Source organism: Haloarcula hispanica ATCC 33960 (assembly GCF_000223905.1).
Classification (GTDB): Archaea; Halobacteriota; Halobacteria; order Halobacteriales; family Haloarculaceae; genus Haloarcula; species Haloarcula hispanica.
The window spans coordinates 284,106-341,776 of sequence record NC_015943.1 but is presented as its reverse complement, the minus strand read 5'-3'; the positions used below and the strand labels follow the sequence as shown (position 1 = coordinate 341,776).

Below are 57,671 nucleotides of genomic sequence, written 5' to 3'. Positions count from 1 at the left end.
CTGGTCCCCCTGGGCCACACGATGTTCTACGGCGTCGGTGCGTACACCGCCGCGCTCGTCATGTTGCACTATTCGCAGTCGGTTTTCGTCGTGTTGCTCGGGGCGATTCTCATCTGTGCTGTCCTAGCTTGGATCGTCGGCAGCCTCTCGATTCGGGTCTCCGGCGTGTACTTCGCCATGATCACGCTGGCGTTCGCGGAACTGCTCTACAGCGCTGTGTTCAAGTTCGACTTTACCGGCGGGAGCGACGGCCTGCTCGGCTTCGAAGCGTTCCTCGGATTCGGTACTGTCGGGGCGTCGCTCTCGAACATCGAGTTCGGGCTCCTCGGCTACGAACTCGGACAGCAGTTCGTGTTCTACTATCTCGCCTTGCTCATCGCCCTGCTGTCGTTCCTGTTCGCTCGGCGCATGATGAACGCGCCGTTTGGCAGTGTCCTGCAGTCGATTCGGGAAAGCGAGGAGCGAGCGGAGTTCATCGGCTATGACGTCAACAGATACAAGCGCCGGGCGTTTGTCATCAGCGGCGGAATGGCTGGACTGGCTGGCGGCCTCCTCGCAATCAGTCCGTCGACAGTCATCATTTCACCGGACCAGACCCTCAACTGGATCCACTCTGGTGAAGTCATCGTCATTGCGCTGTTTGGCGGAATGGGGACACTGTACGGTCCCATGATCGGCTCCGGTGTCTTCTTCGGTGCCGAGGAGTTCCTCTCGTCGTACACCGACCAGTGGCGGCTTATCATCGGGACGATGTTTATCCTGTTCGTGCTGTTCGTCCCACGCGGTATCGTATCGATTCCGTCTCTCGTCGCACAACGGCTGGAGACGGCCAACAACGCGGACGGTCCTGTCGACATGGATGAGCCGGAAGTGAGAAGCGATGACTGAGACTGTACTCGAAACGGACGGACTGACGAAGCGGTTCGGCAAGCTCACCGCCGTTGACGACGTGTCGCTGTCGGTTGCGGACGGTGAGTTCAGGAGCGTTATCGGGCCAAACGGGGCCGGGAAGACAACGACGTTTAATCTCATCACTGGCGCACTATCGCCGTCAGCGGGTGTCGTGCGGTTCAAAGGTGAGGACATCACTGACGTCGCGCCACACGAACGGGTTGGCCGCGGACTGGGCCGCTCGTTCCAGATTACGAACGTTTTCGGCGGTCTCACCGTTCGAGAAAACGTGCGGCTGGCAGCACAGTCCGTCCACAGTGACGAGATCAATCCCAGCGAAGCGCTGTTCCGTGACAAGAACGGCTTCGACGAGATCACGGAGCAAACCGGGACGGTGCTGGAACAGATCGGGCTCCAAGACAGGGCTGACGAGCACGCGGAGGCCCTGGCGTACGGCGATCAGCGACGACTCGAACTGGGGCTCGTGCTGGCGACAGACCCCGCCCTCGTCATGCTCGACGAACCGACCGCCGGAATGAGTAGCGAGGAAACACAGGCCACGATGGACCTCATCGATGAGGTCCTCTCGGATCGGTCGTTGATGCTCATCGAACACGATATCGACCTCGTGATGCGTGTCTCGGACCGGATTACTGTCCTTACTCGCGGCGAAGAACTCGCAAGCGGGACACCCGACGAGATCGCAAACAACGAAGACGTCCGCGATGCGTACCTCGGTGGTGTCCGAGAATGACTGACCCGCTCCTCTCTCTCGAAGATGTCCGGGCCGGGTACGGGATGACCGAGGTGCTACAGGGCGTCTCGATGGATGTCGAACGCGGAAGCGTTGTGTCGCTGGTCGGGCGCAACGGCGTCGGCAAGACGACGACGCTACGGTCGATTGTCGGTAACATCACCCCGACTGGTGGGTCAATAACGTTCAACGGCGAGGACATCACGACACGCAACTCCGAGGCGACGATCCGGAGCGGCATCGGGTTCGTTCCCGAAGAGCGACGGATCTTCCCCGAGTTGACCGTCCGAGAGAACATCAGAATGGGTGAAATCGGTGCCGAGTCGCCTGATGGGCCGTCAGTCGACGACGTACTGGATATGTTCGAGAACCTCGCGGAGCGAGAACACAAGGACGGGTCGGTCCTTTCCGGTGGCGAACAGCAGATGCTCGCGGTCGGCCGCGCCCTGACTGCCGACCCGGATCTGTTGTTGCTTGACGAACCGACGGAAGGGCTCGCACCCTATGTCGTCCGGCAGATAGAGGACCTGATCCTCGAACTGAACGAACAGGGTATCACGGTGCTGGTCGTCGAGCAGAACATCCCGGTCGCACTGGCGGTCTCGGAGTACACGTACATCCTCGAAAAGGGCGAGATCGTCCACGAGGGGACTGCGGCGGAGATCCAGAACAACGAGGACGTACTCGACAGACACCTCGGCGTCGGTGTCACTGACTGACTATGGCGACAATCGCCGGGCACGACCCGATCCCCGGTCACTAGCCGTATAGCGCAGGGCCCCGTTCGAGACGGGGCTTACCGACCATAGTTCGAGCCCCATGCACCGAGCGGTAACGACCACTAGAGTGCTAACACATCAAGAGTGTCAACATATAACACGGTCAGTTCTATTCTATTGAATCGGCTTCTATCGTGCTATAGCGTTGTTCCGAAGGGATTCGAACGGTCTCACAGGTGTCTTGCCCAGATCAGTGGTGTTCGAGTCAGTAGAACTACTGATACGAGAGATTCACCTGTAGCTCGCCGGAGATCCCACGGATAAGGTCGGTCAGTTCGTTTTCGATGCGTTCGGAGTCCAGCCGGTTCGCTGGTCCCGACACGCTGATGGCACCGTACGTGTTGCCGGCGTTGTCTACCAGCGGGGCACCGACGCCGGCTACGCCTTCGAGGAACTGGTCGATGCCGTAGGCGACGCCGCGGTCCTGAATCTCGTCGAGTTCTGCTTCGAGTTCCTGCCGCTCCCGACCGTCGGGGAGGGGGTAGTCGTAGCTTTCGAGGATTGTCTCCCGCCGGTGTTTCGGCAACACTGAGAGGATTGCCATGCCACCAGCGAGCCTGTACAGTTCGGTGTACTGGCCGATCTGTGAGTTTGTCTGAATCGCCCGACTGCCGAGCGCTTTGGCCAGGAAGACCGCCTTTCCGTTCTCTTCGACGATCCACCACGCTTTCTCGTCGGTTTCGTCGGCTATCTCGTTCAGTTTCGGGGCGACCTCCTGGTACATCTCCTGCCGCTCGCGGACTTTCATCCCGATATCCAGAAACCGCAAGCTCAGCCGATACGCCTTGTTCTGGTCCTGGACGACGTAGCCTCGGCTCTGGAGTGTCGAGAGATGAACGTGGACTGTGCTCTTGGGCATCTCCACCCGCTCTGCCAGCTCAGTGACGCCGAGTGCCTGTTCCGTTTTCAGTGCTTCAATAATGTCCAGCACCCTCCCGGCGGACTCTATCGGACCTTGTCCTGTCATACGCGTATATTCGGCTAACTGTTTATAAAATTATTCAACAAGATTGAACTCTGTGTCCGGGGACTGTGTTATCAGGTGTATTCCCAGTGGCATCGCGACGACTGCACCATGATATACTACCCAAAACTCGGCAATCCAGTGACTCTCCTAAATTCCGTCCGTCCGTTTACGTGCCTACTGATCACTGTATTGCCACTGAGAAACGGAGTAAGGCGGCGTCGTCCCGGTGCTCTAATGCCGGCCGATGCAGATGTCGGACGTGGCACTTGCTGTACACCAGGATGTTCAATCAGCTTGAACTCGGCCGCAGCATACGAAATACAAATGAGAATATAGCGAGGATAGCAGCGTTACCGGGACTAGTCCTGTCACGGTCCCCCAGTCCGTTTCGATTCGCCCTGTTCGTGCTCAGCACTCTCCTTGCACAACCGCAATCGCTTCTCGTATCGCCTCGATACTGGTCTGCACTCCAACGCCGACACTATCACCTACGGCCGGTAACTCTCAGGCTGATTCTGAATTAGATAATAGATGTACGCCTGTTATCCTATGGCTGTATCTCTGAGGTATGTGCGCTCCAGAGCGCAGTGCAACCATCCGGCCTACAGTGAGGGTTGTTCACAGGTGTTGAATCTCAGTCAGGGTTGCATCTGTCTCTCCCCTGCTCCCGACGCCTAGTGAGACGTGTAGAGCAGTCGACGACTTCGATAATATTTGTACGCCTGTTATCTGATGGCCATGCGGATGTCGTATTACGAAATACAGTGCCGTTGTGGTACTGACCCCTCACAACGACAACAGTTCATATCGCAAGTGACTGCGCCTCGCTGGTGACTGCGTGAATAAATTTCACATTACGAAACGAACTCCCACACCCGCTCGCAGAGCGGAAATATTGAATACTGAGCAAGCACGTCTCAGACCATCTCGTCAGCAAGCCCTGCTCACAGAGCCGTCAAAATGGGTCGGTTCCGCGCTGGTCCTCCCAGTGGCTCCTTTGGTATTCTTCCGGCCGTCACTACCACTGGTACCCTTCTCGGGTATTCTCAAGCCACGTTCTATCGGCCGTCGCGGAATGAGAAAAATCAGGCTGCAACCGGATTCTCTTCGTCGATTTCCGTTTCACTGTTCTTGATCGCAGTGCCGGAGTCCGCATCAAACAGATGGATGACCTCCTCTGGGAACCGCAATCCGACCGTGACGCCATTCCCGAGGTTTGCTCCATCCTCGACGGTGACCGTATACTGCTGCCCGTCGATAGTCACGTACACATGAAACAGGTCCCCAAGTGGCTCGACGACGTCGACGGTCGCGGTAACGGTCTGCTCCGGGCCAGTCGCGGTGTTGAGCTGAATATCTTCAGGCCGGACACCGAGGATGACTTCCTCGTACCCGTCGAGCTGGGCGGCGGTTTCAGCGGACAGCTCGTAGGTAAACTCCTGGTGCACTAGCGACCCGTCCTCGACAGCGGCAGGAATGAAGTTCATCGAGGGCGACCCGATGAACCCGGCGACAAACCGATTGGCTGGACGGTGATAACACTCCAGTGGCGTTCCAACCTGCTGTAACACGCCATCGTCCAGAATAGCGATACGGTCGCCCATCGTCATTGCCTCCGTCTGGTCGTGAGTAACGTAGATCGTTGTCACGTCGAGTTCGTTCTGGAGGCTCTTTAGCTCGGTCCGCATTTTCGTCCGGAGCTTGGCATCCAGATTGCTCAGTGGCTCGTCCATCAAGAACACCGCTGGGTCCCGAACGATTGCTCTCCCGAGCGCCACCCGCTGTTGCTGGCCCCCAGATAGCTCCTTTGGCGGATCATCAAGCAAGTCCTCGATGCCCATCATCTCGGCTGTCTCGGTTACACGCTGTTCAATCGTTTCTGTATCTAGGTCCGTCGTCATCTTCAACCCGAACGACATGTTCTCCTCTGCGGTCATATGTGGATAGAGCGCGTAGTTCTGAAAGACCATCGCGATATCGCGGTCACGGGGCTCGGTGCCGATGACAGACTCGTCTCCGATCAGAATATCACCCTCAGTCACCGTCTCAAGCCCGGCGACCATCCGCAAGGTTGTCGATTTTCCACAGCCGGATGGGCCGACCAGTACCAGAAACTCGCCGTCGTTTAGCGACATATTCACCGTATCGACAGCGACAACCTCGTCGCTCCCGTCGGAGAACGTCTTGACAAGGTTATCGAGCTCTAACTGTGCCATGCGATATCTGTTATTGTTCCACAGAGATATATAATAGTTTGTGTTTTTCGATTATAGATGGGAATCTTTCATATACCTGGAGCGGGTTTGAGTTCGTATACGGGACTAGCGGTAGTGAAAAGAGCACAACTATGGTTCCATTCACAACAGAGTCAGAGTCGGTGTATCGTCAGTTGGGTGTCACGCCGGTCGTCAATGCAGCGGGCACAAAAACGCGGATTGGCGGCAGCCTCATTCGAGAGGAAGCCGCGGACGCCATGCGCGCTGCTGCCGACGAATTCGTTCAGCTGAGTGATCTAGAGGCAAAGGCTTCCGAACAGATCGCTGAAATCGCCGGGTCGGAAGCCGGATACGTTTCGCCGGGTGCTGAGGCCGGCCTGTTGTTGGCCGCGGCTGCCGCAATCGCGGGGGACGACCCGGAGACCATGTCGGAGTTACCCCATCCGACAGACGCACCAAACGACATCGTGATGCCCCGGACTCACCGGACGGGGTACGACCACGCACTGCGAGCGGCTGGCGCAAACATTGTCGATGTCGGGACAAACGATTACCATCTCGGCACTGGCGCAACAAACGTGGAACCCTGGGAGATCGAAAGCGCCATCGACGAAAACACTGCCGGGGTCGCGTACGTCCAGAAAACATACACACAGCCGGACCTCTCGACTGTCTCGGAGATCGCACACCGACACGATGTTCCCGTGATTGTCGACGCTGCCGCCGAGGTGCCGCCCATTGAGAACCTCTCTCGTTTCGTCGAGCAGGGAGCGGACATGGTGGTGTTCAGCGGTGGCAAAGGAATCCGCGGCCCACAGACGACGGGTATCATCGCCGGCAAACGTCAGTATATCCGTTCAATCGCTGTGCAGCACCAGGATATGCACGTCGACCGCCGGGTTTGGAACCCACCCAGCTCGCTTATCGATACGGAACGGTTCGATGGGGTTCCCAGACAGGGAATCGGACGGTCGCTCAAGGTCGGCAAGGAGGAACTTGTCGGCCTCATTCGCGCGCTAGAACTATTCATCGAAGAGGATCAGGAAGCGCTTGTCGCCGAGTGGGAGAACCTCGCCGAAAACATGGCGAGCCAACTTGAGGCAGCGGGCGTAGAGACCACAGTTGTTGCTGGTGGTGAGCAGAGTGTTGCTCCACGGATCATTGTGGATATAACTCCCTCCCAATCGACTCTTTCGGCAGCCGCGTTGGTGTCAGAACTGCAGCGCGAGGACCCACGCGTGTATGTCGGCGAGGACCGCATCGACGAGGGCGAGATTGTTCTCAACCCGATGTGTCTCGACGAAGACGGTGCTGCGTACGTCGTCGACCGCCTGCTCACACATCTGTAACAGAGAAAAGATATAAATAATAACTTACAATACCATAGCATAGTATGGACGTCCTCGTAGTAGTTGCCCACCCAGACGACGCAGATGTCTTCTGTGGCGGTACGATAGCAAAGCACGCTGAACGCGGTGACGAGGTCAGTATCGTACACATGACTCGGGGAGAGTACGGCGGGCTGCGAACGGACTCACAGGAAGCCGTCGGGAGAGTCCGCGAACAGGAGGCCCGCGCCTCGGGGGCAGTGTTAGGCGCGTCGGAAGTCGCGTTCCTCGAGTTCAAAGACGGGCGGATCACTTACTCCCTGGAGAACCGTGTAGAGATGGTGGATGTAATCCGGGAGTACGACCCGGACATCATCCTCACGCACTACAAAGACGATCTGCATCCAGACCACCGAGCGACGTCACGGTTAGTGACGGACGCGTACTACATGGCTTCGCTCCCCCTCGTTGAGACGGATTTCGAACCCTGTGATCCGGACAACATCTACTACTTCGGCAAGCCGACATCGGAGTTTACCCCCTCCATGTTCATCGATATCGATGGGTACCTGGAACAGAAGGTCACAGCGATCAAGAAACACGAGTCTCAGGTAGAGTTCCTCGTCGAGCACGGCGGCATCGACGCCGAGTTCGACAACCTCATCGACGGACTTCGCGCCGAGAATCTCGTGTTCGGGAAACAGGCCGGGGCCCGCAGTGCGGAGGGGTTCGTCCCGCTGCACGAGTCCGCACAGGAGTTTCTCGGATAAGGTCGCTGGCGTTTCACGAGCACTGTCGTTGAAGCGACCTCAGTCGGGAATCGTGACCGGAAGCGTCCCCGTTGGGTCGACTGTCCCTGCCAGTGTTTTCGCCGCTGCCTGAATCGCACCTGGTGAGTAGCCGTAGGTCGTCAAAAACGTGGCCGCATCTGGACAGACAGAGAGGTCGTATGGGTTCCGTACGGCAAGGACTGCCAGCTGGTCGTGGTGCGCAATGAGCGTCCGGAGCGTCGCTGCCTGTGACTCGTTTGCCAGGGCATCGTAACTGACAGCGACAATCTGCTCGTTCTCTGCCGCTATCTCGACAGTCTCACCGGTCGCCACTGTATGGGTCGTGATTTCAAACCCGACCTCGCTGAGCGCAGCAGAGACCGCCTCTGGGTCGTAGCGCTCGTCCTCGGCGGGCGACCCCCGCGTTCCGGTAAAGCTGACCACATGCAGGTGACGCGACGTATCGAACGGCACTGTCTCGCTGTCGTCCCTGACGAGTGTTACCCCACAGTTTGCGATTTCAGTTGCAAGCTGTTTCGATTCGGGCGCACAGCGATTCCACTCCGGCTTTTCGGCAGTCTCAGATGCACCTATCCGTTGCTGTTTACAACGCCGGATGCGCTGCAGCGACCGGTCGATTCGCTCCTCGGTAAGCCGTCCCGTTCGGACGGCGGTAAGCACGGCCTCAATCGCTGCACGCTGTCGCTCGAGCGTATGTGAAACAGTGACGATATCACACCCGGCCTCGATTGCACGGACAGCCCCTTCGGCGGGACCGACGCCTTCGGCAATCGCGTCCATCTCGAGACAGTCCGTGACGAGTAACCCATCAAACCCCAATTGCTTTCGAAGCAGTGCTGTCTGGACTGCCGACGATATCGTCGCTGGCAGTTCCGCGTCGCCTGTTATCGCCGGAAAGGCAACGTGTGTGGTCATGATCGCGTCGATACCGCTCTGTATCGCCGCTTCGAACGGTGCGAACTCCACGCGTTCCAGTCGGGACCGCTCGTGGGCGACCACCGGCAGGTCGAGATGTGAATCGACTGCCGTGTCGCCATGACCGGGGAAATGCTTCCCACAGGCCGCGACAGCCACGGACTGGAGGCCCTGGGCCATGGCTGCGCCCAGCGCGGCCACGCGCTCGGGATTTTCACCGAAGGATCTGACACCGATTACGGGGTTGTCCGGGTTGTTGTTGACGTCGAGGACTGGCGCGAGGTTCAGATTGATCCCGAGGCTCCGTAGCTCCCGTCCGACGGTCGCACCTGCTTTCCGAGCCATCGCTTCGTCATCGCAGGCCCCAATGAGCATCTGACTCGGCAGTTGCGTGCCCCAGTTGAGGCGTGAGACGACGCCGCCCTCCTGGTCGGTGGCGACGAACAGTGGGAGGCCAGCGCCGACTGCTGTGGCTTCTGACTGCAACTCCGCCGAGAGGGCTGCCACCTGCGCCGGCGACGTAATATTTCGGGTGAAATAAATGATGTTGCCGAGGTTGTACTCACGAATCAGTTCCCGTATCCCAGCAGTCGGTTCGGTGCCATCAAAGCCAGCCATGAATAACTGGCCGACTTTCTGTGTTAATGGCATACTCGCCACCGTCTGAGTCTGCATATAACAACATCCGACGTGCTGGGGATATAAAACTACGTTTGGAATCGCGAACCGCCACAACACTGGAGCCGAAGATTACTGCTTGACACTCCCGGACGTCAGCCCGGAAACGATCTGCCGCTGGAACACGACGAAGATTGCGAGCAGTGGGACAGCGGCGAGCGTCGAGGCAGCCATCATCTGGCCCCACATCGTCTGATCCTGCTGCTGGAAGTTCTGAATCCCAATGGAGAACGGCGTGACGTTGTCGGTCGCCAGGACCGACGCGAAAAGCACCTCGTTGAACGCGAGCAGGAACACGAACATCCCAGTCGCAGCCAGGCCCGGTGCTGCAAGCGGCATGACGACGCGGAACAGGGCCTGTGTCCGCGTACAGCCGTCGATCCGCGCGGCTTCCTCCAGCGCGGTCGGTATCGTGTCGAAGTACCCACGAAGCATCCAGATGGTGAACGGGACGGTAAACGTCGTATAGAGGAATATCATTCCATGGTACGTGTCTTTCATCGGAACGTTCGCCGACTGGTCCATGACGATGAACAACAGAAACATCGGGATGAGGATGAGTACTCCGGGGATCATCTGCGTTGCGAGTGCCCCCATCTCGAATTTCTCCTTGCCAGGGAACTCATATCGCGACAACGAGTAGGCAGCCAGTCCACCGATGAGCAGCGAAAGAACTGTTGTCACGCTCGAAATGACCAGGCTGTTAACGTAGTAGTCGACGAGCGGGAACCGCTGGAACATCAGGAAGTAGTTCTGGACATAGGGGTCCGCCGGAATTATGTCAAGCCCGAGTTGCAGCACTTCATCGCGGGTTTTGAACGACGTCGTGAACATCATCCAGACGGGGAATATCGCGAATATGAGAACAAGGATGAGCACGGAGCGCCAGAGCAGTTGGTACACGAGCTCTTTACCATCGGCAGTCAGCCGCATTTCGTCGGGCACCATCGTACTTTCTGACCCGACAGCAGCCATGAGCGAACTGAGCATCTCAGATAGCCCCTCCGTCGTAGCTAGACGCCACAACGCGCTTGTAATAGACGTATGCGATGGTCATAGAGAACAGGAACAGCATCGCGCTGAGCGCGGACCCGATCCCGTATGCACTCTGTTTGAAGCCAAAGGAGTAGATGAGCAACATCAGGACGTTCCCCGATTCGCTCGGTGACCCTCCCAGCAAAATATACGGGACGGGGAAGTTGATGAAGGTCCAGAGGATCAACAGCAGCAGAATGACGGCAGAGACAGGCTTCAACTGTGGCAGCGTCACGTACCGCAGCTTCCCCCATCGGCCGGCCCCGTCTATCTCTGCAGCCTCGTACAATTGCTCCGGTACCGACTGCAGTCCGGCGTACAACATGATCGCCGCATACGGGAAGTTCCGCCAGACGTTCGCGATGATTATCGCGTACAGTGAGTTTGGACCCAGTAGCCAGAACAGGGACCCCTCGATGAGTCCGGCCTGCCGGAGTAACGCGTTGATGACTCCAGTATCGCTCCGGAACATCATCCGCCAGGTGAGAAGCGTGACGACAACCGGTGTCACGTACGGAATCAGAATCACGGTCCTCGCGACAAGCTTCCCCCGGAATTGCTTATCGAGGGTGAGTGCGGTGACGAGCCCGAGAACGTACGTCCCTACGACCGAGCCAACCGTGTACAGAATGGTGACTTTGAGCGAGTTCCAGAACTGTGCGCCATAGATCGTATCCTTCTGGAAGACCTTCGCGAAGTGGTCAAGCCCGACGAACGTCTCTGGGCGGAACCAGTCAGTGTATCTGAGCGACGGGAACTCGTAGAAGCTCATAACGAACCCGAGGATGACTGGAATCCCGTGGACGAGAAGCATCATTGCCAGAGCCGGGGCAATGAGCTTGAGTCCGAAGCGCTGGCTTGCAGGTAACGAGCTAACGTATGGGATATGAACCGCTGGGAGTCGACGTCTGACTCGCTGGTACGCGGACAGGAGCATACACAATCGATTATTATGCAATGTATTTAACCGTTCTGCACGACGCTAGAGTGACACGGTCCCGACACAAAGCTATAGTAGCCATTGAAAATCAATGCACACCTGATCGCACGACGGCAGTGCGATCAGTGTGGACATCGTTTCAATTGTTACTATAGTAGCTATTCGACCGGACAAGCACAGAACCACACTGAAACGCCTGTTTTCCGAGGTTATCCTTGAAGCGCGTTTTCTGCCTGCATCGCAGCCTGTTGGAGTGCCTTCTCGGTATCGCCTTCGGACCAGGAGTCCGTTGCTGCCTTCGTGAGTACCTTCGTGACAGCCCCCTTGATCGCTCCGGAGACATCACCCCAGCCCACGACTTGCGGCGCTGTCTTGGCGTTTGTGTTGTTCAGAACGTCTTCACTGAAGGACTGATACAGCTCACCCTGGAAGGCGTCTTGCTCGAAGCTACTCTTGATCGTCGGCAAGAAGCCAGAGCCCTTCGCGAGTTCTGCGTTGACCTCCGGCTGCATCAGATACTCGATGAACGTCGCGGCTTCGCTCTTCTTCTTCGTCCAGGGATGGATGCCCATGAGGTTCACTCCGAAGAAGGTCGACGACTCTCCCCGGGGACCGGCCGGCGGCTTGCCGACGCCGAGTTCGGCGTCGATATCGTTTGCTACTCTGAGCCCCTGCCACGTCGAGGCTATCCGTTTGCTGCTAAACGCGTTGTTCCGTGCAACGCCGTTCCACTCGACTGACGCCTGTGGGGACGCCTTGTGCGTCGTCGACAGGTCCTTGTAGAAATTCAGCGCCTCCACCGCCGCGTCACTGTCGAATGTCGGCTTGGACCCGTCGATCACGCTCCCGCCGTTTTGCCAGATGAGCATCATATAGTACTGGACGACTGCCCAGTTGTTCGCCCCCGGAATGCCGAACAGGTATCTCGTGTTGTAGCCTTCCTGTTCCCACTTTTCGGCCTGCGTGTTGTACTTCGACGCATCATTCGCGAGTTCGTCCCAGGTCGACGGAGGGCCATCGATACCGGCTTCCTCGAACAGCGATTTATAATAAATGTGTCCGCGGGGTCCCCAGAACCAGGGGAACCCAGCCCGGACGCCGTCGAATTTACCGATCTGAAGCGGTGACTCGTAGATATTGTCTGTCGGCATCGAGACGCCGGCTTCTTCGAGGTCCATCCAGCCGTCGGAATTGACCTGTTGTGGCATCCACGTCGATGCGATCTCTTCGACGTCCGGACCGGTCCGGGTGGAGATACTGTTGTTTTGCTTCTTCCGAGCGACGCCCCAGCCCATCGTCTCGAAATCCACGCTGATCCCGTGTTCTTTCTTCAGTATGGGATTGTGCTTCTCGTAGAACGTCTCAATGTGGTCATTGACGAAGTGACGGACTGTGAGGGTGGTTATATCATTCGATTGCTCCCCGGTGCTCGCGCCAGAGTCGCCGTCCCCGCCATCCCCGGAGGTACTCTCTGAACTTTCGTTGCCGCCACAGCCCGCGAGCAGCGTGACTGTTGCCGCTCCGGCGCTTTTGATGAAGCGACGTCGCTTGCCACTCCGCAAACTACTGTCTGACATATGCTATCACCAACGACCCATGTAGTATATATAATTAATTGTTTAGGATATTCTTCGTAACACTGTGTTCCTGTGGGCTATCACAAATACCTATCGTATGGTTTTATAATACACTGCCATCAATTGGTAATCTAAGTGATCGCAGAGAGGCTTCGGTCAGTCAGACAGTTGCTGGCTGACCGAAGCCTCTGCCGGCGTTGTCGCTGAAACAACTGACCACAGTGCCGTCCCATGAACATCAAAACATGACCACACACGCAGTCTACGACGAGATCCGTTCCGGTATCGACCGACTGAACGATTTCGAACTGAGCACGCACGACCTTTCCGAGCCACGCGAGCGTATTGCACACGCTGACCGAGTCCACTTCATCGGCTGTGGATCCTCGTACTGGACCGGCGTGATCGGTCAGTATGCGTCTTTCCAGAGCGGCATCGATGCAACGGCGCACGCCGCGTCAGAATATCTGTTCGCCGGTCCGCCGATTACTGAGGAAACGGTTGTCGTCGCCTACTCCCAGTCCGGCGAAACGTCTGAAACCGTTACAGCCGCTCGCCGAGCAAAAGAGGGAGGTGCATTCGTTATCGGTATTACAAACAGCGCCGATTCGACGCTGGGGTCTGTAGCGGACGAGATCCTCGTCACGCCGGCGGGGACCGAGAAAGCAGTCCTTGCTACCAAAACAGTCGATGCCGCGTTGATGCTGACGTTCTCGCTGCTCGAAAGCAAATACAGTGAGTACACACCGAGCGAACTGCAACGCACATGCCGGAACGTCATCGACCAGGACTTTCAGGCAGCCGTCGCTGTCCTCGCGGAGGCCAAGACACTCTACACTCTCGGACAGGGGATCGAATATGGGCTTGCAGGCGAGGCGGCGACGAAGTTCGGCGAGGGTGCACTGTTGCATACGACAGCACTCCCGACACCGGAAATCAGCCACGGTCCCATCGCAAACGCTGCCGGTGAGCCGGCACTCGTCATTGCGACCCGAGAATCGAAGTCATCGTTGACCAGCGAGGTCGTTTCAAAGCTACGCGACGCCGGAGTGATCACAATTGTCCTGCGGCGGCCGACGAACGACTACGGTGGAGACATCTCAATCAAACTCCCGTCCCGATCACCGGACCACCCGATAGTCCCGTTGAAGATCCTGCAATCGCTCACGTACAAGACGGCCGTCAAGAAGGGATACAATCCGGACGATCCACCGGAACTCTCGAAACATATCGAGTGGAGTGCGCTGGGATAGCTGGCTACACCAGCAACCCTAGCGAATGGCACGTATCGATCATCGATGAGAAGCAACGAATTGAAACGGCTAACTCACACTGGTCTCTTTTCCGCCCTCTGGAGTCCTGTCGATAGCTGACAGCGGTGACGACCGTCACGATACACAGCCGCACAACCGATATGTAAACCCAGTGGGAGCTGGATTATGCAGATTATATCATGAAGGTTAATCACACTCCGGATACGATGCGGCAGTATGCAAATCACCGGATACGAACTGTTCGAAATCCCTCCCCGCTGGGTCTTCCTGAAACTAGAAACCAACACCGGAGTTCTGGGGTGGGGTGAGCCCGTCATCGAGGGGAGAGCGAAAACAGTTCGAGCGGCGGTCGAGGAGATGCTGGACCAGTATCTCATCGGGAAGGACCCGTTTAGAATCGAGGATCACTGGCAAGCGCTGTACCGTGGCGGGTTCTATCGCGGCGGACCGATCCTGATGTCTGCCATCGCTGGTATCAATCAGGCGCTCTGGGATATCAAGGGGAAACACTTCGGTGCACCTGTGTACGAACTGTTGGGTGGGAAGAGCCGTGATAAGGTTAGAGTGTATAAGTGGATCGGCGGTGACCGGCCGGAGGATGTCGCTGCAGAAGCGACGCGGTTAGCCGAGGCCGGCTACACCGCACTCAAAATGGATGCGACGAATCAGACCCGGTTCATCGAAACGAAGGCGTCGCTCGACGAGATCACAGAACGGATTCAGCACGTTCGAACAGCGGTGGACGACCGAGTGGATCTCGGGATCGATTTCAGAGGCCGAGTATCAAAATCGATGGCCAAGACCCTCACCAACCGCCTCGAATCCGTCGAACCGATGTTCATCGAAGAGCCAGTGCTTCCCGAGAACATCGAACACCTTCCGAACATCGCGGCACAGACACGCGCACCAATCGCAGCAGGTGAGCGACTGTACTCGAGATGGGATTACAAAGACCTCCTCAAAACGGGGGCGATTGACGTGATTCAGCCCGATGTCTCTCACGCAGGCGGTATTTCAGAGATGGTCAAACTTGCTAACATGGCGGAGTCACACGACGTCGCCATTGCACCGAACTGCCCACTGGGTCCAATTGCGCTGGCTGCGTCGATCCAGGTGGATACGGTCGTTCCGAACCTGTTAGTCCAGGATCAGGGGTTCGACGTCCACTCTGAGACGACCAGTCCCGCACACGACCTGCTGAATTCGAACCCGTTTGCGTTCGACGACGGCTACCTGAAGACGCTGGACGGCCCGGGACTGGGTATCGACGTAGCGCTAGACGTTGTTCGGGAGAAAGCAGAGGCCGATCTCGACTGGCACAACCCGATATGGCGGCACGAGGACGGTAGCGTCGCCGACTGGTAACGATCGTTTCATAATAATAAAAACTTAAGCTATAGACGGGAGTAGTAATCTTATGCCCGATAAAACTGAGACAGCAACACTTTCGGCACCGATGAAGACGTTCGCCATCGTCGACGTGCTCAGAGACGCCGACGGGCCGCTTGGCGTCTCAGAGGTGGCCGAGCAACTCGGGTACACTCGGAGTACGACATACAAGCACCTGAATACGCTGTTGCAGTCAGGCTACGTTACAAAGAGTACAGGAAACTATCAGCTGACGTTACAGTTTGCCGATATCGGCGAACACGTTAAATCTCAGGCCCCCATCTACCACGACACGAAGCCCCAGATAGACCAGATATCAGCGACGACCGGCGAGTCTGCCGGACTGGTTATCAAGTGCGAAAAGCAAATTGCCGACGTCTATCACACCGCTGTTGACGACTCTCCGAGACACGTAAACTCCCCGTGTTTTCACTGCAGCGCTCCGGGAAAGGCAATCCTCGCGGCGACCGACCCAGAGGCGGTCGATGCTATTTTAGACCACACTGGTCTGCCTGCAATGACCGAGAACACGATTACGGATCGCCAGACGCTCACTGCCGAACTCGACAATATCCGGGACCGAGGTATCGCGTTCGAGCGTCGCGAGCAGTATCCAGACGTAAACTGCGTCGCGGTTCCGATTCAGGACCAGTCTACAACCGCAGCCGTGTACGTGGCAGGACACGCTGAACGGCTGAGCGGGAAGCGGTTACAGGAGGATGTCCCCGGGATGATTCTGAGCGCCGTCAGGCAACTCAATGCGGAGCAAATCTGAGTCATTCGTCAGCCATTCGTGTTCACGGCCATTATCAATATAGCCTGGAATCAGCAATGTTCAGTACAGCCGCAGCAACTCCAGTCCTAGCTGACCGACGGCAGTTTCAGCAATGCCATACATATCCCAACAGAAATTTTTATCCGAGATAGGGTATTTCTTTTAGCGAAACCATTTGAGAGCGAGTGGTGAGCGAAATAACAGCCGTACACATATTATTCTAATTCACTCACCTGAACCTGGCCCTCCTAAATATGCACATATCGTACTGTAGCGGTGCTGCATCGGTTCTTTCTCATCCACTTGCCGTTCACACCGCTGTCGTTCAGTATGCTTCCCGCATCCTCACAGCTTTTCGTAATACGAAATAATTTCGCCGAAGTCCCTCTGTCTATTGGTCGAAACATTCAACTGTTGATGGATGGTGCGTTTCACTCACGGGGATACCTACAACAATGGATGCAATCGCTGTCAAGCGGGGGAAGACTCGACCAGAACGCATCGACATCGAGCGCCCGGAACCGGACGAGGGAGAGGTGCTCGTGCGGACGCTCCGTGTTGGCATCGACGGAACGGACTTTGAGGTGCTATCGGGATCACATGGCGAGTTTCCCGAGGGCAGCGACTACCAGATACTGGGCCACGAGGCCGTCGGCGTCGTGGAGTCCTCGAACGGGACCGCGCTGAACGAGGGAGAGATTGTCGTCCCGACAGTCCGGCGGCCCGCAAACACGTCGAGTCGGTTCTTCGAGAACAACGAGCCCGATATGGCTCCACCAGGTGAGTATGTCGAACGGGGGATTGCGGGGGCGCACGGCTACATGGCCGAGTACTTCACCACACCCGCATCGTTTCTCGTCCCGATCCCGGAATCGCTGGCGGATGTCGGATTCCTGGTCGAACCGATCAGCAATGCCGAAAAGGCACTCGAGTTGGCACAGCGTTCCAGGTCGACCTTCGAGTGGCAGAATGCTTCCGGACTCGTCCTCGGAAACGGACCGCTAGGACTGCTCACATTGGCGATGCTTGCAGACCGGTGTGAGCGGACGTACTGTCTCGGCCGTCGTGAACGGCCGGACCCGACCATCGACATTATCGAGGAACTGGGGGCTACCTACGTTAATTCTCGACAGACGGCCGTCGACGAGATACCCGATGTCCACGAGCCGATGGATCTGGTGTTCGAGGCGACGGGGCACGCAAAACACGCGTTTTCGACGGTCGAGGCACTCGATGCGAACGGAGTCGGGGTCCTCCTTGGCATCCCTGAGGACTGGGAATTTACTGTCAACGGTGGAGCGCTTCACAGGCAGTTGGTCCTCCAGAACAAAGCGTTGCTCGGGAGCGTGAACTCTAACGTCCGGCATTACAAACGCGCTCGTAACACACTTGCAGAATACCCGGACTGGTTCCTTGCGTCTATCATGACGACCCAGTGCTCGGTGTCGGGGTTTGCAGACGCATTCGAGAAGTCGCCGGATACTATCAAATCGTACATCGAATTCAGCGCATAAGCCGCAGCATACCCTCGATATGTGTATATACACTCGAAAGAGTGGTATTTCTCCGCACTTCCACATGAATAATTGTCTTAATCATTCTTTTGACGAGAATTTTCGAAACCAGGCTCCTTTAGGGACATTTATGGCAAGGAATTATGATGTATGAGGATATTTTCGATGCATTTAGACGTAAATGCTGGTTGGAGGCGTAGAAATCCATTGAAAACTCAAAATGAAGGCCTCGTAGGGACTAGTTTCGCCGGTCGACGCTGTGGCAGAGCGCTATCGTTCGCGCCAGTGGCTACGTCTGGGAATACTCATCGACCCACTCCTGCAGCGTGATGCCCATCGTTGACTGGGTAATCGCGTTCGAGGACGCGGAGTTCGCACTCTTGACGAGTTCGGCTTCCAGTGTCCGCGTCGGGATCTCGCCGATAAAGTGCGGAATCGCTCGTTGGACCGCCAGCGGACAGCCGACCTCGTGTGCGAGTGCATAGCCTGACAGGGAGTGTGGGACCTCTTCGGTTGCGTATTTCGGGTCCGGGTCGAGTAGCTTCTCGTCCTCGACGAAGTCGACGTACTCGTAGCATTTTCCGACGTCGTGGAGTAGTGTGGCTGCCACGATGACGTCCATATCGGGGTCGGCACTGTGGAACTCCTGCTGTTCGATAGCGGATTCCCGTGCGATTCTGGTGACACCGCGGACGTGCCTGACGTTGGTTACTTCGTGGATGTTCCAGGCGTAGGGGATATCGGTAATGTCGCGCCAGCCACCTCGGTCGAGCGCGAGTGTCCACGCCTCGATGACGTTGCTGCGGAGGCTGTCCGACGAGATGTAGTCGAGTTCCGGGAACGCCTCCGTGACTTGCTCCTCGTAGTCGGGCATACTACCCCTCGTCCTGGACGAGCTGTTCCTGGCCGATAAACCGGGGCCGCTCGTCGATAGCCAAGAAGTTATCCACGTCCTCGCGTGCCGCTTTCGCTTTCCCTTTGTCGGGCGCGTAATCCCGCGACCCTTCGCTGCCGAGCGCGTCGTATAGCTTCTCGAGGTCGTCAAAGTAGAGTTCGGCGACGCCGTCGAACTCGGCGTTCTCGGGGTCAGTGGGGATGACCGTATTGTACTTGACGACGCCCTCGATTTCGCGGGCAATCGGTGTATGGTTGCTCTGCCAGTAGTCGACGAACTCATCGTGTGTCATGTCGTCCTGCCGGACGAGAAACGCCGAGTGCTTGTAGAGGCCGTCGGTGTCGCCGTCGACCTCGTCTTTCTGGACGATCTCTTCGCCGATAATACGCGGCCGCTCCTCGACAGCAAGGAAGTTGTTCACGTCCTCGCGGGCCTTCGCGGCGACCGCTTTCGTGGGGTCATAGTCACGGGAGCCGGGACTACCCAGCGCCTCGTGCAGGTCCGCAAGCGTCTCGAAGTACAGCTCCGCCAGTCCGTCGAATTCGGCGTGTGCTGGTTCTGTTGGAAGGACTTGCTGGTAGCGAACCACGCCCTCGATGTCCTTTGCAATCGGCGTGTGATTGGTCTGCCAGTAGTCGACGAACTCCTCGTGAGACATGCCGTCCTGTCTGACTAACAGGGCTACGTGCTTGTACATCATCAGCACATTTCTGACCTATGAATATAAAAGCTAACGCTGTCGTCTATCAGATTAGTTAGGTCAGTAAAGATTAATGTACGTGTGACGCCGAAGACTGAACCGATATGGAGTCAGTCAACCCAGCCACGGGTGAGCGGCTAGACGTGTATGACCCGGATGATGACGACACGGTCGAACGGAAACTGGACCGAGCCGCAGCGACGTTCGAGGAGTGGCGTGATGTTCCGTTGCGTGAGCGCGAGCAATTGCTCGTAAACGCTGGTGAGGTCCTCCGGGAGAACAAACAGCGGTACGCAGAGCTGATGACCCGGGAGATGGGCAAACCCATCACTCAGGCCGTCGCTGAAGTCGAAAAGTGTGCCTGGGCGTGTGACCACTACGCTGAATACGCGCACAAATATCTCTCCGATGAGCACCACCCCAGCCCGCCGGGGACAGAAGTAAAGACGGTCCACGACCCGCTCGGGCCGGTACTCGCGGTGATGCCCTGGAACTACCCGTTCTGGCAGGTCGTTCGCTTTGCCGCGCCCTATCTCACTGCCGGCAACGTCGGCCTCCTCAAACACGCCTCGAACGTTCCCGGGTGTGCGCTCGCGCTCGAAGAGGTGTTTACCGAAGCGGGCTATCCCGAAGGCGCATTCCAAACGCTGTTGGTCGGTTCCAGCGATGTCGACGGCGTTCTCGCAGACGAACGCGTTCGCGCGGCGACGCTTACCGGAAGTGGTCCCGCTGGGCGCGCCGTCGCCGAAACGGCCGGCAAACACCTGAAAAAGACTGTGCTGGAACTCGGTGGGTCTGACCCGTTTATGGTCCTCGACGACGCGGACCTCGACGCTGCCGTTGAGACTGGGGTACAAGCACGGACGCTCAACGGCGGACAATCGTGCATTGCCGCCAAGCGCTTCATCGTTCACACAGACGTCTACGAGGAGTACGTTGAGCGGCTCGTCGCTGCCTTCGAAAACCTCACTGTCGGCGACCCGATGGCCGACGAAACTGATGTCGGTCCACAGGCTGACCCTGACCTCATGGCCGAACTCCACGACCAGGTACAGACCAGCGTCGACGCCGGTGCAACGCTGTTGACTGGGGGCGAGCCGCTTGACCGGGCCGGTGCGTTCTACCCACCGACAGTACTGACTGACATTCCTTCAGGATGCCCCGCTGATACCGAGGAGACGTTCGGCCCAGTGGCGACCGTCTACGAGGTCGCCGATGTAGAGGAAGCAATCGCAGTCGCGAACGACACCCGTTTCGGGCTGGGTGCGAGCCTCTGGACTGCGGACCGGGAACGCGGCCAGCGGCTGGCACGAGAGGTCTCCGCGGGCTGTGTCTACATCAACGAGATGACCAAATCAGATCCGCGGGTCCCGTTCGGCGGCATCAAAGACGCCGGCTACGGCCGTGAACTCTCGGAGATGGGAATCAAAGAGTTCGTCAACAAAAAGACAGTCTGGGTCGAATAACCGTTCGCGTTTGGCACTGGGTGGTCTTCACATTGCTGACGCGCTCGGCTCTCGTCTGCCGGCAGCAACGATGGTAGTCAGCGATTCGCGTGACAGGACAAACCTTCTTGTTTCAAGGGGCGTTATGCAAGCGCATGGAGTTAGCAATACTGGGCGGTACTGGTGACATCGGTGAGGGGCTCGCAATGCGGTTTGCCTCGGACACGGACCACACGATTACGATCGGCTCGCGGGACGCTGCGAAAGCCACCGAGCGAGCGAGCACGTACGAAGAACGACTGTCCGAGCACGGCGTCGAGACTGGAATCAACGGGACAGACAACAGTAGCGCTGCGGCCGGTGCAGACGTGGTTATCCTGGCTATTCCGCCACACCACGTCGGCGATACGGTTGAAGCACTGACTGCGGATGACGTGCTCTCGGACCAACTGCTCATCAGCCCCGCTGTCGGGATGCAAGGCGACGGGGATGGACTCCACTACCGACCGCCGTCGACGGGGAGCGTTACCGAGTTTGTCGCGGAGCGAGCCCCTGAATCTGTTCCAGTGGCCGGCGCGTTCCACAACCTTGCAGCGGACCGGCTGGCAGATCTAGAGGCCACGCTCGATGTAGATACGCTGGTGGTCGCGGATGACCCGACGATCAGCGAGCGAGTCGTGGCGCTAACTGCTGACCTCGCAGGTGTCCGGCCTATCCCTGCTGGGCCGCTATCGAACGCTACGGAGGTCGAGAGTCTGACGCCACTGCTCATCAATATCGCTCGATACAACGAGGACATGCACGATGTCGGTGTGAGCTTTACGTAGACTCCGGCAGCGGTTCTGTCCTCCGCCGTGATTCAAGTAGTGTCGTCGTGCGGCTGATTGTGTGCTTGTATTGCCTGTGTCCGCAAACAGTCACAAACAGACAGGGAAGTATTTCACCGCGCGTTGTCGATTTCGTCGATCGCGTCGGGGTTCTCGATACTTGAGAGGTCCCCCAGTTCTGCGCCCTCGTAGACATTCTGAATGATTCGCCGTACAATTTTTCCCGACTGGGTCTCCGGAAATTCATCGACGAAGCGGACTTCACGCGGACGGAACGGCTTGCCAAGCGCTCTCCCGACTTGCGCGCGCAGCGCCTCGCGAAGGTCCGCTGACTCCTCGAACCCCTCGTTGAGGATGACATATGTGACAACTGCAGTCCCCTTCGTTTCGTCGTCCGCACCGATCGCAACAGCGGCGTTGACCGCATCGTGTTCGATGAGTGCGCTCTCGACCTCGGCCGGGCCGACCTTCCGGCCGGCGACGTTGAGCACGTCGTCCGACCGACCGTGTAAGAACCAGAAGCCGTCCTCGTCTTTCTGTGCCCAGTCGCCGTGGTCCCACATATCGCCGAACCGCGACCAGTACTCTTCGAGGTACCGCTCGTCACCGCTCCACAGCGACTTTGTCATCGACGGCGCTGACGACTGACAGACCAGATACCCCTTCTCGTTGGCTTCGGCAACGGATTCCCCTTGTGCATCGACGATGTCGATGTCCATGCCGAGCGCCGGACCACCAAGCGTCCCCGGCTTCAGCGAATGCAGCGGCGTCGGTTGCAGGAAACAGCCGAATATCTCCGTTCCGCCGGAGATGTTCATAATCGGTGTCGTGCCGTCGCCGACGTTCTCCAGAAACCACTCCCAGGAGTCCGGGTCCCACGGCTCGCCAGTTGAACCCAGCAGGCGCAACGTCGAAAGGTCGTGCCCATCCGGCCACTCGTCGCCGTGTTTCTGTAGCGAACGGATCGCCGTCGGTGAAATCCCGAACACCGACAGATTGTGGGTGTCGATCATTTCCCAGAACCGGTCCGGCTCGGGATAGTCGGGGGCCCCCTCATACAGGAAGACGGTGCCACCGTGGGCGTGATTGCCGATCAGCGTCCACGGCCCCATCATCCAGCCGATGTCCGAGACCCAGAAAAACCGGTCTGCGGGCTTGTGGTCGAACGAAAAGAAGATTTCCTTCGCCGGCTGGACGAGCCCGCCGGCGTGCGTGTGGACGATACCTTTGGGTTTGCCCGTTGTCCCGGATGAGTACAGCAGCATCGACTCGTGGTCGGCGGGGAGCGACTGGGTCTCGTAGTCGGCAGATTGGGAACCGACTGCGTCTGCCCACCATTCGTCACGGTCTGAGTCCCACGAGAGCCCAGACTCCGTAGAACCAAGCCGATTATAGACAATGGTGTGTTCGACGTGGCCGGCCGCTTCGATAGCCTCGTCGGCGGCCGATTTCAGGTCGATTTCGCTGCCCCGGCGGTAGAAGCCATCGCCGGTGAACAGGACTGAACACTCGGCGTCTTCGATGCGGGTTGCTGTCGCGTCGACCCCGAAGCCGGAGAAAATAGGGACAGCAATCGCACCGACTTTGAAACAGCCATACAGCAATGTGACGATTTCCGGGACCATCGGCATGTACATCCCGACGGTGTCACCGGGTCCGACACCGCGCTCTTCGAGTGCATTGGCGACGCGATTGGCCTGTTGGTGGAGTTCGTGATAGGTAACCTCACGGACTGTCCCGTTTTCACCCTCCCAGATTGTCGCGACGGTATTTCGGGTCTCTGAATCTGGGGCTGCGTGACGGTCGACGACGTTGTGCGCGATGTTGAGTTCCCCACCGACGTACCAGTCCGTGAACTGGGGGCCGTCTGTGTCATCGCGGACTTGCTCGTACGCCTCGTAAAATTCCAGGTCGAGATAGTCGACTATCTCGTCCCAGAACCAGTCCAGTCCGGATGCCGGTTCACCGTCGATATCGGTGACCGTCCGCCTGTGGAGTTCTTCGAAGTCCTCGATGCCGTGCTTTTGCATGAACGCGTAGACGTTGCTCTCGGTCACGAACGTCTCGCTCGGCTCGTACCGTACCTCGTCGAGTGCTGTGAGTGAATCTGACATTGGATTCAAGTGGCTGTGACAGTGTCGGAAGCTGTGCAGTCGCTGCAGTTGAGCGACCCCGTCTGGTTGCGCTACCCCGTCTTGTAGACGCCGCGTGCGTCCGCGACCTGTGTGCCGTCTTCAGCGTACACTTCGACGCTGACGACGCCAACGTCACCGCCGTGGCGAACCACATCCGCCTCTGCTCGGAGGTCCCCTGTCCCGGCTTCGAGGTAATCGATGCGCATATCGATGGTCGGCACCGGCTGGTCGACGAGCGACACCAGAGCGGCCCCACCAACGGTGTCTGCGAGCGTGAACGTGACGCCGCCGTGGGCCATTATCTGCTCTTCGTTCCACGACAGCTCTTCGCGCATTTGGATATGCCCTTCGGCGTACCCGTTGTCGACTGTGGTTATTTCGATATCGAGCAGGTCGGCAAACGGCATGTTCTCGAAGAACGCTTCGATGTCCATACTCGTTCAACCGGTTTTTCATCAGGGGAAATAAGTATTGGTGTTCACACGGTGCCGGACCACACGGGCGGTACCGAGGGACTCACTGGCGCTCATGGTGTCTCAGCCCCTTCGGTCCGGACTGCGTCTGGCGTCTCGGCAGTCACCGACACGACGTGCCAGTCCTTAGCTGACCTTCGGCTGCACCTCTTCACCCAGCCGCCGGATACACTCGGCCATCTCCTGCGTTCCGGTTCCCGGGTGATACGTCCGGAAGATGAAGTGTATGTCGTCGCCCAGCGCCTCGCGGTACGTTTCGAGTTCTTCGGTGACTTGCTTGGGTGTACCGAAGATAGCCTGCTCTTTGAGTTCCTGTTTGCGGTCTTCGTCCAGTTCCGCAACGGTCTCGCCGGAGAATATCTCCTCGTACCGGCGCTGGATGTAGAGGTAGCCGTCGCGCATCCGCTCCCACGCGTCCTCGCGGGAGTCTCCGACGAAACCGTGTTGGAGGACGTACACCTGAAAGTCGCCCTCGATATCCTCGTCGTCACGGACGTTACGGATGTCCTCGACGCGCTTGCGGACGCCATTGACTGACAGCGACGACGGGGCACACCATGCGTCAGCGGTCCGGGCGGCTCGCCGGACGGCAGGCCGCGACGCCCCACCGAGCATGAGGGGAACGTCGTGTGCAGGCTTCGGTGTCACAGTGACGTCCGACGAGATGTCATGGAATTCCGGCTCGTAGCCGAGCGGCCCGTCAGACCAGGCCCCTCGAAGTGTGTCGACCGTATCGGCTAGCCGCTCGGCCCGTTCGTCGTCAGGAATCCCGAAGGCGTCAAACTCGGAGACGTTGGACCCGATTGCCATCCCGAGCGTCGTTCGGCCACCGGAGATCTGGTCCACCGTTGCGATATCCTCGGCGAGCCGGATCGAATCGTACAGCGGCGCGAGTGCGATGCAGGACCCGATTTCGATGTCGTCGGTGACTGCGGCTAACGCCCCAAGCGCCGGTGTGACGCCCGACAGATAGTCGTCGTCGAGGAAGTGATGCTCTGAGACCCAGGCGCTATCGAGACCCGCGTTGTCGATAACTTCCCCCAGTTCGAGCATTTCGTCGTAAATATCGCTGGTTTCGCGGTCGTCGTCCGGGCGCTGCTGACAGGTAAACAGGCCTGTTCCCAGTTGCATAAATTTCCGTAACGGCGCGACCGACTTAACGGTAGTGGCACGCCGGCGACCAGACAGTGCGTGAGACCGGCCAAGATGCCTGCCAGTCAGTAGTCTATCCGCGTGATCTCCGAAACGGGCCATTCGCTGAGGATCTCAACACCGTTCTCGCGGACAACGACCATCTCTTCGACGCGGACGCCCTGTCGCTCTGCGGGTTGCATCGTCTCGACAGCCATCGTCATACCCTCCTCGATTTCGATCGGGTGGTCCGGCGAGAGCCCGCGCCAGATGAGCGGCGTCTCGTAGAGCTGTAGCCCCAGCCCATGCGCCCAGTGGTTGGTCGTCATCTGCCAGAACTCGTCGGCGTCGTACCAGTCCATATGCTCACCCTCTCTGTCGGGGAAGCCCTTGCAGATCTCGTCGGTCGTGGCCCCCGGCTCGATTCGTTCGAGGACGTCGTAGAGGTCGTCACGCGCCTTTTGGTAGGCGTCTTTCTGTGCCTGCGTCGGTTCACCCATGCTGAACGTCCGGTAGTAACAGGAGCGATAGCCCAGATAGCCGATGTTGTAGAAATCCGCGTAGACGAGGTCGTTCGGCCGGATCATTCGGTCGGTCGTGTTCGCCTGATGTTTCGGCCAGGTGTTCGGACCAGAGGTCACGTAGCCACCCTGGGCCATCGCGCCGTGGCCCCAGAGTTCGCCGACTGCGTCGCCCCAGACTTCCGATTCCCGCTTGCCCGGTTTTGCACTCTCCGTAATCTTCTGGAAGCCCGCTTCACAGATGGCAGCGACCTGTCGCAGACACTCGACCTCGTCGCGGGTTTTGGTCTTCCGCGCGTCGAGCATGATATCGGTCGCTGCACTGGTGTCGACATTGACGCCGCGGTTTTCGAACTTCTCGATAAGCGTCCCGTTCCCCACGTCGATGCCCATCGGCTCCCGGTCGACACCGTACTCTTCCATGGCGGTGTACACCGTCTCGGCCATCTTGTCTTTGAGCCAGTCGCGCGCGGAAGCGCTGCCTGACGCCCGGGGAACGTTGCCGAGTCCAGGACAGGCATACCGGATGTCGTCGAGCCAGGGACAGTTGAACCGTTGGTTCGATGCGTGGTCCGCAGTGTCCCAGTGAACCACGTCGCCGTCTTCGGTCAGGAGCGTGTAGTGATCTGCCCCGCTCCCGCCGGTCATCGCCAGCCCGGTGACGTACCGGACATTCGGGTCATTGATAAGCAGCATCGACCCCAGTTCGGAGTCCTGCAGTCGGTCGAGGGCTCGGTCTTTGCGCTCGCGTCGCATCCGCTTGACGTCGATCCGTTCTTCCCAGTCGACGGCCATGGTGCCACGCGTTCCTTCCATGAAGTCGCGCTCGTACATCACGTATGCGTACAGGCAGGTCCCTAATCAAACACTGGGTTCACTCCGGCCGATACGGGACAAACGCAAGCACCCACGGTACGCACGTCACACAGCGACGGCAGGACTGGTGTATCAGAGCGATTCGAGCTCGTTCTCTTCCCGGAGGGTGTTGATGTAGGACCGGAACCCGGATTCGAGGTCGTACTCGACCACGTAGCCGAGATCGTTCTGCGCAGCGGTCATATCGAGATTCTGGGTCCAGGGGAGTTCGCCCTCGTCGGAGACATCGAGGTCGGCGTCCGGAACGATTTCCCGGACAGCGTTGGCGGCTTCACGGATCGTCGCGAGGACGCCGCGGACGTTGTAGATGCGCTGGCTGAGATCGTCCTCGTCGACGAACGTTGCTTTCCGGAACGCCTGTGCGATATCGCGGGCGTGTTGCCAGTCGATCACCTGATCACCGTACTCGACGCTGAACGGTTCGCCGAGTGCCGGCTTCTCGATGATGTTTGCGAGGAACGCCGACCCACCGGTTTCGCGGTAGGGGCCGTACGCGACTGTCGGACGGAGTCCAACGTGGTCAACACCGTAGTCCTCGTGGTAGACACGGGCCTGATGTTCGTTGTACTCCTTGGTCGCGCCGTAGAGCGTGTCAGGATAGACGAGTTCGCTCTCGTCGACGTACTCGGCGGCGTAGTTGTGTGGCGGCGCGTACACCGCCGCGCTGGAGGCCCAGGTGACACGCTCGATCTGGTCGTCGAGGGTGCGTGCGGCCTCGAAGACGTTGTTCGTCCCCCTGATGTTGACATCGAGGCCAGCCCGCGGGTTGTCCCGTGCTGTGTTCGTCAGCAGTGCCGCGAGGTGAACGATGTGTGTCGTCCCCGTCTCTTTGACGGCACGAATCACATCCGTCGCCTCGGAGACATCACCGCGCCGGATGGTCACGTCGTCGGCGACACCCAACTTCGATAGGATGTGGTCGTCCGTCGAGAGGTCGTAGGCGACGACGTCGTGGCCGTGTTCGATGAGGTCCTCGACCACATACGAGCCGAGGAAGCCGGTTCCACCAGTGACAAGCACCGTCGTATCTGTCATTGTCATATCAGTGTGTGTTCCGTGGTTGATTTATATTCTTTGCTAACCCGTGTCTGGGACGTCATTCGTGCAGTCCGCCGACTTCTTTGTAGAACGACGACTGGAGGGACTCGACCATCTCTTCGTCACGGTCGATGCGAACGTCGATGACGAACGGGACATCGGCGCTGGTCCCTTCGGCGAGTGCATCCCCGAGTTCAGCAGGCGTCACGGCTCGTGTCGCTTCAGCGCCGAACGCCTCGGCCGCTTTCACGAAGTCGGTGTCGTGGAACTCGACGCCAGCGATGTCGCCCGCCTCGTGTTGCATCTGACGGACCATCCCCAGGCTGGTGTCGTTGAGGACGACGAACGTGGGCGCGACGCCGTTCTCGACGGCTGTCTCCACACTCGTCATCGTCATCGTGAAGCCACCGTCGCCGGCGACGGCGATGACATCTTTCTCCGTCGTGATGGCGGCGGACACCGCGGCTGGCGTTGCCCATCCCATCGCGCCGACGCCACCGCTGCCGTAGTAGGTCCCGGTGTCCGGTGTCTGGAGGTAGTTCAGCAACCAGAATCGGTTGTTGCCCGAGTCTGCGGTCACGATGGTCTCCGAATCAACCACTGTCTCTATCTCTTTGACCGCCCGCTGTGGCTTGATTGGCGACGCGTCCGACTCGCATCTGGGGGCGTAAAACGACTCCTGCGCCGCGGCCGCACGGTCGCGCGCCCAGTCGTTTCCAGCGCTCTCGGGGAGGTTTGCCGCCAGGTCGTCGAGGCTCTGTGCGGCGTCACCGATGAGTGCAACATCTGCGGGGTAGACCCAGCCAGCGTTGCGTGTGTCGATGTCAGCGTGGATGATTGTCTGCTCGTCGGGTCGGATGAACTCCGGGGACTGCCAGTTCGTGTCCATCGGGTTCATGCGACAACCCACGACGAGGAGGACGTCTGCCTCGCTGACGACCTGATTTGCGCCCTCGTGCCCGAAGGAGCCGATAACGCCCGCGGCCAGGTCGTGGGTTTCGGGGAACGTGGACTTGCCGAGATAGGAGGTAGTGACGACGGCATCAGTAGCCTCAGCGACAGTTTCGAGCTGGTCGTAGGCGTCGGCCGCGTGAACGCCGTTGCCGGCGATGATGACCGGTCGGTCGGCCTCGCTCAGGGCTGTTATCGCTGTCTGGACGTCCTCGCGGGCCGGTCGCGATTCCCAGTTTTGCACCTGATCGTGACCGTCCCAGACCGGCGGAATCGGGTCTTCGGGCATCTCCTCGGTGACGGCATCGCCGTCGAGGATTATTGCCGTTGGCCCCGGCCGGCCGGCAGTCGCGTGTTTGAACGCGAGCTGGAGGCTTCGCACCGTCTCCGTCGGTGAGCGCGGGAACCAGTTTTCCTTGGTGTAGGCGTCGAGTGCTGACGGCAGGTCCAGCCCGCCGTAGTCACCGCGAGCCTGCTGGTACGGCGCGAGTGTGGAATAGTCGCCACGCTCGCTGGCCTCGGTGATAACGACCATCGGTGACGAAGCGAGCTTGCCCTCCATCTGGCCGATTGCGCCGAGGCTGCCGATCCAGGGGCCTTGCCCCGCGAGGACCCCGGGGTTGCCGGTGAGTCGCCCGTGCATTTCGGCCATGACGCTGGCTTCGCGCTCATCGCGTGGTCGGACCATCTCGACGTCGGCCTCCGGGACGTGATCGAGAATCTCGATGGCACGACCGCCGGGATATCCGAAGACGTACTCGACGCCTTGCTCGTCCAGTTCTTCGACAAGGCGCTTTCCTGTTTCAGTCATGGGTAGTGAATTTGAGAGTCATTATCGCGTTACGTCCCACTGTGGGTAACTCCCAAGATATAGAGTTTGGGGTCAACGTTGCACCAATCCCGGTGAACGGACGTACTATTCGGGGCCCTGCGAAACTCGATGTCCTGCCGCGGTGTTCAAGTAATTCGACAAAGTCATAGTACCAGTTTCTAGCGGACTCGGTCCTTTGACCGCTCGGATTCCTTGTTATTGCTCCCGAAAACTGTTCTAATAGTTAGAACAGAGTAAATTCCAGTGCAGACTCCCTAGATTCATATACTGACTGAAAGGATAAATTAGGAAAATTGTCGGTAAAGACCTTCTAAGTTTGACTTCACCTACTGAGTAAGACACCTGAACCTTGGAGTATTGGATACTACGGTTGGCGGATTACAGCGTTACTGTTGTAACAGCGTTTGTCACACGATTTTCGCATAGTGTTACACTCATATAGATGTAACAGTACCCTGCTGTGCAGGCTCGGTTGTCATTGTCCTCATATCTTTGTTATTTACATCGACGAATAACCCTTCTTTGGAGCGGAACTATCGGTTCTTCAATGCTGTAGAGGCAGTAGCGGTTCTGGGGAGTCCGTAGCAGCTGGGGACTCATTCACCGAACTACATACCGAAGGTTCAGTGAGCGTGGCTGTGAGTCCGTTCGAATAATTCGAACCATTACGATCTACGATTGATTTATATACTAGAGTCCTCCGGATAGCTGCCTGTCCGAGCGGAGAGTGACGACTGATCGCCGAATTTGAGAGCCCATTCCGATACGAGAACCGGACTGCGCATTCGGTATGGCTAGTCCGGTGCTGGTGCTCGATTGGACGCTCAAACCAGCACTCTCGCATCGGCTACCCGTACCTATCTGGGCCAGAAGTGCGCTGTAACGGTTATAGGGCACGTCGAACGCCCTGTCGCCGACACCGTTCGTATGTTTCGAACGAGTATCGGTACTGGCGCGGTGCGCACACGACAGCGTTGACAATACAGGTACGTCTGTTGAGAGTCTTCTGCGTATCGCTGTGTTCGAGATCAGCTCGGATCGGACTCGTCCCTCTCAGGGCCCGTTTCGTCTCTGAGCAGAACCGCTTCGGTTCATAATAACGTTTATCACGAAAGATGGTGTCATGGGTAGTGTTGCGATGCACGATACAGTCAGCCGTCGAACTGTCATGAAGAGCATTGGTGCCGCAGGCGCTGTCGGACTTGCAGGCTGTTCGGCAGATGGTGGTGATGGTGGCAGCGAGAACACCATCAGCATGGGTATCCTAATGGGAGTCACAGGTGGTCTATCCGAAGTGGGTCCCGCGATTCGGGACGCAGCAGAACTAGCCGTAAAACAGGTCCGAGACGCGGACAACGGGTTCTCAGTCGATACGCAGTTTGAGAATACGGAGACCAAGCCCAGTCGGGGTGTGAGTGGTGCGGAAGCCCTCGTGAACGGTGGCTACCCGATGATTTGCGGGGGGTTGGCGTCATCGGTGACACTGCAGGTCGCGGAGAACGTCGCAATTCCGAACCAGACCGTGATGTGCTCACCATCGGCGACGTCGCCGGATGTCACGTCACTGGAGGATAACGACTTCGTGTACCGGACGCCCCCCACGGACAAGTTGCAGGGGTCACTGCTGGCACAGATAGCAGCCGAACGGCTCGAGAAGGAGAGCGCAGCTATCCTCTTTCTCAACAACGCGTACGGGAACGGCCTGTCGAACGGATTCACGAAGACGTTCGAGGAGGAGTACGGTGGTGAGGTCCTGAATCAGGTCTCGTACTCGGCGGGTCGGTCCTCGTACACCTCCCAGTTGCAGAACGTGCTTGACGGTGATCCGGAGACGCTCGTGATTATCGGCTATCCGGAGAGTGGGAACAAGATCTTCCGGAACTTCTACGGGAACTTCGACAGAGCGGACATGGATATCCTGGTGCCGGACGGACTCAGGGCCGATGACTTGCCCGGGAATGTGGGCCACGACATGACAAACGTTCGCGGGACCAATCCGTCCTCGGCCGGACCGGGGATCGAGTACTTCAGATCTGCATACGAGGAGGAGTACGGCTCTGCACCGGGACCGTTCAATCAGCAGTCGTTCGATGCTGCGGCGGTTCTGCTGCTGGCACGCGCGGCAGCCGGTGAAGATGATGGGACTGCAATCCGAGACCAAATGCGGGCGGTCACAGATCCCGGCGGCGAAACAGTCGGACCCGAAAACCTTGGAGAGGGTGTTTCGCTGGCGGCCGACGGGAACGAAATCAATTACCAGGGCGTCTCGGGCCCGGTTGAGTTCGACGAGAACGGGGACCTGGCCAGCGCCGTGTACAACTACTTCAGGTACACGGAGGACGGCACAGAGAATATCGAGCAGGTGGAGGTGTAACCGAAATACCGCTGGGCTTTCTCCTCTGACTACAATTTCCCCTCAGTACGACAGTCTAGGTGGGTTTTGTACCATTGCCGTGGCTCAGATAGAACATGTTCATCATACTGTCTGGCAAGGTTGGGGGAACGGCACCTGTCGTACAACCGAAAGACTATAATCAAATACCGTTATACTCATGAACTGATGTCTCAGTACGCAGCACGCGTCGAAGAGATGGATATCAGCGGCATCCGAGAAGTCTTCGAGGCGGCAGGCGAAGACGCAATAAACCTGGGTCTCGGTCAGCCTGATTTCCCAACGCCAGAACACGCCCGGGAGGCAGCGACGAGTGCGATTCAGAATGGGATGGGCGACTCATACACGTCCAACAAGGGCATTCCAGAACTCAGAGAAGCCATCAGTGAACGCTACGCCACCGACAACGGACAGGACATACCGCCCGAAAACATCATCGCCACTGCCGGCGCAAGCGAGGCGATTCACGTCGCCATAGAAGCCCACGTCCAGCCAGGTGACGAAGTGCTCTGCCCCGACCCCGGGTTTCTGGCCTACGAACAACTGGTGTTACTCGCCGGCGGCGAACCAAAGCGGGTCGAACTCCGGGACGATCTGACCCTTGACCCCGCTGCTGTCGAGAATGCCATCACGGACAACACGTCACTGTTTATCGTTAACAGTCCTGCGAACCCGACCGGTGCGGTGCAATCGAAGCGGGATATGGCGGAGTTCGCGCGGCTAGCGGATGAGCACGAAGTCATTTGCCTCTCCGATGAGGTCTACGAGAAGATCGTCTTCGACGGTGAACACCACTCACCGGCGGAGTTCGCCAGCTCCGATAGGGTAATTCAGGCCAGCGCGTGCTCGAAAACGTACTCGATGACAGGGTGGCGGCTCGGGTGGGTGGCGGCCAGTTCAGAGCGAATCGAACGGATGTTACGGGTGCACCAGTACGTGCAAGCGTGTGCCAGCGCTCCATCGCAGTACGCTGCCGAAGCGGCGCTTACCGGCCCACAGGAACCGGTGCGAGAGATGGTGTCGGCCTTCGAGGAGCGTCGAAACGTGCTTCTCGATGGGTTGGAGGATATCGGCCTCGACACGCCAGTACCGAAGGGAGCGTTCTACGCGATGCCTCACGTCCCGGACGGGTGGACCCAGAAGATGCTGGACAACGACGTCATCGTGGTTCCGGGCGAGGCGTTCGGGCCGAGCGGCGAGGGACAGGCGCGAATCTCGTATGCCACGAGCACAGCTGAACTGAAAGAGGCGCTGGAAGTGATGGGAACGGTCACGGATTCTCTGTAGCGCGCCAGCAGGGACTCGCGACTGACTGAGCCTTCCGACAATCGGTTTCATATTTCTCGTCGTGGACATAGATACATATGCGCTTCAAGCGAGCACTGCCGAAGTCGGGAGCGTATGCGCCCGCCGTTGTGTACTGACTACTGGTATCAACGCTGAACCCTGGTATCAACGCCTGCGGTTGCAAAGCCCGCCTGACTTAGTTACATGTCTGATATATGTTGTACATTATCGTGTGTGTCACTAGCATGAAATGGGCGTATATTTTCGGTTCCCTGTGATTCTATGACGATTTTACATCAAGATTTTTAACACTGGGTACAGAGCACGATAATATGGCGGCACGAGACTACTACAGCCGTGGACAGAATCTACTATACAACCGCCCAGTACTCGTTATATTCGCCGTTATCGGCGTGTTTCTCGTATTCGACATCCTTCGACAGTTAGGCACTGGAACAATCGTCGTCACAGACCTCATGAGTTATCTCTGGAACGGACTGGTGCTTGGGATGTCGCTTGGACTGGCCGGTGTCGGCCTCTCGATGACGTACAGTATCCTCAATTTCGCGAACTTTGCCCACGGTGACTTGATTACGAGCGGTGCGTTCGCCGGATGGGCGACGGCGTTTCTGATTGCGGGCCTGGGGGAATTCTCTGTCGAAGCGCTCGTCCTCATCGGCGGCCCGATCGCAGTCGGTTCGAATGAGCTTGGAATAAACGTCGTCAATACCCCACTGGCGCTTCTGGCTGGATTGCTCGTCGCCGCGGCCCTCACAGCCGCCCTCTCGCTTTTGCTGGATCGAATCGTATTCAAACCGATGCGCAGTGCCGATGGCGTGACGCTGATGATCGCCAGTGTCGGTGTCGCACTGTTCCTTCGTAATTTCCTCACCTTTTCGTTCCTGACTGACAGTCGCGGGCTGACAGGCGGCAATATCCCCCAATTTACCATCGCGGGCGTCACGTTCGGTGGGCACCAGATTACGCTGGTCGTCGTTGCCGCACTCCTGATGCTCGGCACTCACATTCTGCTCCAGTACACCAAGATCGGCACGGCCATGCGTGCGATGGCTGCGAACAAAGACCTCGCAAAAGTCACGGGCATCCCAACGGAACGCGTCGTCAAGCTCACATGGATTATCGGCGGCGGGCTTACTGGGTGTGCAGGCTTTCTTATCGCGTTACAGCAGGGAACGCTCACAGTTACAATGGGGTGGGACCTGCTGTTACTGGTGTTCGCAGCGGTCATTCTCGGCGGTGTCGGATCGATCTACGGCGCAATGGTCGGTGGGGTCATCCTCGGCATCGCGAGTCGACTCGCGCTCGTCTGGATTCCAGCCAGCTTCCTCTTGGTTGCGGCATTCGTCATTATGATCGTCATGCTGCTCGTGCGCCCGTCGGGTCTGTTCAGTGGGAGGACGACGGCATGAGTACGGGTTCCATTCAGGCGCGGGCTGAGGGCTGGCTTGGCAACAATGACGTGCGCCTGCTTGTCGCGCTTGCTCTCGCGATCGGGGGACTGTACGCGCTTTTCAGTGTCGTCCTCGGGTTCCAGCTGAACGGTACCGTCAACACGCTCCGTCGTGTCGCGTTCCTCTCAGCTATCTATGCCATGTTAGCGCTCGCACTGAACCTCCAGTGGGGGTACGCGGGCCTGTTCAATCTCGGTGCGGCCGGGTTCATGGCGATCGGTGTGTACACGATGGGGATACTGACCGCCCCAGTGACGGCCAGTCCGCCCGGCTTCGGGCTGCCGCTCCCGGTCGCCATTGTGGCTGCTATCCTCGTGACTGGGGTCGTCGGCGGCCTCGCAGCGTTGCCGGCGATCCGGCTTCGTGCCGACTATCTTGCCATCGTAACCGTCGCGTTCTCGGAGATCGTTCGCCTCACACTCCGTGCCCCGGAGTTCGCGAACACTCGCATTGCCGGCGTCGCATTCGGGACTGGCGGTGCGACGGGCCTGTCCCTGCCACCGAATCCGATCCGGATTCTCTTTTACACAGACCCGGCCGCAACAGCCCCAGCGCCCAATGCGCTGGGTGCGGCGATGTTCAGCGCCGTGGAACCACTGGGAATCGAGCAGACGCTGGTCATCGGCTGGGCGTACGTGGTCGTGCTGTGTCTCTGTCTCGGCCTCCTGTACTGGCTGATGATCCGTATCGGGAAGTCACCCTTCGGCCGGGTCCTCAAGAGCATCCGCGAGGACCAGCAGGTCACGCAGGCACTGGGGAAAGACACGCGCCTGTTCAAAATAAAGACCTTCGCGCTTGGCTGTGCGCTCATGGGCCTGATTGCCATCCTTTGGCGGCTCTCCGGAGGCTATGCATCGCCACGGATGTTCAAGCCGATACAGACGTTCTATATTTTCATTGCCCTGTTTATCGGTGGGACTGGCTCACCGACGGGAAGTATCGTTGGCGGTGCCCTGTTCGCGAGTCTGCTCTTCGAGGGACCCTCGTTCGTCCGCCGGGTCGTGGCAGAGTACCTCCAGCTCAGCAACGCCCCCGACACGCTTGTCGGTGCGCTTGCCGAGCTGGGGACCCTTGATATCACGCCCCTGCTGGCCTATTCCGTGCAGGACGTGAGCATCTCCGCGCTCCGGCTCATGCTGTTAGGTATCGTCCTGGTGTATCTCATGCAACGGCATCCGGACGGGCTGCTTGGCCATCGAAAAGCAATCGCATCGAGCGTTGACCTCTCACAACAGGCGACTCGCGAGGACGACAATGAGTAAGAACGCACACTCAGCACGGAGCGACCAGACCCAAAAGGGACAGCAAGAGCAGATACTCAAAGTGGAGAACCTACGAAAGACGTTTGGCGGTATTACCGCTGTCGCCGACGTCTCTTTCCACGTCGAAAAGGGGTCGATCACCGGCCTGATTGGCCCGAATGGGGCTGGCAAGTCGACGACGTTCGACCTGATTACCGGTGTGCAACGGCCGGACGGGGGCGAAGTCGAGTTCAACGACACGGAGATAACGGGGTACCGGTCGGATCAGGTCGCAAACCAGGGCCTCGTCCGGACCTTTCAGATCGCACGGGAGCTATCGGAGATGACTGTGCTGGAAAACCTGCTGCTGGCACCACAGAACCAGGCCGGCGAAGCAGTCTGGCGAGCGGTCCTCCCGCGAGCCAGAACGAAGGTCGTCGAACAGGAAAAAGAGCTCCGGGAACAGGCCTGGGAGATGCTCGAACTGTTCGAGATCGAGCACGTCGCGCACGAATCCGCCGGCAATCTCTCAGGGGGCCAACGAAAGCTTCTGGAGATGGCGCGCGTGCTCATGACCGACCCCGAGATGGTGCTGCTGGACGAACCGCTTGCGGGAGTCAATCCGACACTCGAGGAGAAACTCATCGACCGGTTGCACACGCTCAAAGAGCGTGGCTACACTTTCCTCTTCGTCGAACACGACATGGACGTTATCATGAACAACTGCGATACGGTCATCGTTATGCACCAGGGGAGCGTTCTCACCGAGGGGCAACCGGACGCGGTGAAAAACAATGAGAAAGTGCTTGACGCCTACCTCGGAGAAGAGGTGAAAATATGAGTTTGCTGTCAGTACAGCAACTGGACGCCGGCTACGGTGACCTGCAGATCCTCACAGACGTCGATATGGAAGTCGGACAGGGTGAGTACATCACCATCGTCGGCCCGAACGGCGCAGGTAAGTCCACTGTGATGAAGTCAGTGTTCGGACTGACGACGTACATGGGGGGCGAGATCGTATTCAATGATAGGGACATCGCTGGCGAACAGCCGGAAGATATCATCTCGTATGGGTTGAGTTTCGTCCCCCAGAGCAACAACGTGTTCGAGCCGCTGACGGTCACGGAGAACCTCAAGATGGGTGCATACACGCTGGACCAGTTTCCCGAAGAGCGGCTACAGGCGGTTTACGACCGGTTCCCGATACTGGAAACGCGGTCAGAACAGAAGGCGGGTACACTTTCAGGCGGCCAACAGCAGATGCTTGCGATGGGCCGTGCGCTCATGCTCGACCCTGATCTGCTACTCCTTGACGAGCCCAGTGCAGGCCTCGCACCGGACCTCGTCGACGAGATGTTTGACCGCATCGACGAGATCAACGACGCCGGAACCGCCGTCCTCCTCGTCGAGCAAAACGCCAAAGAGGCATTGCGGCGGTGCGACCGCGGCTACGTCCTTGTGCAGGGACAGAATCGACACGAAGACAGTGGTGAGGCACTTCTCAACGACCAGCAGGTGCGCGAGGACTTCCTCGGCGGGTAGCTCCTGTCCCCCAGCACTGGCTTGGTGACTGGATGCTGCCACGGGGTAGCATCGACGCGAGATACTGCACGGGCGCTAGCGTCTTTGACGGGGCCGATTATCAACCAACAGAGTGCCACACTGCAGCCCCGAATCCAGTGAAGTTACAGATATTTGAATATATTTAGTTCTTAGCAACAGTTCGTTATATCGGTTCGTCGGTATTAGCGCGTAGTTGGTGTTTGTATCACTATTATCACACGATATGACACATGGAACTAATATTCAACTATACTTTACTTGCTGCTTCCACGCTCCTTTGCACTAACAGTCGTTGCCGTTCACATCGGACCAACTACTGTGGCGTGTGAACGAGTGTCGCACAAACAATAAGTATCTACCATGTCAGTCTCCACATATGCATCCGGGCTTGAACCCTATCGCCTGCCCTGCAGGTCAGCTGTCCCGGCAGTTAATGGATTGGGCACTGCCCTCTTCCACAGCTACATTTTTCACATTTTCGACATTTAAACTGGCGTAGACTGCCAGCGCACAGGTGGTCCCTGTGCCCGGTGGAAAACGCCAGCCTTGAACACGCTCGGGGAGCCGTACTCAGCGGCTGTTCGGGTTATCAGGGTCTGTTGAGGGAGCGTCTGTCGAATACAAAAAACATCATCGAAAACAATGAACATGAAAAACGAAGCAGGAAGCAAGGACGTGCCAGCGGCCGTCAGAGAAGACTCGGATCTAGTCCAGGTACTGGATGCTGAAGGAAATGTCTTACCACAGGCGTCTGTTCCGGACATTTCAGACAGGCAGTTACTTGAGTTGTATGAGACAATCAAGTTCGCTCGTCACTTCGACCAGCGGGCGATCAGCTTCCAGCGACAGGGGCGGCTAGCGACATACGCACCAATGACGGGACAAGAAGGGTCACAGGTCGCCACGAGCCTGGCACTTGCCGAGCAGGACTGGTTGTTCCCGACCTACAGGGAGCACGCGGCGAAGTACGCCCACGGGATGGACCTTGCATCCCTTTTCGAGCCACTGAGAGGCTATCGAGAGGGATACGCGATCCCCGACGACGTCAACGTGATGCCGGAGTATATTCCGATTGCGACCCAGGTTCCACAGGCCATGGGAATGGCGTGGGGACACAAGCTACAGGGAAAGACCGATACGGCCGTCCTGTGTCACCTCGGTGACGGTGCGACCTCCGAAGGCGACTTCCACGAAGGACTGAACTTCGCTGGGGTGTTCGACGTCCCCGCTGTGTTCGTCTGTAACAACAATCAGTGGGCGATTTCGGTCCCCCGCGAGCGACAGACCGCGAGCGAAACCATCGCTGAAAAGGCACAGGCATACGGTATCGACGGCGTTCGAGTCGACGGGCTGGACCCGCTGGCGGTCTACAAAGTCGCCAGTGCGGCACTGGAGAAAGCCCGGAATCCGGGTCCCGGAGAGCTACGCCCAACGCTTATCGAGTCCGTCCAGTATCGCTTCGGTGCGCATACCACTGCGGACGACCCGTCCGTTTACAGAGACGAATCGGAAGAAGAGGCCTGGCGCGACCGCGACCCCGTGGACCGCATTGAAACGTACCTGTACAACGAGGGCATCCTCGATTCCGACCTTGAGAGTGAGATCCAGGACAGTATCGAACAAGAAGTCAGCGAGGCGATAGAAACGGCGGAGCAGACAGAGACGAGTCCGGACAACATCGTCGAGCATGTGTACGAGGACGTTCCAGCGCGGCTCGAAGAACAGCGGGACGAACTGAACCGGCTGCGCGAGAAGTATGACGACGGCGCGTTCTCGGAGGTGCTGGAATGAGTTCGACAGCCAGTACGCAGACGGGGCAAAACGCACAGCGTCTCACCCTCGTGGAGGCGATACAGGACGGACTGTACACGGAAATGTCGCAAGACGACAGCGTCGTCGTTCTGGGCGAAGACGTCGGGAAGAACGGCGGTGTTTTCAGAGCAACCGACCAGCTATACGAGGAGTTCGGCGAAGACCGCGTCATCGACACGCCACTGGCAGAAGCCGGAATCATCGGGGCTTCGATTGGACTCGCCCAGACCGGCATGAAGCCTGTTCCCGAGATGCAGTTCATGGGCTTCATGTACCCCGCGTTCGACCAGATCGTCAGTCACGCTGCGCGCCTCCGGAGCCGTAGCCAGGGGCAGTACTCGGTGCCGATGGTGATACGGGCCCCATACGGCGGTGGGATTCGCGCCCCAGAACACCACTCCGAGTCAAAGGAAGCGTTCTTCGTGCACGAGCCCGGCCTCAAGGTCGTCTCACCGAGCACACCCTACGATGCGAAGGGGCTCCTGGCGGCGTCCATCCACGACCCGGACCCAGTCATCTTCCTGGAGCCGAAGTTGATCTACCGCGCCTTCCGTGAAGATGTCCCGACGAAACCGTATGAAGTGTCGCTGAGTGAGGCTGCTGTCCGGCGGGAGGGAAGCGATATTTCAGTCTATACGTGGGGAGCAATGACCCGGCCCGCCCTGATCGCCGCGGAGAACCTCAGCCAGTCACATGGCATCGAGGTCGAGGTCATCGACCTGCGGACCCTGTCACCCCTCGATGTAGCGACGATTACGGACTCGTTCAAAAAGACCGGCAGAGCCGCGATTGTACACGAAGCACCGAAGACCGGCGGACTGGGGGCGGAAATCGCAACGACGATTCAGGAAGAAGCGCTCGTTCATCAGGAAGCGCCAATCAAACGAATCGCCGGCTTCGATGCCCCCATGCCGCTCCATTCGCTGGAGGATTACTATCTGCCACAGGCGGTCCGTATCCAGGACGGCATCCGCGAAACAGTCGATTTCTAACATGGTCCGTGAATTCGAACTCCCTGATGTCGGTGAAGGCGTCGCCGAGGGCGAACTGCTTCGCTGGCGGGTTGCGCCGGGCGACGCAGTTTCGGAAGACCAGCCAGTAGCGGAAGTCGAGACCGACAAAGCCGTCGTCGACGTCCCGTCCCCCGTCGACGGTGTTGTCGAAGAACTCCGTGCCGCGGAAGGTGAGACAGTCCCAGTCGGTGACGTGATTATCGTCTTCCGGGTCGAAGGGGAAGACGAACCGGACGGAACTGAAACGCCTGCAGACGACGCCACTGCGGACAGCGGGCACCAAACCGACGACGAAGCACCAACACAGCCAGCCGAAGAGACGCAGTCAGAACCAGCGGTGACACAGCACGTCCAAGTCGCCGCTTCGCCGTCTGTGCGGCGTCTCGCCCGTGAACTGGGCGTCGATATCTCCAGCATTGCGGACTCGTCTCCGGGGCGTATAACGGAGTCGGATGTCCGCGCGTACGCGAACACGGACTCTCACTCCTCGACGCAGGCGCAGTCAAACCAGCGGACCGCCGCCGCGAAGCAACAAAAACAGCAAGCAACTTCGACGCAGTCTGTCAGCCCAGTTCAGGCGAGAAAAACGGCAGACCGGGAGACGACGGTGGCCGTCCCGAAAACCAGACACGTCGCAGCGGAGGAAGGGGTCGATCTCGACAATATCCCAACTGATGAACGAAAGGACGGAGAACCCTTTGTCACGCTCGAAGCGGTCCGAGAGTACGCAGAGGCCCAACAGCAGGCACAGAAAAAGGATCAAGAAGCGGTAGCCGAGAGGGCAGCGGCTGACGAGCCGGCGCGCCCGGAGTCTCGGACGCCGTACAACGGGATCAGGCAGACGATCGGAGCCGCGATGACGGAGTCGAAATATACGGCCCCGCACGTCACTCATCAGGACGAGGTCGACGTGACTGCGCTGGTCGACGCTCGTTCGACCCTCAGACAGGAGGCCGAGGAGCACGATATACGACTGACGTACATGCCGTTCGTGATGAAAGCGTGTGCCGCGGCCCTGCAAGAGAACCCACAGGTAAACATCTCCCTCGACGAAGCAAACGAAGAAATCGTCGAAAAGGAGTATTACAACATCGGTGTCGCAACGGCGACTGATGCCGGGTTGCTGGTTCCCGTTGTCGAGGATGTTGATGCGAAAGGCCTGCTCGAAGTCGCATCGGAAACTAACGAAAAAACCCAGAGAGCGAGAGAACGGAGTCTGTCGCCGGAGGAGATGCGTGGCGGGACGTTCACTATCTCGAACATCGGCGGGATCGGCGGAGAGTACGGAACACCGATCATCAATCAGCCGGAAAGCGCAATCCTGGCACTGGGAGAGATCAAAAAGAAGCCACGGGTTGTCGAAGCCGATGGTGAAGAGACGATAGAACCCCGTCATGTGATGACACTATCGCTGTCGTTCGACCACCGAGTACTCGACGGCGCAGACGCCGCACGGTTCACGAACTCCATACAGAAGTACCTGCGAAATCCAAACCTGCTACTACTAGAATAATGGTCGTCGGAGATGTCACTACCTCGACTGACGTACTGGTTATTGGCGCGGGCCCCGGCGGATACGTCGCCGCAATCCGCGCTGCACAGCTTGGTCTCGATGTCACTCTCGTCGAAAAAGGGGCGTACGGGGGAGCCTGTCTCAACCGTGGCTGTATCCCCTCTAAAGCGCTGCTAAACGGTTCAGACCTGGCATCGGAGGCGGGCCAGGCGGAGGAACTGGGGATTTACGCGGACCCAACAGTTGCGCTCGACGAGATGATGAGCTGGAAAGACGGCATCGTCGACCAACTAACGAGCGGTATCGAGCAGCTGTGTACGGCAGCCGGCGTGAATCTGCTGAAAGGGACTGCCGAATTTGCTGCTGAGAACAAGATCAGAATCGTCCATCAGGGAGAGGGGCAGGGCTCTGAATCGCTGAAATTCGACCACTGCATCATCGCAACGGGGTCCCGGCCGATCGAAATTCCGGGATTCGACTTCGATGACGAGCCCATCGTCTCCTCTGCTGGCGCTCTGAACTTCGAAACGGTACCCGCCGAACTCGTCATCGTCGGAGCCGGATACATCGGCATGGAGCTAGCGACAGTCTACAGCCGACTCGGGAGCGACGTCTCGGTAATTGAGACCCTTGAGCAGGCACTTCCCGGCTATCAGGAAGACGTTGCCTCGATAGTCCGACAGCGAGCAGCACGTCTCGGCGTCGACTTCCACTTCGGGTACACGGCGGACAGTTGGGCAGAGTCGGACGGTGAGGCCGTCCTGACTGCTGTCCCCGCCGACGAGGCGGCGCACGATAGCGATATCGAACTCACTGCTGACAAAATACTTGTTGCCGTGGGTAGACGCCCGGTGACTGACACGCTCGGTATCGAAGCTGCCGGCGTCGAAACCGATGCTCAGGGGTTCATTCCAACGGATAGCAGATGCCGGACGAACAAGGAGCACATTTTCGCGGTCGGCGACGTTGCGGGTGAGCCGATGCTGGCACACAAGGGCTCGAAAGAAGGGGAAGTCGCAGCGGAAGTAATCGCTGGCGAGCCCGCCGCAGTCGATTATCGGGCACTCCCGGCTGCGGTGTTCACCGATCCGGAAATCGGAACCGTCGGGCTGACGGAGCACGAAGCTGCGAACGAGGGTATTACTCCAGTTACAGGTGAGTTCCAGTTCCAGGCGTCTGGACGGGCACTAACAGCGAACCGGACAGAGGGCTTTGTCCGAATTGTCGCCGCAAAAGAAACCGAACGTGTGATCGGTGCACAGATCGTCGGTCCGGAGGCATCCGAGTTGATTGCAGAAATCGCAGCCATGATCGAGATGGGTGCAAAGCTTCAGGACATCGGCTCCACCGTCCATACCCATCCAACATTAAGTGAAGCGGTAATGGAAGCCGCACAGAATGCGAGAGGGAAAGCAATACACAGACAAAACTGACTGGTCAATATTGACGCCTTAGAACCCAGATCTACGACCAAAACCGTTCAATCTATACCCATTTGTGGCCTATCCGATGCTGTTTACTGAAACGAAACGACAACTCGGGAACAGAACCCACCCTGAGTGACCGCTACGTTCTTTTGTGGGTACAGGCCGAAGCTATAGTAGCCATTGAAAATCAATGCACACCTGATCGAACGACGGCAGTGTGGTCAGTGTGTACATCGTTGCAATTGTTACTGTAGTCTCCAGCGTCGGACACCAGATACGTTCCAGATTCAGTCGTTCGCGACTGTTTGGCTTGCGGCGCCGTCACTGGCACTCAGCTTGCTCTCCTCTTCTTCGGGTCTCGGTACGTCTGTTGGAAGGTTTTCGTACAGAATTCCTTTGCTCGCGTTGTAGCATGTCATGCGATGTCATGGCTGATGGAAACATATAAAACCGTCCCTTATTCTGTACCGCCGAATATTAACATTTCGAGAATATTTATATATCGACCAATTTTCCAGAACGAGATTATAGAGTATTTGTTTGGATTCGGTGTCGATACGGATATATACGACCTGTTTTTTGCGCTGAAAGTTCAGCTACTGTCTCGTATGCCATCACTTCCTGTCATCTGTCTTTTTCTATGTTGTCGGATACAATCCAAAAATCTTGGATTATATACTATCTCGTTGTAGACCTAATATTTGTTCTGATCGCAATCCAAACAGGTATGTTAGATATCTGGGTATTGTGATGTCATGCATTCCTCTTCACAGAAGAAATGCTCCGTTATCTCTCCGTCCGGATCACGTATCGTAACCGCGCTGAACTTCATCTGTTCGCTGATCACTTGTCCACAGTAATCACAGCGGTAGTTCGGTGACCCATCGACCAAGACTCGAGTTGATTTGTTTTGGATATTCAGTTCGGCAGCGGCCGTGTTGCCGCTGGCTTCCATAGCGCACCGAGCAGTTGCTAGTGACTGCTCCGCCTCAGTTTGTCCATTCATCGTTTGTATCGATTCGTTGTTGACAGGGGTCGGACTCGTTCCGTCGACTGTTACACATTACTCTGGATCGCTCTTGTCGCTTTACCACCGTTTTCCGCCTATGCCGGGTTACTGCCCGGACTGGGGTGGGCTACGTGGGGTATCGGAGAGAAAGTGTAAAAAACGTATAACCGGACGTTACAGCCGCTAATTGGCTCGCTTTCCGGGGCGGTTCTACCGTTTTGGTACCCGGTTCCATACCTCCCAGTACGGAACTTCCGTATTTAATCATTTGGTTAGTCCCTATTAGCTTCGTCACTGAGATAGGGCGCTCACAAACTCGAAGCAAGCTATAGTAGCCATTGAGCATCAATGCATACCTGGTCGCCCGACAGCAGTGCGATCAGTGTGTACATCGTTTCAATTGTTACTATAGATGTCTTGGAGTGATGGCTGCTGCAGGCCACGGCTACGTTGTGCAGTCTCGCTGGACTCACAGGTTTGGGCCAGTTATTTTCGTTGGGTGTGAACGCCACTCACGGAACTATTAAGTGTACATCCATTAAAGATAAGGACATGAATCCGGGCGCTGACTGTACGGCTTGGCAGGCAAGCCCGCTGTCCCGGCACTTGATCGGTGCAGACCCCATCACATCCGGTTTTGCGTTTTTTACATTTTTCAAATTTTAAACTGACGTAGACCACCACAGTGCGGGTAAACGCCGGCACACAGGTGGAAAACGTCGGTCCTGGCTGGTTCCCAAACACCAGCCGACGGTTTTCGGGTCGCGATGACCCATCTCACGAAGCGCTGCGACACCAACTACAAACCCATAATCAGCGACATCATGAACGCACAAAACACGCAGGAGTACCGTAGCCAACAATCAGCAGACATCGCAAACGCGGACCGAGCGCGGAGTGCAGCCCCCGAAAGCGTTGAGAGCCAATCTATCAGGGTCGTAATTAGCTCGATTGAAACGCGACACTGCGATCACTGCGGCGCATCAATTGACGACAACGTCCGGTATCGTAATGTCACGACCAGAGATAGTGCTGGCAACGTCTCGGAATACGCGTTCTGCGGTGTCGACTGTAAGACCGCTCGGTTCCCGAGGCTCGGCTGACCGCCGGCTGGCGTGGCGCATTGTCGGTTTACAGGACCACTGACTGGGATTTTGGCTTCGTTTCGATAATACGGTCCGAGTCCTCACGCGGATTGACAGTCGCAGCCACCCTGTTCCAGAAACGCCACAATATCGTAGCTATGGCCGCAGTCCTCACACAGCACCTGCACCTCGTTGATGACGTTGAAATCGCCTGCCGAGATGGCGTCGTTCTTTTCGAGGCTCTCGATAGTCTGCCTCGTTACAGCGGTGGTTCGGCCCCGAAGCCGCTGTATTGAGTCGATGGCGTTTTCTTTCCGTTCTGCAGGCGTCCGCTCGGGTCGGGCCGCCCCACGGTCGTTCTTGAGATAGCGATACACCGTCTGGTGGGAGACAAAGTCGTCCATCACCGATTCGATATCGACCCCGCTCTGTTCGAGACGGGAGCGTATGAGCGGGGCGTCCGCGTCATCTTCGCGAAGTGATTGATAGACCTGCTGGATGTCGCCACTCAATGTCGGTGCGTCGCTCCCCTCGATGGCGGACTCGAGCACCGACTGATTGAAGTAGTCCGCGAGGTCTCGGGTACTTTCTTCCTCCCCGTCGGCGCCGACCCACCGATCTTCGAGTTCTGCACCCATCCCGACAAGATCGTATTTTCGAATTACGGCATCCACCTTGTTCGTTCCCCCTCCGGACTGTGAGTCGTCTGCGGTCATGATCCGATTTACCTGAACGCCATAGTTACTAAACACTCCCGCATACCGGGAGGTTTGGCGAGGTCCCTCACGCGGAGAGCTTTATCAGGCCCGTGCTCTGGTATGTGTCGGCCGATTCACGGGCTGAGCTACTCATTTGATTCGGATTCAGGCTCGCGAACCCACGCCACCGGAACTGGGGACTGCCGGACAATTTTGGCGCTGACACCACCCATGACGTACCTGCTGAAGTCAGTCTGTCCGTGGGTCCCCATGATCGCGAGATCGACCTCGTTCTCGTCGATGTAGTCGCAAATCACCTTCGAGGGGGTCCCGTGTTCGATGACGCTGGTGACCGAGTTGAGCGACGTCTCCTCGACTTTCTCGGTCGCTTCGGCCAGAATCTCATTTGCCCGCTCAGTCAACTCCCCTTCTTTCAGGACGGAGCGTGCATCCGGTCCGAGACCGCCGGTCTCGACAACGTGAAGCAGGTGGAGCGTTGCTCCCGTCGCCTTCGCGACATCGATCCCCTCTGCCACTGCGAGTGCTGCGCCACGGCTTCCATCCGTCGGGACGAGGACGTGCTTGGGTGGATACACGAGTGGTCGGCCTTCGGCAGGGTTGACCGCAACGACGGGAACCGCTGCCGTATTGATGACGCGTTCGGTGACGCTTCCGAGCAGGATTCGCTTGAGCCCGCGCCGTCCGTGCGTCGGCATAACGATGCAATCGATGTCGGACTGTTTGCTGTAGTCGACTATCGTCTTGTGCGGGTCACCCTGGAGGACCGCAGAGACGACAGGAACGCCTTCATCTTTCGCATCCTGTGTGGCTTCCGCCACGATGCGCTCCCCTTCTGTTTCGAGAACGTCGATGACCTCTCCACGAATCGTGGTGACGCTGTCTCGGCCGGTGTCGGCGACGTTGATAACATGAATCGTCGCCTCGTGTTCGACTGCGATCTGTATTGCGTACTCACGGACCGATTCTGCGGCGTCACTTCCGTCGGTTGGGAACAGGATAGTGTCGTACATAGTGGCGTGCTGGAATGTGGATCAGCTATCTGGGTCGCGGGGAGCGCGTCGGGTTGTCCGTAGGCGGGTCCCTATCTTCGCACTCCCTGATTGTGGCTTCTGCGTCCTCGCGCACTCTGTGCCGTTGCCTACGCATCAAAGCACTCGCGCCGGTATGGTTTCAGAGACATTGTATTCGGAGGCTGTGTGGCGGACTACGCAGTGACGTCTAATAATATCTCGCCCACCGGAGCGCTCTCCAGCCATCTGTGGCTGGGACACACAGGGGATTGCTCTACGCCCCCACCAGGGCTGGCGCGTCGACAGGACGGTGCTGACACACATTTTTAAGCCAATCCCCCCACCGTATTGAGATATGGCAGCAGTCCGGCGCCTCGTTATCGATGTACTGAAACCCCACGATCCGCCCCTGCTGATGTTCACCGATCAGCTGGCCGAAATTGAGTGCGTCGAGGGCGTCACTTCGTCTCTGATCGAACTAGATCAGGAAGTGCAAAACGTCAAGCTCACCTTCGAAGGCGAAGAGCTGGACTTCGAGGCAATCGAAGAAACGATCGAAAACCTCGGCGGGTCAGTCCACTCTGTGGACCAGGTTGCCTGCGGTGACAGCGTCGTGACGGACCGACGGACGTTACAGGATGCCTGACGCGCCGTGACGTCCATTCGACAACTCCTCAGGCGTCTTCTCGGGAAGGAGGACGTCCTCGCAATCTCGCGCCGGTACTTCATCTCGAACGGCTTCGACGGGACGCTGACGTGCATCGGCATCATCGTCGGCGCTGTCCTTTCGGGAGTTTCAGATGGCTCCACTGTCATCAAAATCGGACTGGGCGCGGCAGTCGGTCTCGGGACGTCTGCGGTCTGGAGCGTCTGGGAAATCGAACGTGCCGAAACCCGGGCCGAAATCAGACGTACCGAGCGAGCGATGCTCAAAGACCTCGACGATACCCGCGTTCAACGCGACCAGAGCGGTGCCCGCTTCGTACACGCCATGATGAGCGGCCTGGGGCCACTCATCGGGGTTCTGATTCCACTGACACCGTTCGTTGTCGCGGGGACCGTTGTCACAATGGTAGAAGCCGCACTCATCTCGGTCGGCCTGGGTATCGGTGTGTTGGGTGCGTTCGGCGCTTACATGGGCTCGATTTCGGGTCAGCGGTGGTACGTTGCCGCAGCGCGGATGGGACTCGCCGGCTTGGTCGTCGCAATTCTTAATCTCTTTCTTCCGGGGTGAGAGGCCGAGACTCCGTTCTCACTGGAGGACAAATCCCAACTTGCTTTCCACTGGTCCCCATACACGGTAGTAGATGCGTGTTGGCTTGCGACAGTTCAAACGGCCGTTGTGCTACGTGATGGCGCTCCTGTATGTCGTCGCGGGAGGATTGCATTTCGTCGTGCCGGAACTATACGTCCAGATCGTGCCACCGGTCTTGCCGGCGGCACTTGCGCTGGTGTATCTGTCCGGCGTCGCGGAAATCGCTGTCGGGCTCGGCCTGTTGGTGCCCCGGACGCGTTCGTACGCCGCGTGGGCGACGATCGCATTGCTCGTCGCGATCTTTCCCGCGAACGTCTATATGGCTGTCTCCATGGTCACTATCGAGGGGACGGGTGGCGGCGATCCCTCTGTGTTGGTCCGCTGGGCACGGTTGCCGCTGCAGGGCGTGTTGATCCTCTGGGCGTACTGGTACACTGACTGAGCGTGGCGAAAGCCCCGAGTGACCGGGCTGAATCGGTCGTATTTCATCGTCTGTGACGGATTTGATCGACGCCGTCGTCGCCGGTTGTGGGACGAAGCTGTCGGCGTGGACGTGACCGGTAGCGCCGCTGGGTCGCAGCGATCGAATCGGTCGATGCCACTGTTGTCCCTACGAATATCGCCATATAGTGTGAGACGCCGAGGACTGCCCAACAAGGACTAGAGGGCCGCTCACCGCCATCATCAGAACCGTCCCGAAAGCCAGAACAACCGCGGGCGACCGCCATTTTTCAGCGGATATCCGCCTGGCAGACGCAACGCGACGCCCGTGTCCACGACGGCGGAGTCGTCCGTGAAGGGGACACACGGCACAGATGCCATCTGGCTTCTTGCGCTTCCAAGATTCCGGGGAGCTGCTTTGCCAGATTAGACATGAACAGGTACCGATTGGGAACCAGTATATAACTACACTACATGTGAGAGCACATTAATGACATCGCGATGCACTGTCAATCCATAAGACATATTCGTAACTGTAGCATAGGTACAATGTCGACATGCCCTCCAGTAGTCGTAAACTTCTGTCGACGAACAGTGAACAGTGGCGTCTGGCGAACGAAGACCTCCACATCAGAAACACCACCGATACCAAACATGATGTCCGCATAGAAATATACGACAGCGAGGTGTGCTGTCATAGAGCCCACTATCAGCTCTTGTCGGGCCAGTCCGGCTGTTCAGTCAACTTGCTACAGGCTGGCTGCTACAGGGTTAAAGCCGTTCTCGATAGACAACACGAATCAGTCGCTGCCGTGACAGTCTCCGACGAACCTGAACGGACTATCTTCGTCCACATTCAGAACGACGGGATCACCATCAAGGAAGGAGTGACGCCCTCACGCCCCTGAACCAGCGTGTCGCCGCTCCCACTCGCCCCCCGCAGGTAGGATCGAACGAAATAGGGTAAGCCATCTTTAACACCCATCGGGACCAAATAACAAACGGAATGAGCTCTGCATCTACATCGGACAGGTCCCCAGAGTCTGCCGACTCAGTGTCGGGCTATCGCGACACGCTTGCGTCGATTTATTACGAATATGTCGGCGAACCAGCTAAAGAGCGAGATATTTACGTTGGGTTCGGACTCTTTTTTGCCGGAGTTACGCTTGCCATCGTCGGATTCTGCCTCTTTCTGTACAGTAACGTTCTGGAGCCCGGGAGCGCACCGTACTGGCAGATTCGTGAGGTTGCGCTCGTCGTTGGGTTCGTCGGACTGCCCTCCGTGCTGTTGAGCGTCGTCGTACTCCTCCCAGTCGGTTTCAAGACCCGGGTCGTCAGTGCCGCCGGCACGTTGTTCTGTCTCGCCGCAACGATAATTCTGGTTAATGTCTTTCCGTATGGGTGGACGAACAGTGGCGGAGTCAACGGCAGCGTCTGGACGATCAGCGTTTACGCCACTGGCTTAGTCATGCTTGCGGCCTCAACAGGAGCGGCGCTGGTTGCACACTACCTCGAGAAAGCGGCAACCCCAAGCGACTCAACTGAACCAGTCGAGTCGGCCGAGAGCGAGTCTGAATCTGTCAGCAAAGCAGATGTGGACGACGATATCGAACAGGCACTAGACGGAGCGGAACTATCGTGGGGTGGTGTCGAACAGCAGCCCAAAACTAAGCGGCTAAATCTGGATATGCCAGAAACGGACTCTGACCTCGATCGGACGGCTATCGAGAATTCCGAGGCGACCACGACACGAGCCGACAGCAATGACGTTGATGACGCAGTAGATGGGCTCAGACAGCTACAGGGTGGCCAATCAAAGACAGAACGAAGCACCGGTACCGAAGAACAGGTCGACGCTCTCACGCAGTTTCGAAATGAGCAGGCCGAAGATGACGATGTGGAAACCGGTGTCAAAGAGCAACGAAGCATTGTTACCCGTCTTCGGTCGTTGTTATTTGAATAGACTGTCTGCTCACCACAGACACTCCGCTGTTGTTCTCTCGTTGCGTGGGGTAACCCGGAGTAATATGTTCCTACGAACCAGTCCGTCTGTTTTCATAAATAAAATGTAACCTATTGCAACAAAACAGGATAGTTTTTTCAACTTGGTGGGAGGAATACAACTGTATGCCCCAAGGTCTCGATGTCGGTACGATGAACCTCCTGTCTGCACGCCAAGATGGTAACGAAACAGTATTTGTGCAGCAGCGGAACTCCTTCGTCGAAATTGACTACAGCGACATGGCCGAACAGATGCTGTCGAGAAGTGATGTTCTCCACATCCGCAAGGATGATCGCGTCTACATCGTTGGCGATGACGCCCTGAATTTCGCGAACATCTTCAGTGAGGAGACACGCCGCCCGATGCAAGCCGGGATTCTCTCGAGCGACGAGCAATCAGCTATTCCGATGATTAAGCTCATCACGGAACAGGTGGTTGGACAGCCGGAGTTCCCGAATGAACGCCTGTTTTTCTCGGTTCCCGCGGACCCAATCGATGCCGATGTCTCGACGCTATATCATCAAAAGACGATTGAGTCCCTACTCACTGATATGGGCTACAGCCCGGAACCGATCAATGAAGGGATGGCCGTCATCTACTCCGAGCTTGCCAACCGTGAGTTCACTGGCCTCGGTATCAGCTTCGGCGCCGGGATGACCAACGTCTGTCTGTCGTACTATGCAGTCCCCGTAATGAAGTTCTCCATCGCACGCGGTGGCGACTGGATCGACGAGCAGGCTGCACAGGCGACTGGCACGCCCGTCGATAAGGTCACCTCGGTTAAAGAAGAGGACTTCGCACTCAACTTCGAGACGGACGTCGGCGGTATTGAAGGTGCACTGAGTATCTATTACGATAATCTCCTCGACTATGTCATCGAGAACATCATCAGTGAAGTCGATGAGGAAGATGTCGAGGAGGGACTGGATGTCCCGGTCGTCGTGACTGGTGGGACATCCAGTCCTGACGGCTTCGAAGAGTTGTTCGCCGAACGGATCAACGAATCCGAGATACCGTTCTCAATCAGCGACGTCCGCCAAGCCGAGAATCCGCTGTATAGTGTCGCACAGGGCGCACTCGTCGCAGCGCGGTCGGAAGAAGAGCGCGAGGGGCAAAACGAGCAGGCCGAAGAATCTGACACCACCGCCGAGTAACGGTTGGTCTCGAATAGAAGCACTGCTCGCCGGCGTCAGCCGGAACATTCTACTGGTCCCCGTCCAGACAATACAACTGACGTCGGACGCTACTCAGTTTCGTCCCCGTTTTTGTCGGCTTCAGTTTCCGTGTCTTGGCTATTCTCGTCGTTCTCATTAGATTTGGCTGTAACCTTCCCGCTCTGTTCAATTTCGTTCTCGTCGATAACACGGTTCAATTCGTCAACAGCGTCCTGTCGGAACCTGTTAGCAGCAGACCCAAGAGAGACTCCCACCGCGACACCAGCCTGTTCAAGCGAGAACTCTGGTCGGTCTGTGGGCTCGTCCCTTTCGGGAATCGGGACGCTGGGTGTACGGCCGGTGTTTTCGGGTTTACCGGGGTTAGAATCAGGATGCTCGTTGAACCGAGCGAGAGCGAACTCCCAGGACTCTGGGGGGGAGGCCTCGTTGTGATGCGACGCAGAGATGTCTGCGAAGCCGCACGATTCACAGACGATAGCTGTCTGGTCAGCGGTCGCAAGCGTATACGTGCTGAGATCGGATTCGCAGCGGGGACACCGCATACTAGACCATGCGTGCCTCTGCTATACAATGGTTCCGTCAGGTATCGCCGTCCAGGGAACGAGTTATGAGATGGGCGACCGATGTTGGAGGTGATGCCGGAGATCGAGATTACGGACACACAACAGGATGACTTGACGACGATTCGGGAGGATCTCGAAGACGCGTTCATCGAGACGTACGGGCACATTCGTACGCAAGATGTCGTTGACTACCTCCTCGATACATACACACCGCCGGACCAGCTGGAAGACGAGCAAGGCCTGAGCCGTACCGACTACGAGCGACTCGCCTCGGCTGAGTATCCGGAACTTCAACACATCGCCTCCGAGGTGCCGGACGTTCCCGGTAGCGGTATTGAGGCCGATGAGATGCGAGGAAAACTGCTCGCAGCACTTGGAACGAGTGAACTTGCGGATCGCCTCGCGGATATCGAACCTGAAAAAAGAGCGAACGAGGGGGGTGAGGAGGCGGCCGCCGGCCCACCTAGGCCAGGGGACACGCCAGACGACGGACGTGACGTCGCACAGAACGGTACGCCGACACAGACCACACCGTCAGCCGATACCATCGAAAGCGCCGACGCGGCCGAGTCGAACGCGGCAGCTGACGACACTCCGAGTGATACTCTTTCCGCTGCCAACCGTTTGCTAACCGAACATGACGAGAAGTGGACCCGGTCAGACGAGACCGACGAACCATACGAAGTCACACTTCCCGACGGTTCAACGGTGAGCGCCCGGACGAAAGACGACGTCCGAAAACTGCTGTTTCAAAACTACTGAGTACACTCTCCTCGCGAAAACACTGTCTGACGTCGACTATCTCTCCACGAGGGTACGTCCCATCGAGCGCCTACGACTCACCATCCGATACGTCCTCGAGGTAGCCGACCCGACACTGTGGGCAAACGTCACCGGGAAAGAACGACGATTCACTCGCGGGGAGTTCGAACTCACACCTCGGACACTGATACGTCGGAACCGAGTCGCTTGTGGTATTCTTTGAGCGGTCCGCCGTATACGACTGCTCGTCTCGACCGTTTCCTATACCCGGCTCTTTGGGGGTTTCAGACGACGGTTCTGCCGTGTCTGTAGCAGCATCATCAATGAGGACTGCATCGTCGTTACTTGACGGCGTGTCGCTGTCGTCATCTGGTTCCTGTGTCTCCGACAGTATCACGGCGTCATCAGTCGTTTCCAGAAGCGCCGATTCGGTCACCGCCGGTGACTCGTCACTCGCCTCCACATCTGGAGATGTTTCTGCCACATTGTCTGACACGGCCATCGTTGATGCGGGTGGCTCGGTCGGTTCCGTTTCGTCCGCTGCCTGCACCGGATCTCTCGCTTCGGTCTCGACCTCCGCGTTCTCTCTCACCCCCGCTGGCCCCTTGTTTTCGGTTCTGTGTTCGACTTCTTCCGACCGCTCGCCATTCGCTTTCGATTCCTCTGTGGTGGATATCAGGCCTTGGTTCTCAGAGATATTTCGGATATGCTCACAGCGCTCGCAAGACTTGTATTCCCGAACAGTTAGAACAGTGCCCCGCTTACCTTCGTCGTACGACTCCTCTATCGTCGACTCCCCGAAGTCGTGTCCAAATACCTCACAACGCAGTCCCATGCATGGCCATTTACGTCGTACGATTAAGAATGTATTCACCAGCAATGACATCTTTGTCGCGTTAGCCGCGGGCGGGAACGTGTCTGTGACCAGCCTCGCCCGTCGCTAAAGTAGTTGTCAAACCCGTTTACTTGCGCTCAACCCCATATTGATTCTGGAACCACTATGAGGAGAGCAAGGAAGACAACGAGGATACCGAGACCAAGTATTCGCAGTACCCCTGCCGAACGTTGTCGGCTCGGAGGAAGAGATTCGGCTAATCCAGAGAACGCAAACGCGATACCCAAAAAGAGCATGTTGTGAGGGCCGTTGAGTACAATACCGAAATACGCCCACCCAAGGATGCAAATGAACGAGAAGAGTGAGAATAAGAGGCCCTTCCGTCGTCCGTCTGGTTCACGAAACAGCATCCGTTGAACTGCCTCCATACGTCCTACCAGAAGTTTGACCCGCTAAAGAGTTCCCCTGTGTTGACTGTAACTGAATTAGCATAGATCACTGCCGAGGATTTTAATAACCCCGGGAGTACGCGACAACAATGGGGTTTACAGAGAAGTTCGATGCTGCAGAACCGACACATAGGCTCGTCTCTCGGAGTCTATCCGGTGTTAAGGACTGGGACGAACTCGGCGGTGTGACAGTCGAGAACCGGGCGATTCGCGTTCTGATGGACTACGGAACCGTTGTCCACCTAGAGCTTGAGCCAAAACACGGTCAATTTGAGACGGTACAACGGGAGCTAGTGCGGGTTCCCGACTCGAAATGTATGTTTGTCCGTTCGGATCACGAATTTCGAGCGTCGCTTCCTGAGGACCGGGTGGTGATTGAGTCAGTACTCGAAATCCCGGACGGTGATACTGACGCGTGGACGGACCGTCTGTTCTACTTCGACGAATTTGCAGTCTTGACCGACCAGTCGTGGCTGTATCGCTCAGTACCGCATGAGACCCATATCCGAGAAATCAACGCGGGTGGACACGAGGGAGTAATTGAGGAATTGAACGAGACACTCGATCCGGTACGAGGGTCGGCTGTTGTCCCGTTTGGCGGGCTTGTCTCTTGGACAACTGACGATACCACGTATGATTTGAAATGGGACTCGCTGTATTGCTCCAATAAAGAGAAGAGCGCATCATATGATTTGGAACGACTGAAGCAGGTGACTGTGCTGTTTTCTGAGGATAGCCTACGTCTCGATTGGAAGCCGGTATCCCAGGAGTCGTTACTTCGTCGAACGGTTTGGCGAGTCCTGAATCCGGAGAGTGCCACTCCACCAGCACACGTCGAGATTCCTGCCGGTGAAGACGGAGAGAAGATACTGGAGGCGTTCCGTCAGCTACGTGAGAAACTTGGATATGAATATAGCGTTGAGACTGCTTCGGATTAGCACTCCTGATCAGTTAGCATCAATAATTGGTTCGTCTGTACTGACCAGTTCATGCCACGAGTAGTTGTCCCAGAGTGGTGCCCTCCGACGGTCGGATTTTGTGGCCCTCTGCTGGCCGAGCGAGTATGGTTCCGCCACAGATCGGTGTCGGCGTGATTGTTGCAACGCTTGAGCAAATCCGTCAACGCGGACACAGCGCTCACACGAACTCCCGAGACTGAGCCAACCTTTCCCGTACGACAAAAATATGACGACTTTGATTCTTTCTGAATGCTTGAAAGTGACATTGCGAAAGTATATATGAGGGATTAATAGTTCCTCCTGTAATCAGTAGAACCACCGATCAGTAGTTCTACCTGTAGGCCGTCCTCAGAACGGCTATCCCATTCTGATGGGCTGGACAAAAGCGCACGCTCATAAACGCTACGAGTCCGAAAAGAAGCAATATTCTCCATAGCGGTTGTCTTTGACCATGACAACAAATCACACAGAAATCCTTCTCCAAGGACTAGAGCAAAACACATGGCGAGCCTCTGTGTTTCTCGTATGTAATACGAAACATCCCTGAGCTTTACTTCAACAAGTTTGGACCATCCCTGATAGCACACTATGGAAATCGGACTACTGTCAAATATATAAGCTAAAACACAGGACAAAGAAACTCTCCGTTTTCATATGTTTGTGACACGACGAACCGACCACCGCTGGAAATTGGCTTTAGAATATCTTGCTGACACATCCCTCTAAACTAAACACTACCAGTTGACCGTCCACAGCAAGCTTACAGTGCTTGCCGTTGAACTCAGTACTTCAGATATAGTAACAATTGAAACGATGTACACACTGATCGCACTGCCGTCGTGCGATCAGGTGCGCATTGATTTTCAATGGCTACTGTCGGACCGTGTCGGGTGACGCTACCGCGGCACCCTTCTACAGCGACAGCTCGACGTGGCCCACAACTCCCAATACTAAGTTGAACCCCTCACAGAAGTACTGGCTCCGGAAAACCCTCTTGACAGATAATAAATAGCAAATCGAAGAATTTTACTTTTAGGCCAGCCTAATCCACTCATGTCGAAGAAGTCTCGAAAGGTCGTGGCTGGAGAATACGACGTTGTTATTGTTGGCGGAGGAGTCGGAGGGATTACAGTTGGTGTTTTTACGAGTCGATACGGACTCTCCACACTAATCCTAGATCGTGGTCGGTCATCACTGGGCCGGATCGCACATCTGGAGAACTTTCCTGGCTTCCCTGGCGGAATCGATACGCCAACATTCCAGAAACTTTTGCACGCACAAGCCGAGCGAGTCGGTTGTGAAATCACGCGTGAGAAGGCTGTAGAAGCAACCCAGACAGAAGACGGCTTTCGTATTGAGACTGAAACGGGTGACGAGTATGCAACTGAATCGCTCGTCGCGGCAGCAAAGTACGGGCGAGAGTGGCTCGAAACACTTGACGAGGGAGAATTTCTGGGGGACGACGGGGGAGTCGATATCAATTGGGAAGAGCACAAACGCTACGGTCGAACATCGGTAGATGGACTCTATTTTGCTGGTCGACTTGGGACGGCTGAGGACCAAGCTGTGGTCGCCGCAGGACAAGCGGGCGAGACTGCGCTCGGACTGATCCATGACGTGCGGCGTGATGAGGGCTTGCCCGAGGATCTCGCAACTCACTACACTGACTGGGTGTTCGTTGAAGGGTCTGTCATCGACGGTGATTGGGAAGCACACGTCCGGAAGGAGTTCCCGGAACGGGTTGGAGACGCCGACCTCTCCGAGGCACGTTTCGATGAGCTACAGTCACAGTACGTCGAGCGGAAGGTGGAGCAAGCGATCTCACCATCCGAACAGCGCAAACGACGTCGGGATGGTCACCGCCATCTCGTAGAGCACATCGACGACGATGCGGTACTTGAACGGGCCGAGGAGATCAAAACGGAACGGTCGTCTGGACTGGACGACGAGCGACAGTAGTTTGAGACCGGACTCTATAGTAGCCATTGAAAATCAACGCACACCTGATCGCACGACGGCAGTGCGATCAGTGTGTGAACC

At 57.5% G+C, this 57,671-nt stretch carries 50 protein-coding genes (1 of these 50 only partly in view); 31 read left to right on the top strand and 19 right to left on the bottom strand.

What is annotated here, in order from left to right:
• The 3 genes in view from HAH_RS16740 to HAH_RS16730 are tightly spaced (each overlapping or abutting the next) and all read left to right on the top strand, a layout consistent with a single transcriptional unit that may run on beyond the window.
• Positions 1-888: the 3' portion of an ABC transporter permease gene (locus tag HAH_RS16740; RefSeq protein ID WP_014030884.1), read on the top strand. Its footprint begins 1,137 nt before the window's first position; 888 of the gene's 2,025 nt are visible here — the last part of the coding sequence; the start codon falls outside the window, past its left edge; the stop codon is at positions 886-888.
• Positions 881-1,645: an ABC transporter ATP-binding protein gene (locus HAH_RS16735; protein ID WP_014030883.1), complete on the top strand. Its 765-nt coding sequence runs from the start codon at positions 881-883 to the stop codon at positions 1,643-1,645. The genes HAH_RS16740 and HAH_RS16735 overlap by 8 nt, the downstream gene beginning before the upstream one ends.
• Complete coding sequence (locus HAH_RS16730; RefSeq protein WP_014030882.1) at positions 1,642-2,364, top strand: ABC transporter ATP-binding protein; 723 nt, start codon at positions 1,642-1,644, stop codon at positions 2,362-2,364. The genes HAH_RS16735 and HAH_RS16730 overlap by 4 nt, the downstream gene beginning before the upstream one ends.
• Before the next feature lie 274 nt (positions 2,365-2,638).
• Here HAH_RS16730 and HAH_RS16725 read toward each other — a convergent pair whose 3' ends face one another.
• Positions 2,639-3,391 carry an IclR family transcriptional regulator gene (locus HAH_RS16725; RefSeq protein ID WP_014030881.1) on the bottom strand — a complete coding sequence of 251 codons (753 nt, stop codon included), beginning with the start codon at positions 3,389-3,391 and terminating at the stop codon, positions 2,639-2,641.
• 1,085 nt (positions 3,392-4,476) lie between these two features.
• Positions 4,477-5,607, bottom strand: a complete 1,131-nt coding sequence (locus tag HAH_RS16720) for an ABC transporter ATP-binding protein (RefSeq protein ID WP_014030880.1) — start codon at positions 5,605-5,607, stop codon at positions 4,477-4,479.
• Positions 5,608-5,738: 131 nt separating this feature from the next.
• On the opposite strand from HAH_RS16720, the gene HAH_RS16715 reads away from it, so the two are divergent.
• Positions 5,739-6,956 (top strand): aminotransferase class V-fold PLP-dependent enzyme, encoded by a 1,218-nt coding sequence (locus HAH_RS16715; protein WP_014030879.1) that lies wholly within the window; start codon positions 5,739-5,741, stop codon positions 6,954-6,956.
• Positions 6,957-7,000: 44 nt separating this feature from the next.
• Positions 7,001-7,705, top strand: coding sequence for a PIG-L deacetylase family protein (locus HAH_RS16710; RefSeq protein ID WP_014030878.1), 705 nt, complete (start codon positions 7,001-7,003; stop codon positions 7,703-7,705).
• Positions 7,706-7,744: 39 nt separating this feature from the next.
• Here HAH_RS16710 and nagZ read toward each other — a convergent pair whose 3' ends face one another.
• The 4 genes from nagZ to HAH_RS16690 form a co-directional block, all read right to left on the bottom strand.
• Entirely contained in the window at positions 7,745-9,292 is a 1,548-nt protein-coding gene (nagZ, locus tag HAH_RS16705; protein WP_144443776.1) for a beta-N-acetylhexosaminidase, read from the bottom strand.
• Between the two features lie 99 nt (positions 9,293-9,391).
• Positions 9,392-10,309 (bottom strand): carbohydrate ABC transporter permease, encoded by a 918-nt coding sequence (locus tag HAH_RS16700; protein ID WP_014030876.1) that lies wholly within the window; start codon positions 10,307-10,309, stop codon positions 9,392-9,394.
• Position 10,310: 1 nt separating this feature from the next.
• Positions 10,311-11,171, bottom strand: a complete 861-nt coding sequence (locus HAH_RS16695; RefSeq protein ID WP_008308407.1) for a carbohydrate ABC transporter permease — start codon at positions 11,169-11,171, stop codon at positions 10,311-10,313.
• A 332-nt stretch (positions 11,172-11,503) separates the two neighbouring features.
• Positions 11,504-12,871 (bottom strand): extracellular solute-binding protein, encoded by a 1,368-nt coding sequence (locus tag HAH_RS16690; protein ID WP_014030874.1) that lies wholly within the window; start codon positions 12,869-12,871, stop codon positions 11,504-11,506.
• Between the two features lie 245 nt (positions 12,872-13,116).
• Here HAH_RS16690 and HAH_RS16685 point away from each other — a divergent pair, with 245 nt between their 5' ends.
• From HAH_RS16685 to HAH_RS16670, 4 genes are all read left to right on the top strand, one after another.
• A complete protein-coding gene (locus HAH_RS16685) occupies positions 13,117-14,124 on the top strand; it encodes an SIS domain-containing protein (RefSeq protein ID WP_014030873.1) in 1,008 nt (335 codons plus the stop codon).
• Between the two features lie 237 nt (positions 14,125-14,361).
• Complete coding sequence (gene dgoD / locus HAH_RS16680; protein WP_014030872.1) at positions 14,362-15,510, top strand: galactonate dehydratase; 1,149 nt, start codon at positions 14,362-14,364, stop codon at positions 15,508-15,510.
• Between the two features lie 52 nt (positions 15,511-15,562).
• Positions 15,563-16,309 carry an IclR family transcriptional regulator gene (locus HAH_RS16675; protein WP_014030871.1) on the top strand — a complete coding sequence of 249 codons (747 nt, stop codon included), beginning with the start codon at positions 15,563-15,565 and terminating at the stop codon, positions 16,307-16,309.
• Between the two features lie 455 nt (positions 16,310-16,764).
• Positions 16,765-17,823: a glucose 1-dehydrogenase gene (locus tag HAH_RS16670; protein ID WP_014030870.1), complete on the top strand. Its 1,059-nt coding sequence runs from the start codon at positions 16,765-16,767 to the stop codon at positions 17,821-17,823.
• A gap of 289 nt (positions 17,824-18,112) precedes the next feature.
• Here the strand turns inward: HAH_RS16670 and HAH_RS16665 are convergent, their stop codons facing one another.
• Together HAH_RS16665 and HAH_RS16660 are read right to left on the bottom strand one after the other, a co-directional pair.
• Complete coding sequence (locus tag HAH_RS16665; RefSeq protein ID WP_014030869.1) at positions 18,113-18,697, bottom strand: HD domain-containing protein; 585 nt, start codon at positions 18,695-18,697, stop codon at positions 18,113-18,115.
• Position 18,698: 1 nt separating this feature from the next.
• On the bottom strand, positions 18,699-19,418 hold the full coding sequence (locus tag HAH_RS16660; RefSeq protein ID WP_023842934.1) for an EthD domain-containing protein: 720 nt from the start codon (positions 19,416-19,418) through the stop codon (positions 18,699-18,701).
• A 104-nt stretch (positions 19,419-19,522) separates the two neighbouring features.
• Here HAH_RS16660 and HAH_RS16655 point away from each other — a divergent pair, with 104 nt between their 5' ends.
• Both HAH_RS16655 and npdG read left to right on the top strand, forming a co-directional pair.
• Positions 19,523-20,884: an NAD-dependent succinate-semialdehyde dehydrogenase gene (locus HAH_RS16655; protein WP_014030867.1), complete on the top strand. Its 1,362-nt coding sequence runs from the start codon at positions 19,523-19,525 to the stop codon at positions 20,882-20,884.
• Between the two features lie 134 nt (positions 20,885-21,018).
• Positions 21,019-21,690: an NADPH-dependent F420 reductase gene (gene npdG, locus HAH_RS16650; RefSeq protein WP_014030866.1), complete on the top strand. Its 672-nt coding sequence runs from the start codon at positions 21,019-21,021 to the stop codon at positions 21,688-21,690.
• A 113-nt stretch (positions 21,691-21,803) separates the two neighbouring features.
• Here the strand turns inward: npdG and HAH_RS16645 are convergent, their stop codons facing one another.
• The 6 genes from HAH_RS16645 to HAH_RS16620 form a co-directional block, all read right to left on the bottom strand.
• Positions 21,804-23,804, bottom strand: a complete 2,001-nt coding sequence (locus HAH_RS16645; protein WP_014030865.1) for an AMP-binding protein — start codon at positions 23,802-23,804, stop codon at positions 21,804-21,806.
• A gap of 71 nt (positions 23,805-23,875) precedes the next feature.
• Positions 23,876-24,259 (bottom strand): PaaI family thioesterase, encoded by a 384-nt coding sequence (locus HAH_RS16640; protein WP_014030864.1) that lies wholly within the window; start codon positions 24,257-24,259, stop codon positions 23,876-23,878.
• A gap of 165 nt (positions 24,260-24,424) precedes the next feature.
• Positions 24,425-25,429, bottom strand: coding sequence for an LLM class flavin-dependent oxidoreductase (locus HAH_RS16635; RefSeq protein WP_014030863.1), 1,005 nt, complete (start codon positions 25,427-25,429; stop codon positions 24,425-24,427).
• Positions 25,430-25,515: 86 nt separating this feature from the next.
• Entirely contained in the window at positions 25,516-26,784 is a 1,269-nt protein-coding gene (locus tag HAH_RS16630; RefSeq protein ID WP_014030862.1) for a M24 family peptidase, read from the bottom strand.
• A 114-nt stretch (positions 26,785-26,898) separates the two neighbouring features.
• Entirely contained in the window at positions 26,899-27,861 is a 963-nt protein-coding gene (locus HAH_RS16625) for an NAD-dependent epimerase/dehydratase family protein (RefSeq protein WP_044952671.1), read from the bottom strand.
• Positions 27,862-27,922: 61 nt separating this feature from the next.
• The gene (locus tag HAH_RS16620) at positions 27,923-29,626 is read right to left on the bottom strand and encodes a thiamine pyrophosphate-binding protein (RefSeq protein ID WP_014030860.1); all 1,704 of its coding nucleotides are present in this window, start codon (positions 29,624-29,626) and stop codon (positions 27,923-27,925) included.
• Between the two features lie 1,189 nt (positions 29,627-30,815).
• Here HAH_RS16620 and HAH_RS16615 point away from each other — a divergent pair.
• The 10 genes from HAH_RS16615 (at position 30,816) to lpdA (ending at position 43,373) form a co-directional block, all read left to right on the top strand.
• Complete coding sequence (locus HAH_RS16615) at positions 30,816-32,021, top strand: ABC transporter substrate-binding protein (protein ID WP_044952668.1); 1,206 nt, start codon at positions 30,816-30,818, stop codon at positions 32,019-32,021.
• 186 nt (positions 32,022-32,207) lie between these two features.
• Complete coding sequence (locus HAH_RS16610) at positions 32,208-33,326, top strand: pyridoxal phosphate-dependent aminotransferase (RefSeq protein WP_014030858.1); 1,119 nt, start codon at positions 32,208-32,210, stop codon at positions 33,324-33,326.
• Positions 33,327-33,658: 332 nt separating this feature from the next.
• Entirely contained in the window at positions 33,659-34,756 is a 1,098-nt protein-coding gene (locus HAH_RS16605) for a branched-chain amino acid ABC transporter permease (protein WP_014030857.1), read from the top strand.
• Positions 34,753-36,060 (top strand): branched-chain amino acid ABC transporter permease, encoded by a 1,308-nt coding sequence (locus HAH_RS16600; protein WP_014030856.1) that lies wholly within the window; start codon positions 34,753-34,755, stop codon positions 36,058-36,060. The genes HAH_RS16605 and HAH_RS16600 overlap by 4 nt, the downstream gene beginning before the upstream one ends.
• Positions 36,053-36,880 (top strand): ABC transporter ATP-binding protein, encoded by an 828-nt coding sequence (locus tag HAH_RS16595; protein WP_014030855.1) that lies wholly within the window; start codon positions 36,053-36,055, stop codon positions 36,878-36,880. Before HAH_RS16600 ends, HAH_RS16595 begins: the two co-directional genes overlap by 8 nt.
• Positions 36,877-37,581: an ABC transporter ATP-binding protein gene (locus HAH_RS16590; protein WP_014030854.1), complete on the top strand. Its 705-nt coding sequence runs from the start codon at positions 36,877-36,879 to the stop codon at positions 37,579-37,581. The genes HAH_RS16595 and HAH_RS16590 overlap by 4 nt, the downstream gene beginning before the upstream one ends.
• 663 nt (positions 37,582-38,244) lie before the next feature.
• The gene (pdhA, locus tag HAH_RS16585; RefSeq protein WP_044952590.1) at positions 38,245-39,393 is read left to right on the top strand and encodes a pyruvate dehydrogenase (acetyl-transferring) E1 component subunit alpha; all 1,149 of its coding nucleotides are present in this window, start codon (positions 38,245-38,247) and stop codon (positions 39,391-39,393) included.
• Positions 39,390-40,406, top strand: a complete 1,017-nt coding sequence (locus HAH_RS16580) for an alpha-ketoacid dehydrogenase subunit beta (protein ID WP_014030852.1) — start codon at positions 39,390-39,392, stop codon at positions 40,404-40,406. Before pdhA ends, HAH_RS16580 begins: the two co-directional genes overlap by 4 nt.
• Before the next feature lies 1 nt (position 40,407).
• A complete protein-coding gene (locus tag HAH_RS16575; protein WP_014030851.1) occupies positions 40,408-41,940 on the top strand; it encodes a dihydrolipoamide acetyltransferase family protein in 1,533 nt (510 codons plus the stop codon).
• Positions 41,940-43,373: a dihydrolipoyl dehydrogenase gene (gene lpdA / locus HAH_RS16570; RefSeq protein WP_014030850.1), complete on the top strand. Its 1,434-nt coding sequence runs from the start codon at positions 41,940-41,942 to the stop codon at positions 43,371-43,373. Before HAH_RS16575 ends, lpdA begins: the two co-directional genes overlap by 1 nt.
• A 724-nt stretch (positions 43,374-44,097) precedes the next feature.
• On the opposite strand, the gene HAH_RS20570 is transcribed toward lpdA, so the two are convergent.
• Positions 44,098-44,199 (bottom strand): hypothetical protein, encoded by a 102-nt coding sequence (locus tag HAH_RS20570; protein ID WP_449404905.1) that lies wholly within the window; start codon positions 44,197-44,199, stop codon positions 44,098-44,100.
• Positions 44,200-45,143: 944 nt separating this feature from the next.
• Between HAH_RS20570 and HAH_RS20565 the strand changes: the two genes are divergently transcribed.
• Positions 45,144-45,479 carry a DUF7576 family protein gene (locus tag HAH_RS20565; RefSeq protein ID WP_023842931.1) on the top strand — a complete coding sequence of 112 codons (336 nt, stop codon included), beginning with the start codon at positions 45,144-45,146 and terminating at the stop codon, positions 45,477-45,479.
• Between the two features lie 83 nt (positions 45,480-45,562).
• Here the strand turns inward: HAH_RS20565 and rdfA are convergent, their stop codons facing one another.
• Positions 45,563-46,177 carry a rod-determining factor RdfA gene (gene rdfA / locus HAH_RS16555; RefSeq protein ID WP_014030847.1) on the bottom strand — a complete coding sequence of 205 codons (615 nt, stop codon included), beginning with the start codon at positions 46,175-46,177 and terminating at the stop codon, positions 45,563-45,565.
• A gap of 128 nt (positions 46,178-46,305) precedes the next feature.
• On the bottom strand, positions 46,306-47,190 hold the full coding sequence (locus tag HAH_RS16550; RefSeq protein ID WP_014030846.1) for a universal stress protein: 885 nt from the start codon (positions 47,188-47,190) through the stop codon (positions 46,306-46,308).
• Positions 47,191-47,545: 355 nt separating this feature from the next.
• Between HAH_RS16550 and HAH_RS19640 the strand changes: the two genes are divergently transcribed.
• From HAH_RS19640 to HAH_RS16520, 6 genes are all read left to right on the top strand, one after another.
• Complete coding sequence (locus HAH_RS19640; RefSeq protein WP_008308452.1) at positions 47,546-47,836, top strand: DUF211 domain-containing protein; 291 nt, start codon at positions 47,546-47,548, stop codon at positions 47,834-47,836.
• Between the two features lie 6 nt (positions 47,837-47,842).
• Positions 47,843-48,424 carry a VIT1/CCC1 transporter family protein gene (locus HAH_RS16540; protein WP_014030845.1) on the top strand — a complete coding sequence of 194 codons (582 nt, stop codon included), beginning with the start codon at positions 47,843-47,845 and terminating at the stop codon, positions 48,422-48,424.
• Positions 48,425-48,497: 73 nt separating this feature from the next.
• Positions 48,498-48,887, top strand: coding sequence for a DoxX family protein (locus HAH_RS16535; protein ID WP_008308456.1), 390 nt, complete (start codon positions 48,498-48,500; stop codon positions 48,885-48,887).
• Positions 48,888-49,443: 556 nt separating this feature from the next.
• Complete coding sequence (locus HAH_RS16530) at positions 49,444-49,794, top strand: hypothetical protein (protein ID WP_023842930.1); 351 nt, start codon at positions 49,444-49,446, stop codon at positions 49,792-49,794.
• A gap of 98 nt (positions 49,795-49,892) precedes the next feature.
• Positions 49,893-50,849 carry a DUF7139 domain-containing protein gene (locus HAH_RS16525; protein WP_191449320.1) on the top strand — a complete coding sequence of 319 codons (957 nt, stop codon included), beginning with the start codon at positions 49,893-49,895 and terminating at the stop codon, positions 50,847-50,849.
• 164 nt (positions 50,850-51,013) lie between these two features.
• On the top strand, positions 51,014-52,042 hold the full coding sequence (locus HAH_RS16520; protein ID WP_014030841.1) for a disk-shape morphogenesis protein volactin: 1,029 nt from the start codon (positions 51,014-51,016) through the stop codon (positions 52,040-52,042).
• A gap of 89 nt (positions 52,043-52,131) precedes the next feature.
• Here HAH_RS16520 and HAH_RS16515 read toward each other — a convergent pair whose 3' ends face one another.
• Positions 52,132-52,605: a hypothetical protein gene (locus HAH_RS16515; RefSeq protein ID WP_014030840.1), complete on the bottom strand. Its 474-nt coding sequence runs from the start codon at positions 52,603-52,605 to the stop codon at positions 52,132-52,134.
• Between the two features lie 81 nt (positions 52,606-52,686).
• On the opposite strand from HAH_RS16515, the gene HAH_RS16510 reads away from it, so the two are divergent.
• The gene (locus HAH_RS16510; protein ID WP_014030839.1) at positions 52,687-53,388 is read left to right on the top strand and encodes a hypothetical protein; all 702 of its coding nucleotides are present in this window, start codon (positions 52,687-52,689) and stop codon (positions 53,386-53,388) included.
• Positions 53,389-53,458: 70 nt separating this feature from the next.
• Here the strand turns inward: HAH_RS16510 and HAH_RS20200 are convergent, their stop codons facing one another.
• On the bottom strand, positions 53,459-54,274 hold the full coding sequence (locus tag HAH_RS20200) for a DUF7093 family protein (protein WP_233425857.1): 816 nt from the start codon (positions 54,272-54,274) through the stop codon (positions 53,459-53,461).
• A 487-nt stretch (positions 54,275-54,761) separates the two neighbouring features.
• Between HAH_RS20200 and HAH_RS16500 the strand changes: the two genes are divergently transcribed.
• Both HAH_RS16500 and HAH_RS16495 read left to right on the top strand, forming a co-directional pair.
• Positions 54,762-55,610: a hypothetical protein gene (locus tag HAH_RS16500; RefSeq protein WP_014030837.1), complete on the top strand. Its 849-nt coding sequence runs from the start codon at positions 54,762-54,764 to the stop codon at positions 55,608-55,610.
• A gap of 1,074 nt (positions 55,611-56,684) precedes the next feature.
• Positions 56,685-57,590 (top strand): NAD(P)/FAD-dependent oxidoreductase, encoded by a 906-nt coding sequence (locus HAH_RS16495; RefSeq protein ID WP_014030836.1) that lies wholly within the window; start codon positions 56,685-56,687, stop codon positions 57,588-57,590.
• Positions 57,591-57,671 lie beyond the last annotated feature (81 nt).

Excerpts from the sequence above, each read along its gene's own strand:
- HAH_RS16615 (WP_044952668.1), top strand. The coding sequence starts at position 30,816 with ATGAAGAGCATTGGTGCCGCAGGCGCTGTCGGACTTGCAGGCTGTTCG.
- HAH_RS16700 (WP_014030876.1), bottom strand. The coding sequence starts at position 10,309 with ATGCTCAGTTCGCTCATGGCTGCTGTCGGGTCAGAAAGTACGATGGTG.
- HAH_RS16735 (WP_014030883.1), top strand. The coding sequence starts at position 881 with ATGACTGAGACTGTACTCGAAACGGACGGACTGACGAAGCGGTTCGGC.
- HAH_RS16550 (WP_014030846.1), bottom strand. The coding sequence starts at position 47,190 with ATGTACGACACTATCCTGTTCCCAACCGACGGAAGTGACGCCGCAGAA.
- HAH_RS16645 (WP_014030865.1), bottom strand. The coding sequence starts at position 23,804 with ATGTCAGATTCACTCACAGCACTCGACGAGGTACGGTACGAGCCGAGC.
- HAH_RS16635 (WP_014030863.1), bottom strand. The coding sequence starts at position 25,429 with ATGCAACTGGGAACAGGCCTGTTTACCTGTCAGCAGCGCCCGGACGAC.
- HAH_RS19640 (WP_008308452.1), top strand. The coding sequence starts at position 47,546 with ATGGCAGCAGTCCGGCGCCTCGTTATCGATGTACTGAAACCCCACGAT.
- HAH_RS16690 (WP_014030874.1), bottom strand. The coding sequence starts at position 12,871 with ATGTCAGACAGTAGTTTGCGGAGTGGCAAGCGACGTCGCTTCATCAAA.
- HAH_RS16640 (WP_014030864.1), bottom strand. The coding sequence starts at position 24,259 with ATGGACATCGAAGCGTTCTTCGAGAACATGCCGTTTGCCGACCTGCTC.
- HAH_RS20565 (WP_023842931.1), top strand. The coding sequence starts at position 45,144 with ATGACCCATCTCACGAAGCGCTGCGACACCAACTACAAACCCATAATC.
- HAH_RS16710 (WP_014030878.1), top strand. The coding sequence starts at position 7,001 with ATGGACGTCCTCGTAGTAGTTGCCCACCCAGACGACGCAGATGTCTTC.
- HAH_RS16495 (WP_014030836.1), top strand. The coding sequence starts at position 56,685 with ATGTCGAAGAAGTCTCGAAAGGTCGTGGCTGGAGAATACGACGTTGTT.
- pdhA (WP_044952590.1), top strand. The coding sequence starts at position 38,245 with ATGAACATGAAAAACGAAGCAGGAAGCAAGGACGTGCCAGCGGCCGTC.
- HAH_RS16525 (WP_191449320.1), top strand. The coding sequence starts at position 49,893 with ATGAGCTCTGCATCTACATCGGACAGGTCCCCAGAGTCTGCCGACTCA.
- HAH_RS16605 (WP_014030857.1), top strand. The coding sequence starts at position 33,659 with ATGGCGGCACGAGACTACTACAGCCGTGGACAGAATCTACTATACAAC.
- nagZ (WP_144443776.1), bottom strand. The coding sequence starts at position 9,292 with ATGCCATTAACACAGAAAGTCGGCCAGTTATTCATGGCTGGCTTTGAT.
- lpdA (WP_014030850.1), top strand. The coding sequence starts at position 41,940 with ATGGTCGTCGGAGATGTCACTACCTCGACTGACGTACTGGTTATTGGC.
- HAH_RS16715 (WP_014030879.1), top strand. The coding sequence starts at position 5,739 with ATGGTTCCATTCACAACAGAGTCAGAGTCGGTGTATCGTCAGTTGGGT.
- HAH_RS16695 (WP_008308407.1), bottom strand. The coding sequence starts at position 11,171 with ATGATGCTTCTCGTCCACGGGATTCCAGTCATCCTCGGGTTCGTTATG.
- HAH_RS16500 (WP_014030837.1), top strand. The coding sequence starts at position 54,762 with ATGGGGTTTACAGAGAAGTTCGATGCTGCAGAACCGACACATAGGCTC.
- HAH_RS16730 (WP_014030882.1), top strand. The coding sequence starts at position 1,642 with ATGACTGACCCGCTCCTCTCTCTCGAAGATGTCCGGGCCGGGTACGGG.
- HAH_RS16595 (WP_014030855.1), top strand. The coding sequence starts at position 36,053 with ATGAGTAAGAACGCACACTCAGCACGGAGCGACCAGACCCAAAAGGGA.
- HAH_RS16625 (WP_044952671.1), bottom strand. The coding sequence starts at position 27,861 with ATGACAGATACGACGGTGCTTGTCACTGGTGGAACCGGCTTCCTCGGC.
- HAH_RS16665 (WP_014030869.1), bottom strand. The coding sequence starts at position 18,697 with ATGCCCGACTACGAGGAGCAAGTCACGGAGGCGTTCCCGGAACTCGAC.
- rdfA (WP_014030847.1), bottom strand. The coding sequence starts at position 46,177 with ATGACCGCAGACGACTCACAGTCCGGAGGGGGAACGAACAAGGTGGAT.
- HAH_RS16655 (WP_014030867.1), top strand. The coding sequence starts at position 19,523 with ATGGAGTCAGTCAACCCAGCCACGGGTGAGCGGCTAGACGTGTATGAC.
- HAH_RS16515 (WP_014030840.1), bottom strand. The coding sequence starts at position 52,605 with ATGCGGTGTCCCCGCTGCGAATCCGATCTCAGCACGTATACGCTTGCG.
- HAH_RS16590 (WP_014030854.1), top strand. The coding sequence starts at position 36,877 with ATGAGTTTGCTGTCAGTACAGCAACTGGACGCCGGCTACGGTGACCTG.
- HAH_RS16675 (WP_014030871.1), top strand. The coding sequence starts at position 15,563 with ATGCCCGATAAAACTGAGACAGCAACACTTTCGGCACCGATGAAGACG.
- HAH_RS16530 (WP_023842930.1), top strand. The coding sequence starts at position 49,444 with ATGCCCTCCAGTAGTCGTAAACTTCTGTCGACGAACAGTGAACAGTGG.
- HAH_RS20570 (WP_449404905.1), bottom strand. The coding sequence starts at position 44,199 with ATGAAGTTCAGCGCGGTTACGATACGTGATCCGGACGGAGAGATAACG.
- HAH_RS16685 (WP_014030873.1), top strand. The coding sequence starts at position 13,117 with ATGACCACACACGCAGTCTACGACGAGATCCGTTCCGGTATCGACCGA.
- npdG (WP_014030866.1), top strand. The coding sequence starts at position 21,019 with ATGGAGTTAGCAATACTGGGCGGTACTGGTGACATCGGTGAGGGGCTC.
- HAH_RS16510 (WP_014030839.1), top strand. The coding sequence starts at position 52,687 with ATGTTGGAGGTGATGCCGGAGATCGAGATTACGGACACACAACAGGAT.
- HAH_RS16630 (WP_014030862.1), bottom strand. The coding sequence starts at position 26,784 with ATGTACGAGCGCGACTTCATGGAAGGAACGCGTGGCACCATGGCCGTC.
- HAH_RS16720 (WP_014030880.1), bottom strand. The coding sequence starts at position 5,607 with ATGGCACAGTTAGAGCTCGATAACCTTGTCAAGACGTTCTCCGACGGG.
- HAH_RS16620 (WP_014030860.1), bottom strand. The coding sequence starts at position 29,626 with ATGACTGAAACAGGAAAGCGCCTTGTCGAAGAACTGGACGAGCAAGGC.
- HAH_RS16610 (WP_014030858.1), top strand. The coding sequence starts at position 32,208 with ATGTCTCAGTACGCAGCACGCGTCGAAGAGATGGATATCAGCGGCATC.
- dgoD (WP_014030872.1), top strand. The coding sequence starts at position 14,362 with ATGCAAATCACCGGATACGAACTGTTCGAAATCCCTCCCCGCTGGGTC.
- HAH_RS20200 (WP_233425857.1), bottom strand. The coding sequence starts at position 54,274 with ATGTCATTGCTGGTGAATACATTCTTAATCGTACGACGTAAATGGCCA.
- HAH_RS16660 (WP_023842934.1), bottom strand. The coding sequence starts at position 19,418 with ATGATGTACAAGCACGTAGCCCTGTTAGTCAGACAGGACGGCATGTCT.
- HAH_RS16520 (WP_014030841.1), top strand. The coding sequence starts at position 51,014 with ATGCCCCAAGGTCTCGATGTCGGTACGATGAACCTCCTGTCTGCACGC.
- HAH_RS16535 (WP_008308456.1), top strand. The coding sequence starts at position 48,498 with ATGCGTGTTGGCTTGCGACAGTTCAAACGGCCGTTGTGCTACGTGATG.
- HAH_RS16670 (WP_014030870.1), top strand. The coding sequence starts at position 16,765 with ATGGATGCAATCGCTGTCAAGCGGGGGAAGACTCGACCAGAACGCATC.
- HAH_RS16580 (WP_014030852.1), top strand. The coding sequence starts at position 39,390 with ATGAGTTCGACAGCCAGTACGCAGACGGGGCAAAACGCACAGCGTCTC.
- HAH_RS16725 (WP_014030881.1), bottom strand. The coding sequence starts at position 3,391 with ATGACAGGACAAGGTCCGATAGAGTCCGCCGGGAGGGTGCTGGACATT.
- HAH_RS16600 (WP_014030856.1), top strand. The coding sequence starts at position 34,753 with ATGAGTACGGGTTCCATTCAGGCGCGGGCTGAGGGCTGGCTTGGCAAC.
- HAH_RS16575 (WP_014030851.1), top strand. The coding sequence starts at position 40,408 with ATGGTCCGTGAATTCGAACTCCCTGATGTCGGTGAAGGCGTCGCCGAG.